Below are 55,110 nucleotides of genomic sequence, written 5' to 3'. Positions count from 1 at the left end.
TCCCACCAGGTCGGCGCCCCCCTGGCACGCATGATCCACCACCCGCCTCAGCAGGGCCGTGCCCAGGCCCTGCCGTTGCAACTGCGGATGCACGGCAATCCGCACCACCCGCTCATAATGAAGACGGCCCGAGGCCGGCGGGGCACCACCATGGAGAATCATCCCCACCGGCAGAAAATGCCCCTGGGGCCGGCGGCGCCCCTGAGCAACGGCCCGGGTCAGTTCGTCATCCAGCCCCCCTTCCCGCGCCAGCAGCGCCACGGCAACCACCTGCCCCTGATGGCGCCAGGCCAGTACCTGAAGTCCGGAGTCATCCAGCAGGCGCTGCAGATCCGAGGGACGGGTGCGGTAATGGGCCAGCACCAGCAGACCGAAAACCTGCTCCAGCAGGAGTTCGTCCTCCAGCCACAGAGAAGGTGAGAGCACCTGGACCATGCCCTCCCCAGGGTTTGGGCGGGCCTCATGCCCCACCTCGGCCGGTCGAGCGCTGAGCATCAGCAAACGATCCATGAGGGCCTCCACCGGGTCATCCGCCGCCCAGCGGATCGGCTGGGTCAGGTGCAGATAGCGGGTCTGCGGGGCACGGCTCCGCAGAATCCCCTGGAACCGGGTCGCAAACCCCTGCCCGGCCCCCTCATAGCCATGGATGGTCGTGGAAAAGGCGACCCGCTGATGCCCCTCCAGCAGTCGGACAAGCCAGTGGACGGGGATCCCGGCAGCCTCATCCACCAGCAGCAGATCCGCAGGGGTGTCACAGGCCTCGTCAGGGGGACGATATTCCAGAACGGCACCGGGCACCTCCAGCCGATGGCCCCGATCACGCGCCGCGCCCGAAGAGTCCTCCCCCAGACCGCCCCGAGCGTGAGCGAACACCGGCGCCACCGAAGCAAGACGAGGCGCAGTGACCAGGATGCGGTAAGGGGCATGCGTCATCGGCAGTCCCCGACGGGCCGCCAGCAGACGGGCGGCAGCGATGCCCAGGGCCGCGGATTTGCCCCGTCCCCGGTCGGCGGTGAGCACCAGCGGGCGTCCGGCCCGGCCATGGGCCAGGCGCTCCAGGGCCTGGACAGCCTGATGCTGATCCCCTGTGAGGCAGTCATCCGCATCGGGCGTCCGGGGCATGCCGACTGGCAGGGTGAAAGGCAAAGGCAGGTCCCGGGCCGTCAGGCTCTCCCGTGACGGATTCAGCGGCAACAGCCCCGAGTCCCCCAGAACACGCAGACACCGCTGCCCGAAACGGGAGACCTCTGCCTGGCGTCGGGGCAGGATCAACAGGACCACGCCACCCCCGCGCACTGCACCCGTCGCAGCTCCCAGGGCGTCGGGATGCAAGCCGGCCGTGGCGTCCAGAATCAGCGCATCCAGCGTCCGCCCCAGCAAGGTATCGGCCTGGGCCGAGGGCAGGTGTGGGTACGAGGCCGGCGAGGCCGGTGCGGCTCCCACCCAGGCCATCCGCATGGTTGCGGACAAACCGGCGCACCAGTCCCATGCCAGCGCCTGCATGGGCTCGGCCGGGCCGGCCAGCCAGACAAGGCGACGGTGCTCCGGGGAATCAGTCGGTGTGATCCGGACGTCGGGGCTGGAACGCTGTGACCGATGCGCCGGGTCGTGCCGGGAAACCTGGGGTGAGGACATGGTTTTGCCGTCGGGGCCGTGGTGGCGTGGTGGCGTGCCGCCCGTGAGGAGAACTGGATCACTGGAACGCAAAAATGTGAAACAGTTATAGCATCCAACCAGGGTCAGGCGTATGATCGAGCGAGCAGACATTGTGAAAGCCCTGACTGGACGGGCCTGAATCGCTTGATGGTATGGACTTCACTCGCTCTGCTCTTTTGTTCTTTTGATCGAGGTAATACTGAAGTGCTGACTGGTACCGTGAAGTGGTTTAACGAAAGCAAGGGCTTTGGGTTCATCACCCCCGACGATGGCGGCAAGGATGTCTTTGTACATTTCTCGTCCATCGAAGGCGGTGGTTTCCGTACGCTGGCCGAAGGCCAGAAGGTCTCTTTTGAGACCCAGACCACGCCCAAGGGCATGGCTGCGGCGAACGTCCAGCCCGCCTGATCAGGCTGAAGGCCCGGGGGCGCAAGCCTGCCGAACCCAGCAGACCTGACAACAGAATTGAGTGATGCGAACCCCGCCTTGGCGGGGTTCTTTTGTTTCAGGGACTCGACGGCCCCTGACTTCAGTGGCTGTCCGAGCGGCCTTCCTTCTTCCCGGTGAACATGGATTTCAGGTAGGCATACCAGGGATCACCCGTGGTGCCGGCCATGTAGACATGGCCAATGATGAAGACCAGCAACCCGAAGGCCGCGGCCACATGCACATAGGCCACGGTGGCGAAAGGGAGCAGGCCCTCCAGCGCCGTCCCGCGCCAGGCGGCATAAAAGAGTAACAGCAGACCCGAGATCCACAGCGCCGGGGCAATGGCCGCCTTGAAGCTGAAATAAGCCATGCGCTGCAGCGGATTGTGCTTGGACGCAGGCGTCTGGGTATAGGGCTTGGCCTCCCCCGAGAAGATCCCGTAGGCGTAGTACATCATCACCGCCAGCATGCCCCGGTGCGTGGGCACGTACTGGCGCCACTCACCGGTGACCACATGCCAGAAGATGGTGAAGGCCCACAGCACGATCAGCGCCCAGGCCAGCACGATATGGATGGAGAACGCGGTGTTGTAGCCCAGCAGCCCGTAGGTGCCGTGGATCTCGAACCCCGTGAGCAACAGGCCGAAGATCAGCACCGCCTGGCTCCAGTGCCAGAAACGCTCATACAGGGTGAAGATACGAACTGAACTCATGGTATGCACTCGTCAGTGGTAGCGGCGGCGATGGAGCCAGTAACGGACCCCGCCGTGGCCCAGCACGCCCAGCAGGGTGAGGATCACGGCCGTCCAGCCGATGGGTTCGATCCAGGGATGACGATCCCGCCCTGGAATGTAGGGCCCGGGCAGATCCGCCAGGCGCCCGTCCGTGCTGTGGCAGGACTCGCAGCTCAAGGCCTGCTCCTTGGGCGCCACCATGTGATTCACCGGCCAGTACATGCGGGTGTCCACGAAATCGAAACTGCCGCTGTAGGTCGCATCGGTCTGACCGGCACGGCGGGCCTCGGCCATGCCCGAGGTGATGGCCTTGTCCCAGTCGTAACCCCGCCAGAAGGCATTGTCGTCCCGGCCGAACAGGTGGGCCAGGAGCAGGGTCTCGAACTGCGTGTCATAGGGCTGGCGCCCCTCCATGACCTTGAAAGGCCAGATGCGGGCGCGCGGGTCATCGGGGCTGCCCTCGGGGAAGTTCACTTCCACCGGCTGGCCCGGGTCGATGCGGTCACCCAGCAGGGTGTAGCGCATGTTGCCGTCGAACCAGCGGTAGAGGGGGGGATAGTCCTCGTCCCAGCCGAAGCTCCCCTTCATGCCGTCATATATCACGTTGCCCTGCTGATCCTTGCGCACGATGGGGCGCCCATCCTCGTCCCGCTCGCCCGCAGTGGACCAGTCCCAGGAGATCTTGGTGGGCATCCCGCCCCGGGCGATTTCCGGCACGTGGCAGGTCTGACAGGCGATGCGCTCCACGTGCTGATTGAGCTTGTCGTGGATGCGGGTGTCGTGGGGCTCGGTGCCATGGCAGGACTCGCAGGATGGGCGTTCGCTCTCGCGCCCAGGCACGCTGATGCCACCCTCGGCCTTGGCGGTTACATGGTAGCGACTGCCTTCCTGGATATGCCCGCTGAATTCATGGCAGGTGGAGCAACTGAAATCCAGCCCGTCCGGTGACATGTGCACGTCCACGGAATGGGCGGGAGACAACAGTGTGCTGTCCAGGTCCCCATGCTTGACCGCATCACCCCCGCCCCCCTCAAAGTGACAGGAACCGCAGGTCTCGCGGCTGGTCTTGCCCACGTTCTGCGCCACCTCGGCCAGATCCGGTGCCTTGAAGAGGGTGCCACGGAAGACCCTGTCCTCGGCGGGCGGATGGCCGCCGCCCACGGGGAACTTCACGTAGGTGCCGGTGGTGTCGTGGCACACCAGGCAGTCCACCTTTTCTTCGGCGGTGAAATCAAAGTCAGCACCGTCGAAGTCGTAACCCGTGTGACAGGAGCTGCAACGTTCCTCGCTGCCCGCAATCCCCAGGCACAGATTATTGAGGGCAAAGCGTTTGCCCAGCTTCTGGCCGGTTTCCGGCTGATCATACTCCCAGGTCCAGTGGATGCTGCGATGGACTTGAAGGGCCGCCTCGGTATGGCACTCCAGGCAGGCCCGGGTGACATCGGGACCAGACTCGAACGGACCACTGAGCTGTTCGAACTTGCGATGATCCGCAGTGCTCTCCAGCAGCATGGTGGGGGCATCCAGGGTATCTGCCGCCGGCGACTGGCCCGGCTCCTGTGCCAGGACAGGTGCCATCAACAGGGTCAGCATGATTCCGAGCAGGAAAGAGCAGACAAGGGGTCTTGACACGAATGACTCCTCGGGAGGTGTCGCGGAGGAAGGCCCCGGCGGGCGGCGGAACGCCGCGCTGCGTAACGGGGCCTATCGAGACCGCTGATGGGTCGATTAATTAGTATTTACTAATAAACCACTCAAACCCTTCGCGCCATGGCGAAAGGCGAAGTCCATGACCCACATCAAAGGCGGCCCGGCATCAACCTGCACGATGCCAGTCGGCCTGCTCGGCGCGCTCATAGCCGCCAGCGCGAACCACATAGGAGCGGATGCGGCCGGATTCGAAATAGGTGCGGGCCATGAGTTCGCTGAGCACGCCGGTGGTCAACAGTTGCACCGACACCAGCACGCACATCACCCCCACGAACAGCAGCGGCCGTGTGCCGATGCTCTCACCCAGCAGCACCTTCACCAGGAACAGATAGCCCAGGATCACCGAGCCCAACCCACCGAAGACCAGGCCGATGGAGCCGAAGAAATGCCCAGGCCGGGCCTTGTAGCGCATGAAGAAATAGACCGACAGCAGATCCAGAATCACCCGAAAGGTGCGGGAAATACCGTACTTGGAGTCCCCGTGGGCCCGGGCATGGTGCGTGACCACGTGCTCGCGGATGCGCCGGGGCGATGTCTGGGTGGCGAACCAGGCCGGGATGAAACGGTGCATCTCCCCATACAGCCGCACCCCCTTGAGGATGTTGGCGCGGAACACCTTCAGGCTGCAGCCGTAGTCGTGCAGATTGACCTTGGTGGTCCAGCGGATCAGCTTGTTGGCGATGCGTGAGGGGATCTTGCGCTTCCACAGGTCGTCGTGACGATCCTTGCGCCAGCCCGCCACCATGTCCAGATCCTCCTCCAGCAGGCGACGGACCATGGCGGGGATGTCGCCGGGGTCGTTCTGCAGATCCCCGTCCAGGGTGGCGATGATGCTGCCCCGGGCATGATCAATGCCCGCCTGCATGGCCGCGGTCTGCCCGAAGTTGCGCTGCAGGCACACCACACGCACATGGGGGCCGCGAAGCTTGCGCTGCTCCAGCATGCGGTCGGGAGTGGCATCGGCGCTGCCGTCATCCACCAGCACCACCTCCCAGGGGATGGGTTGTGCCGCCAGGGTCTCGTGGATGCGCTCCACGAGGGGGAGCACGTTGTCCTGCTCGTTGTACATGGGCACCACCAGGGACAGGGACAACCCCTCCTCGGTGGCATACATGGCATAGCCCAGGCCCTCGCCCGGGCTGGATTCCTGTGACGAAGGTTCGACGGGCAGCGGTTTGGACATCAGGTCTCTCCTCGGGTCGCCGGGAGCCAGGGCACCAGGGCGCCGGCGACTAGGGTTGATCCCAGCAGGAAAAGATGCAGGTTGATGGCGGCCGCCAGGGCATCCTGGGCGGACACCCCGAAGGGTAGCAGGGCCGCCATGACACCGGCCTCGTAGGTTCCGGCCCCGCCGACGCCATGCACCGGCAGCACACTGGTGAGGTCACCGGCGATCACGGCCAGCCACAGGGCCGGGGCGGGGGCTTCCAGAAACAGGGCCAGCACCCAGACAAAGACGGCAAGTTTGACGGCCCAATTGCCCATGGTCCAGCCCCAGGCACGCCAGAATGCCCGGGGCGACTCGGGCAGGGCCTGCAAGGCCCTGAGCATCAGGGATGCCAGACGACGGTCCTCCCAGGGTTCGATCCGGGCAATCAAGAAAGGTGCCATCCGGCGGATGAGCGGCAAGGTGGCCAGCCACATGAGCGACAGTGCGAGGGCCGGCCCCACCCCCAGGGCATGACTGCCCAGGGCCAGCAGGGCGAAAAATCCCAGGGTGTGAAGATCCATCAACCGGAACCACAGCAGCACCGGCACGGAGTTCAGTGGTGGAACCTGGAAGTAACGCGCCATGAGCAGCGGAAAGCTCAACTCCCCGGTGCGCATGGGCAGCAGATTATTCAGCAGATTATGGGTGAGGGTGAGGCGCAGGCAGGCACCAAAGCGGCCCCTCATCACTGGCCGATAATAGTCGTACAGTCGCAGGGTGCGCAGGACATAGGTCAGCCCGGCCAGCAGTGCGGCCACGATGACCAGGCCCCAGGAGAGTTCGGCCCAGGGCGCCAATACCCGTGACCAACCGTAGGCCAGTTCCACGAAGACAACAAAGGCGCCGAAAATGGCAATGGAGGTGAGCAGTCTGAGGTGAGGCATGGGTAACTGAAGGCAGAGCGCGGCGGCGCTGTTTGGTAGACTGTCGGCCCTTTCACTCGTCCCGACAGGTCCGATGGCATGTCCCGCTTTGCCGACCCCCTGAGTCCCGATCTGGATCAACTCTCACTGCGCTGGCTGTGGGTGCTGTTCCTGGCCGCCCTGTTCACGGGCTTTTTCTACAACCTGGACGGTTTCGCCCTGTTCGACCTGGACGAAGGCGCCTTCAGCGAGGCCACCCGGAACATGCTGGAGCGCGGGGATTTTCTGGCCACCTACCTGTTCGGCGAGCCGCGTTATGATAAGCCGATACTGATCTACTGGCTACAGGCCCTGAGCGTGAGCGCCCTGGGGCTGAACGAGTTCGCCCTGCGACTGCCCTCGGCCCTGGCCTCGGCCGGCTGGATGCTGCTCATCTGGGCCTTCACCCGTCGCGTGCTGGACCACCACACGGCCCTGGCCGCGGGCATCATCGGTGCCACCACCATCGGCATCATCATCGTGGGTCGCGGGGCCATCGCCGATGCCGCCCTGAACCTGTTCATTGCCGGGGCCATGTTCGCCATCTTCCTGCACTTCCGGGAGGGCGGTCACCGCTGGGTATACCTGGCCTTCGCCTGCATGGGCCTGGGTTTTCTCACCAAAGGGCCAGTGGCGGTGGTCATCCCGTTGGCGGTCAGCCTGATTTTCTATGCCCTCAAGGGCCGCTGGCGGGACTGGCTGAAGGCCGCCTTCAACCCCCTGGGCATCCTGCTCTTCTTGCTGCTGGTGCTGCCCTGGTATCTGGCCATCACCTGGCGGGAGGGGCCGGGCTTCCTGCTCGGGTTCTTCCTGGAGCACAACCTGCAGCGCTTCCTGGAGCCCATGGAGAGCCACAGTGGGCCGATCTTTTACTATCTGCCGGTGCTGCTGGTGGTGATGCTCCCCTACACCACCGTAATGCTGCGCAGCTTTGTGGAACTCAAGGAACGCTTCCGGGATGACCTGCAGGGCTATCTGCTGCTGTGGTTCCTGTTCGTGTTGGCCCTGTTCTCCCTGGCCAGCACCAAGCTGCCCCACTACATCTTCTATGGCGTGACGCCGTTGTTCATCCTCATGGCCATGCACCTGGACGCGGTGCGCAGCCGCTTCCTGCTGTTCCTGCCCCCGGCCCTGCTGTTCGGCGCCCTGCTGGCCCTGCCGGAGCTGGTGGGGCTGATCAAGCCCCATGTGGACGATGACTTCATCCTGGCCCTGCTGAGCGACTACCCACAGCACTTCGGGCCGCTTTGGCATGCCTTCTTCGCCATTGCCACCGTGGCGGCGGTGTTCTTCATGTTCGACCGGCGCATGGCCCGGGCCTGGCGCATCTTCCTGCTGGGCCTGGTGATGAACGTGGGCGTGGCCGGTCTGCTGCTCCCGGCCGCCGCCGGCCTGCAACAGGCCCCCATCAAGGAAGCGGGCCTGGCCGCCCGCGATCTGCCCGATACGGTGGTCATGTGGCGCCTGCACAACCCGAGCTTCAACATCTATGCAGAGCGCAGCGTGGAGCGCCGAGAGCCCGAGGTGGGCGAAGTGGCGGTCACCAAGCAGGACTCCCTGGAGCGGCTGGAGGACTACGAGATCCTGTTCTCCCAACGGGGCGTGGTGCTGGTGAGGGTGCTGGCCCGGTGAGGCCAACCCGTCCCGGGCGGTGGCACTTGCCACCGCCTTGTGGCCGCGTATAGTCTGCGGTCTTCAAGGACGAGACCCGATGGAAGGATCCATGAATCTTGCTGTCATCGCCAGCCGGGCGCAACTGGGCATCCAGGCGCCTCCGGTGCATATCGAGGTGCACCTGGCCAATGGCCTGCCCAGCTTTGCCATGGTGGGCCTGCCCGAGGCCGCCGTGAAGGAGAGCCGCGACCGGGTGCGGGCCGCACTGCAGACCAGCGGCTTCGAGTTTCCCGCCCGGCGCATCACCGTGAACCTGGCCCCTGCCGACCTGCCCAAGGATGGCGGCCGCTTCGATCTGGGCATTGCACTGGGCATCCTGGCCGCCTCGGGGCAGATCCCCATGGCCTCCATCCGTAACAGCGAATTCCTGGGCGAACTGGGTCTCACCGGCGAGTTGCGCCCGGTGCGTGGCGTGCTGCCGGCGGCCATGGCCGCCCACCAGGCGGGGCGAACACTGGTCCTGCCCCGGGGGGATGCGGACGAGGCGGTGCTGGTGGAGGATGTGAACGTGATCGCCGCGGGACATCTGCTGGAGGTGTGCGGGCATCTATGTGGCGAATCGCCCCTGGACAGTCATCCGCGCCGATCCGAGGGCACCGATGATGATCATGGATCCGCCCTACCCGACCTGGCGGACGTGCGCGGCCAGCCCCAGGCCCGGCGCGCCCTGGAGGCGGCCGCCTCCGGCGCCCATCACCTGCTGATGATCGGCCCACCAGGCACCGGCAAGACCATGCTGGCCAGTCGCCTGCCGGGCTTGTTGCCCCCCATGAGCGAGGCCGAGGCCCTGGAGACCGCTGCCCTGCACGCCATCAGCCAGCAGGGGATCGACACCCGTCGTTGGCGCACCCGGCCATTCAGGTCGCCGCATCACACGGCCTCCGGGGTGGCCCTGGTGGGAGGTGGCTCACGACCGCGTCCCGGGGAGATTTCCCTGGCCCATCACGGCATTCTTTTCCTCGATGAGATGGCCGAGTTCGACCGACGGGTGCTGGACGTGCTGCGCGAGCCCCTGGAGACCGGCCAGATCACCATCTCCCGGGCGGCACATCAGGCGGAGTTTCCCGCGCGGTTTCAACTGGTGGCGGCCATGAACCCCTGCCCTCAGGGATATGACTGCGACCTGGGGCCGCAATGCCGCTGCACACCGGAACAACGCAGGCGTCAGCGCGGACGCATCTCGGCACCCCTGCTGGATCGCATCGACCTGTGCATCGAGGTGCCGCGCCTGCCCCGGGATCTACTCATGGACGCCGGCCCCACCCCGGAGTCCAGCGCCACCGTGCGAGCCCGGGTGCTCCGTTGTCGCGAGGGGCAGCTGGCGCGACAGGGCTGCCTGAATACGGCCCTCTCCGGTCGCGAACTGGAGCGACTGACGGAACTGAGCGCAGAAAACCGACGCTTGCTGGAACAGGCCATGGACCGGTTCCGGCTGTCGGCCCGCAGCTATCACCGCATCCTGCGGGTGGCTCGTACCCTGGCGGACATGGATGAACAGGCGACCATCCAGCAGGCGCATCTCATGGAGGCCCTGAGCTATCGGGCCATGGACCGTTGGCGAGAAGACACGGGCGGATAAGCCGGGACTGGAGCACGGCCGGCACAAAGGGTAAGGTGAGCCGCCTCCCCGTGACAGCCACCGGACCCTGGCCATGCGCATCCCACGCTGCTTCATCGATCAACCCCTGCAAACCGGCGAAGAGATCGCCCTGGACGAACGCGCCCACCGGCATGTGGTGCAGGTGCTGCGGCTGCGGGTAGGGGCACCGCTGATACTCTTCAACGGCGAAGGCGGCGAATATGCCGTCACCCTCACCCAGGCCGAACGCAGGGCCTCCCGGGTGCACATTGATGAACATCGCCCCCGGGACACCCGCCCGGCGCTGCGCGTGACCCTGCTGCAGGGTATCGCCAAGGGGGACCGCATGGACTACAGCCTGCAAAAGGCCACGGAGCTGGGGGTGAGCCGGATTCAGCCGCTGGTGGCCAGGCGCAGCGTGACCCATGACGACCCGAAACGCATGCAAAAGCGCCTGGACCATTGGCGTGGGGTGATCATCAGCGCCTGCGAGCAAAGCGGTCGCACGGATATCCCGAAGTTGCTGCCCCCCCTGCCCCTGAGCCAGTGGCTGGACGAGCAGCCGGGGCGCGAGGCGCAGGAAGTCGCCTCATGGTCGCTGGTACTGGACCCGGAGGCCACATCAGGTCTTGGGGATCTGGCGGCATCCAGGGATCAGCCCCGGGCGGTCACGCTGCTGATCGGCCCCGAGGGCGGACTGGAGGAAGGTGAGATTGCCCAGGCCCGTCACTGCGGCCTGAGCCCGGTGCGACTGGGCCCGAGGGTGCTGCGCACCGAGACCGCCGGTGTAGCGGCCCTGGCCATCATCCAGTCCCTGTGGGGGGACATGGGCTGATCAAAGCCCCTTGAGCCCGGCCTCGAGCATGTCCTCCATCATCTCGAAGGCGGGGATGATGCACAGCACCCCACTGGCACGCACCCGGGCGGCAATCACCGATGGGTCCTCTTCGCGGCGCGGCTCCAGTTCGATATCGGCAGGGCTGAGCTTCACGGGATGGGGGATGCCCCGCACCTGCAAGCCGTAATATTCCAGGCCTGCATGGCGTTCCACACCATGCAGCACCACGAAACGGTTGATGCGGGTCTGACGCTCCTCGGGCACCTGCAGCAGGGTGTCCAGGGAGACGATGGGGACCTGGGCCTGGCGCCAGTCGAAGACCCCGCGCAGCCACGCGGGGGCACCAGGCACACTCCTCACCACCTGCTGGGTCACCACTTCCACCGCCACCGACTGGGGCAGCAGCAGGTTCTGCTCCTGCAGTGAGATGATGAAACAATTGACGCTGTCCGGCTGTTGATTGCTCATCGGGAGCCTTGGGCCTCCAGCAACCCCTGGATGTGGTTGAGCAGGTCGGTTTCCTGATAGGGCTTGCCCAGGTAGTGATTCACGCCGATCTCCATGGCCCGCTGCCGATGCTTGTCGCCGGTGCGGGAGGTGATCATGATGATGGGAATGTGATTCAGACGCACATCGTTACGCACGTGGGTGGCCAGCTCAAAACCGTCCATGCGCGGCATCTCGATGTCGAGCAGGATCAGGTCCGGCACGGTGTCCTGCAGCAGGGCGAGGGCATCCAGGCCGTCCTTGGCGGTCAGCACCTGATAATGGTGGCGCTCCAGGGCCCGGGCCGTCACCTTGCGGATGGTGATGGAATCATCCACCACCATGATGGTGGCCCGGGACTCCTCCGCGCCGGGCTGGCCATCGCCGTGATAGACCAGCTGCACACCGGCGCCGGCCCGCACCAGGGCGGGGATATCCAGGATCATCACCACCCGGCCGTCCCCGAGGATGGTGGCGCCGGAGATGCCCTTGACCTTGGCCACCTGCGGCCCCACGGACTTGATCACCACCTCCCGACTGCCCTGGAGGTTATCCACCTGCAGAGCAATGCGCACATCGCCAGAGCGCACCAGCAGCACCGGGAACATGGTATCCGGGTTGTGCAACAGGGGCTGGGAGACATCCAGCAGCGCCCCCAGGTGCTTCACCTCATACTGATTGCCGGCATATTCGTACTGGGGGTCCTGCTCCGCATACAGCGCGGCCAGATCCCGGGCACGCATGCGCACGATGCCCTCGATACTGGACAGGGGCACGGCGTAGACGTCCTCCCCGGTCTGCACCAGCAATGACTGGGTGATGGCCAGGGTGAAGGGCAGGCGCACGGTAAAGATGGTGCCCTCTCCCTGGGTGCTGTCGATGGCCAGTACGCCGCCCAGTTGCTTGATTTCGCTATTGACCACGTCCATGCCCACCCCGCGGCCCGAGATCTGGCTCACCTGATCGGCGGTGGAGAAGCCCGATTCCAGGATGAACTGCATCAGGTCGTGGTCCGACAGGGACGCCATGTCACGCACCATCCCCAGGCGTTGCACCTTCTCCCGCACCATCTCCAGCGGAATGCCGGCGCCGTCATCCCGCACCTGCAGAACCACTTCGGAACCTTCACGGCTGACCCGCAGCAGGATGCGACCCACAGGCTCCTTGCCCTGGGCGAGGCGTTTTTCCGGGGGCTCGATGCCGTGGGCGATGGCATTGCGCAGCATGTGTTCCAGGGGCGCCACCATGCGCTCGAGCACGGAGCGGTCCAGTTCGCTGGCCTCCCCCTCGATGTCCAGTTCCACCCGTTTGCCCAGTTCCGTGGCCGTCTGGCGCACGATGCGGCGCAGCCGCGGTGCCATGGTGTCGAACTGCACCATTCGGGTATGCATCAGCCCTTCCTGCAACTCGGTGGAGACGCGCGACTGCTGTTGCAACAGGGTTTCGGAATCACGCACCTGATCGGAGAGCAGATCCTGAATACTCACCAGGTCGTTGACACTCTCCGCCAGGGCCCGTGACAGTTGCTGGATATTGGAATAACGATCCAGTTCCAGGGGGTCGAAGTCCTCCTGCCACTTGGCATCCTCACCCTGCTCCTGCTCGTGCCGGAACAGGATCTGCGCCTCGGTTTCCATTTCCAGCTTGCGCAACTGCTCGCGCAACCGGGCGATGGTCTGGGATAGCTCCCCCAGGTTGAATCCGAATGCGGTGATCTGCTGCTCCATGCGAGCATGGTAGATGCTGACCTCGCCCGCAAAGTTGACCAGGTTATCCAGCACATCGGCGCGCACCCGCACCTGTTCCTGCCCCCCCGCAGCGGCGCGTGTGGCCGGAGCGGGCTCCGGCTCGGGCATGAACGGCTGGGGTGGCGGGATGGGCACTGAGGTTTCCGGTGGAGGGACCTCGGGCTCTTCCTGTACCGGCTCAGGCGTTGGTTCCAACACCGGGCCGGGCTCGCCCGCGCGCATGTCGTGCAGCTGCGCCACCAGTTCGGGGGCCACCGGGACAGGCTCACCCCGCTGCGCCCGCTCCACCATACTGGTCAGGCGGTCAACACCCTGGTGAACGGTGTCCAGCATGGATGACTGAGCCTCGCGTTCCCCCTCGGAAATGGCGATCATCAGGCTTTCCAGGGCGTGGCTCAGATCGGCGATGGCGGTGATCCCCGCCATGCGCGCGCCCCCCTTGAGGGTGTGGAGCTGCCGCTGGAATTCGTTGATCAGTTCCTGGTCATCCAGGCTCTCGCCCCAGCGCTCCAGGGTGGTATCCACCTCGTTGAGGATGTCGCTGGCCTCTTCCAGGAAGATGTCCATGAGCTCATCGTCGGGTTCCCCGGCGCCTTCCACGTCGGCATCTTCCACGTCGGCACCTTCCACATCGGCGCCTTCGTTTTCGGCGAACCCCTCATCGTGACTGCGGGCCTGACGGGCCTCCTCCTGCCGCGCCAGCGCCTCTTCGTACAACGCCTGGAAACGGGCCTCCAGTGCCGCCCCGTCGGGCACCCAGGACCCCGCCGGCTGGAGCAGAGCCTCCAGCACGACACGGACGTGGGTGAGCATCTGCTCCAGTTCGTCCAGCGAGTCCGCGGGCAGGCGCGGATTATCGTCCTCCCCCACGGCACGCAGGTAGCGCTCGCAGGCACTGCAAACACCCGAGACTTCGGGCACGTCGGCGGCGCGGGCACTGCCATTGAGGGTGTGAACGGTGCGCTGCAGGGATTCGCTTATCGGCAGTCCCTCCACCTCCCGCCGACCCTGAGCGATCAGGCCTTCCAGGGTGTGCAGATGCTGCTCGGTCTCGGTGCGGTAGATATCGAACAGCGCCGGATCCATGCGCGGCTCCATGGCCGTCTCAGCGTCCGGTTCGGCATCCGTGGATGCTGCGGGCACTGGCTCGTGCTCCATCAACCCAGGAGGCTCGACTGCGGGCAGGGGCGCGGACCTGTCTCCCTGCCCCGATGCCAAACGCCGCGCCCGATCCATCAGTGCATGGACGTTGACGTCCGGCCCCCCCTCCCCGCGGATCTGTCCCACCAACTGGGGCAGCACCGTCAAGGAGGTCTCGGCGAGGCTCAGCACCGATTCGTCCACGGGAATGGCCTGGTCAATGACACGGTTGATCAGATTCTCGTTGGCCCAGGCAAACTCGCCCAGCAACTCCGCACCCACCAGACGACCACTGCCCTTGAGGGTGTGGTAGGAGCGCCGCATGGTGGTCAGGGCCTCTTCGTCCTGCGGATTGGCCTGCCAGCGGGGCAGCCAGGTCTGCAGGCGTTCCAGTTCCTCGGCAGCCTCCTCCAGGAAGATCTCCAGGATGTCGTCGTCGGGCTCACCGGCGAACACCGCCAGGGATTCGGTGCCGTAGACCTCGTCGCCGGTGGTTTCAGATGTTGTTTCGGGCTCGGGCTCGGGCTCAAGCGGCTCAAGCGGCTCAAGCGGCTCAAGCGGCTCAAGCGGCTCAAGCCGCAGGGTCTGGTCCTCCCACTCGGGCAAGGGTTCTTCAGGGATCTCTTCCGGAGTAACATCGGATTCGCCCAGGAACGACGGCGGCCAGTCCTCCTGTTCCTCGGGCAGGCGACCTGGCGTCACCAGGGTGCGATCCTCATCCCCGGTATCCGTCAGCACGGTCTCGGGTTCGACCTCCTCAGGCGTCGTCTCAGGAGGTTCCAGGTCCGGCAGTTCCAGCTCCCCTTCGGCCAGGAGTGTCTCGTCCAGGTCTGCCGGTTCTTCCGGCGCCTGCGGCACCTCGGACAGATCCGGGAACAGGGCCTCCGTGGCCTCGTCCGTCATGCCCTCGACACCCAGACGGGCCAGGGCCGAGCGGCCCAGTTCTATCATGGCGTCCGGATCTCCCTGCCCTGAATCCAGATCCTCCAGATAGCATTCCACTGCGGTGATGGCATCGGCCAGGGTGGACAGTGTCTCATCCGTGGCCGGCTGGCCGCCGCTCATCAAGGTGTTGCGCAGGTAATCCCGGACCCCCTCCAGCAGGGCCACACCATCGTCCAGGTTGAGGATGGACAGGGCCCCGGCAATGCCGTCCAGGTGCCCGGGCACCTCATCCAGAGACTGCACGTGGGTGGGGTCCTGGGAAAAGGTGATGATGGCTTCCTTGGCCCGGTTCATATCGGCCAGGGCCTCACGAATGAGCGCCCCCAGCACCGGACGGGAATCCGTCGGTGACAGGCCACCCAACCTGGGCGGCAGGCGTCCAGCCGCCGGCTCCGGCTCCCGACCGGCCTCACCCGCCACTGCCGAACCGATGGCAGCCTCCACGTTGAGCATTTCGGCGGCCGCCTGCATGAGCACCTGCTCGTCAGCCTCACTCTCGCCGCGGGCAATGGCGGCGAGGATCTCCGCCTCGCGCAGGGCAATCTCCCGGGGCTCGGTCATGCCCAGCATGGCCAGGGTGTCGGCGATGCCATGCAGCTTTTCCACCAGGGGGTCCAGATCCGCGCCGCGGCGCCCACCGGTGTGCATGAAGACATCCAGACTGTCCTTGACGTCGGCCAGATCCTCGCGGATCACCTTGGCAACAGCACTCATCAATTCCTGATTGGGGGCACGCAACCCCTCCAGGGCGGCTTCCAGATCCGCCTCATCGGGTACCAGCTCGTTGAGGCGGTAGGCCTGCTGGATCGCCCGCACCTGTTCCCCGTCGGAGCGTGCCCGGGCCACGTAGTAAAGCAGGTTACGCACCAACTCCTCGGGGATGCGATCCGCCATGGCCTGTTCACCCTGATCGATCAGGGTGCGGATCTGACGATCCAGGGTACCCAGCAACTGCTTGACGGCCGCACCAGGCTCCAGACCCTCATCGGTGAGGGCCTCGGTGACGGCAGCGGCAATGGCGAACAGCCGGCGCACCGATGCCTCGCGGGCATTGCGGCGCAACCCGCTGATGACCCGATCCATACGGTGCAGGCCGGCCTTGGCATTCTGGCCCCGCAATAAGGCCAGCAGGCCCCGCTGGTAGTGGTGACGGTGGGTGCGCGCCCATTCCCGGACATCCTCCTGGGGTTCGGCGGCAGATTGACCGGGCAGGGCATCGCCTTCGGCCAGATCCGGGAAGAACAGCACATTCTCGCTCAGCAGCCCCGCCTTGCGGATGGTGCGCAGGTCATTGAGCAGCGGCAACAGGACGATGGGGATGTCACGGTGGCCGGTCTGGATGTGCTCCAGGTAGTCGGGCAATTGCAGGATGGCCCGCATGAGCACCTCGAAGGCCTCGTCGCGGCTGGTGACGGTATCGTCCTCCAGGGCTGTGGTGAGCGCCTCCATCTCGCGAGCCAGCATGGCGGCGCCATACAACTCCACCATCTGCAGGGTGCCTTCCACCTGCCGCAGCCGCGCGCGGGTCTCCTGCACCCTGTCGGTCTGTGCACTGTCCTCCAGATAGGCTTCCAGGGCGACGCGGGCCTCCACCAGCAGCGCATCCAGCTCCTTCTTCACCCAGTGCAGGGCACTATGTTCTCGGCTGTCTTCTCTCATGGCCCACCCAGCCTGTTCCCAATGGTGTTAGCGAACCGGCGACTATCGTGCCCCGCAGGTCATTGCCCTGGATACTCGGGCATCAGGCCTGACCCTGATCGGATCGGCCCGACTTGCCTCCCTGGTCAGTGTCGGCGGGGTCGATGATCACCGTCTCCAGCTGCTCGGACTCAGGGAGCTTGAAGCCGGAAACCGACTTGCGCAGTTCGGAGGCCAGATTGGCCAGGTTGCCGATGGAAACGGCCGTCTCGTTGGTGCCATCGGAGGTCTGCATGGTGATCTCCTGGATGACGTTCATGGTGTTGGAGATGTTCTGAGCCACCTCGGATTGCTGACGCGCTGCCTTGGAGATGTTGGCAATCAGGTCGGCCAACTGGTGGGACACCCCCTCGATCTCTGCCAGGGCATCGCCGGCGTCGAAGGCCAGCTTGGCGCCGCCCACCACGTTGGAGGTGGACTGCTCCATGGAGATCACCGCCTCCTTGGTGTCGGCCTGGATGGTCTTGACCAGGGCCTCGATCTGCTTGCTGGCGTTGGAGGAGCGTTCAGCGAGTCGCTGCACCTCGTCGGCCACCACCGCGAAGCCGCGCCCGGCCTCACCGGCCGAGGAGGCCTGGATGGCGGCGTTCAGGGCCAGGATGTTGGTCTGGTCGGCGATGTCGGTGATCAGGCTGACGATGTCGCCGATCTCCTGGGAGGATTCACCCAGGCGCTTGATGCGCTTGGAGGTCTCCTGGATCTGCTCGCGGATGGTGTCCATGCCGTCGATGGTCTTGCGCACGGTGAGTGCGCCCTTGGAGGCGATCTGCACGGATTTCTGTGCCACCTCGGCGGAGGACTCGGCGGAGCGGGACACCTGCTCGATGGAGTCGGCCATGTCGGTCACGCCGGAGGACGCGGAGGCGATCTCCCGAGCCTGGTGGTTGGAGGCGTCGGCCAGGCGCAGCGCTGTGGCCTGGGTCTTCACTGCAGCGGTGGAGACCTGCATGGCCGTCTGGTTGATGGTGGTCACCAGGCTGCGCAGGGCGTCGATGGCGTAGTTCACCGAGTCGGCAATGGCGCCGGTGATGTCCTCGGTGACCGTGGCGTGAACGGTCAGGTCCCCTTCCGCCAGGTTGGTCATCTCATCCAGCAGGCGCAGGATGGCCCGCTGGTTACGACGATTCTGCTCCGTGGTCACGGCCAGTCGGCGCTGGGCGTCCTGATAGAAGAGATAGGCCAGCAGGCCGATGGTCACCACCGTCAGGGCCGCCAGCAGGTAACCGGCGATCACCCACTTGCTCAGCCCGGCAGCATGGCGTTCCACAGCCTCCTGAAAGCCACCCACCGCGGCCAGCAGGTCGCCGGCCTGGGCGCTTGCCTGATCGGCGGTCGTGGACACGCGGGCCAGGCTGGAAGACAACCCCGCCAGGGCTTGAAGGTCGGGGCTCAAGCTGTCCAGGTGGCCCTGAATCCGGCTCACCTGATCTGTCATGGCCGGCGCCACATCGTTGTCCGGCAAGGCAAGGGCCTGCAGGCGATTGATGTCCGCCTCCAGGCGCCGCAGCCCCTGCTCCAGACGCTGGGCGCTGCCAGGAAGGCCCTCGCCGGCTTCGACGAGCAGAAGATCCCGCTCCATGTCCCGGCTGCTCATGGCGATGCGGGCTGCCAGATAGACCCGGTCGGACTGTGCACCGGCCTCCGCCAGATCGCCGGCCAGCACCTCCGCCGACTCGCGCAGTCGGGACAGTGCCGGGGCAGCGCGCCCGACGCGCTCGCTGGCATCGGCCAGGGTGGAGCGGGCATCCAGCAGGTCATTCAGGGGGGGGCGAAAACTGTCCCAGGCGCCGCGCAGATCCCCCAGCGGCCGGGTCAGGGCGCCGGAGACCGGCGTGATGTCGGCATCGCCGTCCCGCAAACGGGTCAGTGAAGCGTCCAGACGATCCCGGTGACGCCGCAATTCCACAAAGGCCGCATCATCGCCCGCTGCGGCCACCCGGGCCTGGGACTCCAGACGCTGAACCCACAGTCGTTGATCCGCGGCGACGGCGGCATAGTCCCGACTGTTACCCACCTGCATGGTGTAATACACGAAGGCGGACACGGTCAGCAGCATCAACAGCACCACAATGCCGGTGAGCACCGCCATGCCCCGGCTGATGCCCATCTTCGCGGCCCCGTCACTTGAAGGCGATTTCATCGTGTCTCCCTCGACCCGCCATGGGCGTCTGCCGCCATGGCACCCTGTGTGTGATACCGGCTTACGCCGAGATGTTCATGAATTGTTCGTCGTCCACCAGCTTCCACGGGCTGAAGACCGCCAGATGTTCATCACCCCGGCGGCAGGCTCCGGCCAGGTAAGGCTGCAGGCGCGCATCCACCTCGGGCACGTCGTCCAGCCGCTCTTCACGCCAGTAGTGCTTCATCCCCAGTACGCTCTCCACCAGCAGCCCGGCATACACGCCCTGGTGATTCATCACCAGCAGGCGTTGCCGTCGCGGATCGAATTCCAGGTTGTCGCCGTACAGGAACCCGTGCAGATCCATCATGGGCAGCAGGTTGCCCCGCATGTTGGCCATGCCCAGGGCCCAGGGCTTGACCCCTGGGATGCGCGTGAACGAGGGGGGCGTCACGATTTCTGCCACCTGTTCCATGGGGGCCAGCAGGGATTCGCCGTGAATGCGGAACAGAACGCCCTTCCAGGCCCCGCGCAGCTCCTCCTGAATGGGCAGCTGCCCACCCAGGGAGCGCCCCTTGCGCTCCATGGAGACCAGGTAGGCGAAGGGATCCGCGGCCGCCGTATGGGTCTGGGTGGACTCCATCAGGGCAGGATGTCCTTGAGCCGTTCCAGCAGATCCTTCTCCTTCACGGGCTTGACGATGTAATCCCGCGCACCCTGGCGCATGGCCCAGACCCGGTCCGTTTCCTGATCCTTCGTGGTGACCACGATCACCGGGATCCTGGCGGTCGCGGCGTCCTGGCTCAGCTGCCGGGTGGCCTGAAAACCATTGAGGCCAGGCATGACCACATCCATGAGGATGAGGTCCGGCAGGATCTCCCGCGCCTTGGCCATGCCATCCTCACCGCTGGAAGCGGTGCTCACCTCATAGCCATGCTTGCCCAGCATGGTCTTGATGACATGCAGTTCGGTGGGTGAATCATCGACCACCAGGATGCGGGTCATGACATGGTCTCCCTATGGATGCTCTGGGCCTCATCCGCCCTGATGGCGGCATGGGCCGGGTATGGTCGGCCCCACCCCGGGCCTGGCCTACTGTTTCCTGACATGCGACCTGATGGCACCCAGCAGGTCGTCACGGGTGAAGGGTTTGGTCAGGTACTGCTCCGAGCCGACGATACGCCCCCGGGCCTTGTCGAATATGCTGTCCTTGCTGGACAGCATGATCACCGGCGTTTGCTTGAACAACCGGTTGTGCTTGATCAGTGCACAGGTCTGATAGCCATCCAGCCGCGGCATCATGATGTCCACAAAGATGATGTCCGGCTTGTGCTCGGCGATCTTGGCCAGGGCCTCGAAGCCGTCGGTGGCCGTCACCACCTCGCAGCCATGCTTTTTCAGCAGTGTCTCAGCCGTGCGCCGGATGGTCTTGCTATCGTCGATGACCATCACCTTGAGTCCCGAGAGATCCTCCTCCCCGCTACCGCCTTCCTCGGTGTGTTCGCTCACGACGCCCCCGTGCATGCCGTTGTGTCAAGACAGGCCCCCGAATTTACTCCATGCCCCGGGCCGTATCAAACAAAACCCCAGGCCGCCGCCAATGGCTTTGCCTTTGCTGTCTTGTATGATGCACCCATTCTCCTTGAAAGCGTGTGGGGTGGGCCGATGAACGGCACAGACATCCGATTGGGCGTAGTCATGGACCCGATTGCGGGCATCCAGGTGAAGAAGGACTCCACCCTGGCCATGCTGCTGGCTGCCCAGTCCCGGGGCTGGCATCTGCATTATCTGGAACAGGGTGACCTGTGGCTGGAGGACGGCCGCGTGCTGGCCAGTTCCCGCCCGGTGGCGGTCCGCGACGACCCCATGCACTGGTACGAGCTGGATGAGGCCGGCACCCATCCCCTGGCTGACCTGGACGTGATCCTCATGCGCAAGGATCCCCCCTTCGACATGGAGTATATCTACACCACCTATTTGCTGGAGCTGGCCATGGCCGAGGGCTGCCATGTGGTGAATCACCCGGCCAGTCTGCGGGACGCCAATGAAAAGCTGTTCACCGCCTGGTTCCCCCAGTGCTGCCCGCCCACACTGGTCAGCCGCGACCCCGGCCGCATCCGCGAGTTCATGGCACACCAGGGGGATATCGTGGTCAAACCCCTGGATGGCATGGGGGGCGTTTCCGTCTTCCGCCTCACCCCGGGGGACAGCAACACGGGGGTCATCCTGGAGACCATGACGCAACGGGGCACCCGCACGGTGATGGCGCAGCGCTTCCTGCCCGAATATCGCCAGGGGGACAAACGCATCCTGCTCATCGACGGCGAACCGGTACCCTACGCCCTGGCCCGCATCCCGGCTGAGGGTGAAAACCGCGCCAACCTGGCCGTGGGCGGGCGTGGCGAGGGTCTGGCGCTCAGCGACCGGGATCAGTGGATCTGCCAGCAGGTGGGCCCCAGGCTCAGGGAAAAGGGACTCACCTTCGTGGGCCTGGACGTGATCGGTGATTATCTCACCGAGATCAATGTGACCAGCCCCACCTGCATCCGGGAACTGGACACCCTGTTCGGACTGGATATCGGAGATCAACTCATGGGTGCCATCGCCCGCAAACTGGAGGCTGAGGCATGAGCCGGGCAATCCTTCACAGGGCCGCTGCGGTACTGGCCATCCTCGTGACCACCGCCCTCATGGCCGGCTGCGAGCGTCCGGAGATTCATCGGGACCGTTTCATCGCCTTCGGCACCATCGTCGAACTGAACATCTACACCGCTGACCGGGAACTGGCCCGCACCGCCGCTGAGGCCGTGCGGGCGGATCTGGACTACATGCACGGCGCCTGGCATGCCTGGGAACCCGGCCCCATGGGGCGCACCAACCAACTGCTGGCCACCGGCATGGAATTCTCCGCCAACCCCTCGGTACTGCCGCTGATCATCGAGGCCAAGCGACTCTCCGAGGCCACCGAGGGCTTGTTCAATCCGGCCCTGGGAGAGCTGTTTGCCCTGTGGGGCTTTCAGTCGGACGATCCTCAGGGGCCGCCGCCGGATGAAGCGGAGATTCAGGCGATCCTGGAGCAACAGCCTGCCATGGACGATGTATGGATCGACGGCATCCGCATGCGCAGTCACAATACCGCCGTGCGCCTGGACCTGGGGGCCTACGCCAAGGGGTATGGCCTGCATCAGGCCATGGAACACCTCAAGGACCTGGGCGTGGAAAACGCCATACTCAATGCCGGGGGCGACCTGCGCGCCATTGGCCGACCGGGCAACCGCCCCTGGCGCATCGGCGTTCGCGCGCCCGACGGTCAGGGCGTGCTCGCGGCCATCGACACCAAGGGCGATGAGGCCATTTTCACCTCCGGCGACTATGAGCGGTATTTCATGCACGAGGGCGAGCGTTATCACCACATTCTCGACCCGCGTACCGGTCATCCCGCACGGGGCACCCGATCGGTCACGGTGATCCATGATCATGCCGCCGAGGCGGATGTGGCCAGCACCGCCCTGTTCATCGCCGGTACCGACGACTGGCCCCGCATCGCCGCCCGCCTGGGCATCGAGAAGGTCATGCTCATCGATGATGCGGGCGTGGTGCACATGACCCCGGCCATGGAAAAGCGGGTGCGTTTCGAGACGAAGCCCAAGGATCGCATCATCACGCCGCTGCCCGACGGGCAGGACGCGGCGTCCGTCGCCCCGCCGGCATGATCACCCGAGCCGACGCCCTGGTGATCCTGCTGGCCTGCGGGCTGGTGGCCAGCACCTATGCCTGGCTTTGGAGCCCGGGTGCCCCCGCCTCGCAGGTGCGGGTGATTTCCGGCAACGAAGAGGTGGCCCGGCTGCCCCTGAACGAGGCCCGGCAACTGGAGATCTCGGGCCCTGCCGGCATCACCGTGGTGGAGATCGCCGATGGAGCCGCGCGCTGTGCCGCTTCCCCCGGCTCCCAGGGCATCTGCCAGAGCGCAGGCTGGTTGAGGCGGGCCGGCGACATGGCCGTGAGCCTGCCCAACCGGGTGATCATCGAGGTGCTGGGCGATGAGTCCGAATTCGACAGCATGAACTACTGACTCCCGACATCGCCCCCGTGCAGCTTGCCACCACCCGCGAAGACCACCTGATTGCCTGGCTGGCCGCCCTGGCCATTGCCGTGCACGTGCTGGAGGCCGCCTTCCCCAGCCCGCTGCCGGGGATCAAGCCGGGACTGGCCAACGTGATTACCGTGCTGGTTCTGGTGCTCTATGGCTGGCGCATGGCTGCCTGGGTGACCGGCCTGCGGGTGCTGGCCGGCAGCCTGGTGATCGGCACCTTTCTCAGCCCCACGTTCTGGCTCAGCGCCGCCGGTGCCCTGTGCAGCCTTGCAGCCCTGGGCCTGGCCCATTGTCTGGCAGGCCGGGCCCTGAGTCCCATGGGACTGTGCGTGCTGGCGGCCCTGGCGCACATGCTGGGGCAGTTCCTGCTGGCCTGGTGGCTGTTCATCCCCCACGCCAGCCTGCTCAAACTGCTGCCGGTGTTGCTCACCTTCTCACTGATTTTCGGTCTGGTGAGCGGTACAATGGCGGTCCTGATGCAACGACGGCTTTCGCCTTCAGCGTGAGCAACCTGACCCCCTCCAGCATGGTGACACCCGGCGACCGCCTGGGCCTGGGAATCTTCCTGGCGCTGGCGATCCACGGCATCGTCATCTTCGGCCTGGGCTTCGATTTCGAGCCGGCGCCTCCCCTGGAACGCCCACCCATGATGGATGTGGTGCTGGTGCAGACCCAGTCCCGGGAAACGCCCGACGATGCCCGCCACATCGCCCAGGTGGATCAACAGGCCAGCGGCCGTGAGGCCGACGAGGAGCGCCCCAGCAGTCCGGTGACCGCCCCCCTGCTCAGACCCACCGACGGCCTGGCTCCGGAAGAATTGCGCGCCGGCGCCCCGGAACCCACGCCCCGGGAAGCAGTGGAGGTGATCACCGCGGAGCAGAGCGAACAGCCCGCCACGCCGGACACCCCCACCGAAACGCCAGCACCCACGCGTGAACTGACCACCGATGAACTGGTGGAGCGCAGCCTGCAGATGGCGCGGTTGAGTTCGGAGATATCCGAACAGAACCGACGCCACGGCCATCGTCCCCGCACCCATTACGTGGATGCCCTGAGCGCCAAGTCCGCCGTGGAGGCCAGTTATCTGGATGCCTGGGTACGCAAGGTGGAGCGGGTGGGCAACCTCAACTACCCGGATGAGGCGCGGCGCCAGCGTCTCTCCGGCTCCCTGGTGCTCAGCGTGCTGGTGGACCAGGAGGGCCAGGTGCTGAGCATCGAGGTGGGCAACAGTTCCGGAGAGCGCGTGCTGGACGACGCAGCCCGGCGCATCGTCGATCTGGCGGGTCCTTTCGCGCCCTTCCCGGCCGACATGCGCAAGTCCTACGACCAGATCATGATTACCCGCACCTGGGTGTTCCAGGGCAACCAGACCCTGCGCACCCGTTGAACATCGGTCGATCTGACTGACTGCCCCACCTACGACAGCCGGCATCAAGGGTGTACACTAGCCCATGTACCCCAAGTGCGCCCTGAACCCATGCACAGTGCCAACTTCACAGACCAGTTCCTGATCGCCATGCCCTCGCTGGAGGATCCGAATTTCTTTCATTCGGTCACCTACGTGTGCGAGCACAGCGAGGATGGCGCCATGGGCATCGTCATCAACCATCCCACCGACCTCACCCTGGAGTCGGTGCTGGAGCACATGGGCATCTCCATCGAGGTGGACGCCAGCCAGGTACCCGTCTTCAATGGTGGCCCGGTACAACCGGACCGGGGCTTCATCCTGCACCCGCCGGAGCGACGCTGGACTTCCACCATGCAGGTGAGCGAGCGGATCTCGGTCACCACCTCCCGGGACATCCTGGAGGCCATGGCCCGCGGCAGCGGCCCCGAGTCCTACCTCATCGCCCTGGGCTACGCCGGCTGGGGCCCCGGGCAACTGGAACAGGAGATCGGCGAGAACGCCTGGCTCACCTGCGCCTCCGACCCGGACATCCTCTTCCAGCAACCCACCGAAAAGCGCTGGCAGGCTGCCGCGGGCCGCCTGGGGGTCGATCTGTCGCTGATGACCGGCCAGGCGGGACATGCCTGAACAGCGATCGAAGCCGGCGAATACGGGGCCGGCCACGTCGGGCACGGTACTGGGGCTGGACTATGGCGAGAGACGCATTGGGGTGGCGGTGGGTAATGGCCTCACCGGCACCAGCGCCCCCCTGGAAACCCTGCCGGCCCGCAACGGCATCCCCGAATGGCCCCGCCTGGACACCCTGGTGCGCGAATGGCAGCCCCAGTTGCTGGTAGTGGGTCTGCCGGAAACGGATGACGGCACCGAGCACCCCCTGGCCCGACGCATCCAGGCCTTTTCTGACCGGCTGCGTGCCCGCTACGGCTTGAAGGTGCGCCCGGTGGATGAACAATTCACCTCCGCCGAGGCCGAATCCCATCTCAAGGACTGGCGCCGCGAGGGACGCCGCGGGCGTATTCGCAAAGAGGACATCGACGCCGTGGCGGCGGCGGTGCTCCTGGAACACTGGCTTTCCCAAGAGACCTCCCATGACTGAACACGTCAAACAGCTCCTGGACCGCATGGCCGACGAACTGCGTCACCGCCTGCAGGACAAGAGCATCACCGATCCCGGCCTGGTGGGCATTCACAGTGGCGGTGTCTGGGTGGCCGAGCAGTTGCAGTCCCGCCTGCAGCTGGAGGCCCCATTGGGCAGACTGGACATCTCCTTCTACCGGGATGACTTCAGTCGCATCGGCATGCACCCCCAGGTGAAACCCTCCTCCATCCCCTTCTCGGTTGAAGACCGGCATATCTTGCTGGTGGACGACGTGCTCTTCACTGGCCGCACCATCCGCGCCGCCATGAACGAGATCTTCGATTATGGGCGGCCCGCCTCGGTGACCCTGGTGGTGCTGGTGGAGCGCGACGGACGAGAGTTGCCCATCCAGGCCCAGGTGGTGGGGGAACACCTGAAGCTGAACCCGGACCAACAAGTGAAGCTGCGCGGCCCTGAGCCGTTGCATCTGGATATCGTGCAACTGGAGGCATCGTCATGACGGAGGCCCGGCCCACCCCCCCTGCTCCAGCCACCTCGGGGCCACTGCCTCCATCGCTGCAGTTTGGCGACCAGGGTCGGCTGCGCCATCTGCTGACCATCGAAGGGCTCTCCCGGCCCTTGATCACCGAGATCCTGGACACCGCCGAATCCTTCCTGGGCGTGAACGCCCAGACGGTGAAAAAGGTGCCCCTGCTGCGGGGCAAGACGGTGATGAACCTGTTCTTCGAGGCCAGCACCCGCACCCGCACCACCTTCGAACTGGCCGCCAAACGCCTGTCCGCCGACGTGCTCAACATCAACATCAGCACCTCGGCCACGGTGAAGGGCGAGAGCCTGCTGGACACCCTGCGCAACCTGGAAGCCATGCTGGTGGACATGTTCGTGGTGCGTCACGCCGACAGCGGTGCCGCCCACTTCATCGCCCGGCACGTGGCACCCCACGTGAGCGTGCTCAACGCCGGCGACGGTCGTCATGCCCACCCCACTCAGGCGCTGCTGGACATGTTCACCATCCGCCACCACAAAGGGGATTTCTCCGCCCTGAGGGTGGCCATCGTCGGTGACATCCTGCATTCGCGGGTGGCCCGCTCCCAGATCCACGCCCTCAACGTCCTGGGCGCTGGCGAGGTGCGGGTGATCGCCCCTCGCACCCTGCTGCCAGCCTTTGTGGAGGAACTGGGTGTGCATGTCTTCCACGACATCCGCGCCGGCCTCAAGGATGTGGACGTGATCATCATGCTGCGACTGCAGCGAGAGCGCATGGATAGCGGCCTGCTGCCCTCCGAGCACGAGTTCTTCCAGCTCTGGGGCCTGAACGAGGAGCGCCTGGCCCTGGCTGCCCCCGAGGCCATCGTCATGCATCCCGGCCCGGCCAACCGGGGCGTGGAAATCGACTCCCGGGTGGCGGACGGACCACAGTCCGTCATCCTCAAGCAGGTGACCTATGGTATCGCCGTGCGCATGGCCGTGATGTCCATGATCATGGGGGGGAGCGTCAACCAGGGGGCATCGCAATGAAGCTGTTGATAGAACAGGGCCGGGTCATTGATCCGCACCAGGGCCTGGATGAAGTCACGGATCTGTTCATCGAAAAAGAGCGGATCGTCGCAATGGGTGTCGCGCCGGAGGGGTTCAACCCCGACCGGCGTATCGATGCCCGGGGTCGCTGGGTGCTGCCCGGGCTGGTGGATCTGGCGGCGCGCCTGCGCGAGCCGGGGTTCGAGAACAAGGCCACCATCGCCTCCGAGACCCGGGCCGCCGCCAGCGCCGGCATCACCACCCTCATCTGCCCCCCGGACACGGACCCGCCGGTGGATTCCCCCGCTCAGATCGAACTGATTCATCGCCGCGCCAAACAGGCCTGCGGCGTGCGCGTGCATCCCCTGGGGGCACTCACCGAAGGCCTGCAGGGTCAGCAACTGGCGGAAATGGCAGCACTCAAGCGGGCCGGCGCCCTGGGTGCCAGCCAGGGCCTCAAACCCCTGGACAGCCACGTGCTGCTGCGCCGGGCTCTGGAATATGCTGCCAGCCACGAGATCACCGTCTTCCTGCACCCCATCGACCGTTCCCTGGCTGCGGGTGGCTGTGCCCACGAGGGCTCCGTGGCCACCCGCCTGGGGCTGACGGGTATCCCCGAGGCCGCGGAAACAGCCAGCCTGGGGGTCATCCTGGCACTGGTGGCCCAGACGGGCGCCCGCATCCATCTGTGCCGACTGTCCACGGCAAGGGGTGCCGCCCTGGTGGCCCGCGCCCGGCAGGACGGCCTCCCGGTGACGGCCGATGTATGCGCTCACCAGCTGTTCCTTACCGAGATGGACGTGGCGGACTTCAACAGCCTGTGTCACGTGGTGCCACCGCTGCGCACCGCCCGTGACCGCGAGGGCCTGCGCCAGGCGGTGGCCGACGGCACCATCGCCGCCATCTGCTCGGACCATCAACCCCACGAGGCGGACGCCAAACTGGCCCCGTTCCCGGCCACCCAGGCCGGCATGTCCACCCTGGAAACCCTGCTGCCGCTGACGCTGAGGCTGGCCGAAGAAGGCGTGCTGCCCCTGATGGAGGCCATCCGGCGGGTGACCACCGGCCCGGCCAGCATCATGGGCCTGCCCACCGGCACCCTGGCCCCGGATGCACGGGCCGACATCACCCTGGTGGACCCGGACAAGGTCTATAGCCCCAGCGCCGACAACTGGCTCAGCGCCGGTCGCAACAGTCCGTTCTTCGGCTGGGAGTTCCAGGGTCGGGTCACCCATACCCTGGCCGCCGGACGTGTCATCTTCGAGTCCCGAAAGTAAACAACGAGTCGCCCCATGAATCATAAACACCGCGGGACCATCTTCGTCGAGGATGCGCCCATCCTGTCTCACACCTCCCATCCCGGCGATCAGCACATCCTGCGGGTGAGGGCGCCCCAGTGCGCCGCCCACGCACGGCCCGGGAGTTTTGCCCACCTGCAGTGCGACCCGCTGCTGCCCATGCGTCGGCCGCTGTCCATCATGCGCACCCACCCCGACGAGGGCTGGGTGGAGTTTCTTTACAAGTCGGTGGGCGAAGGCACGCGGCTGCTGGCACGGCGCCAGGTGGGCGAGAAGATCAACATGATGGGCCCCATCGGCACGCCGTTCGAGATGCCCCACGGTGACCGACCCCGGGCCCTGCTGCTGGGTGGTGGGGTGGGCATCCCGCCCATGGTCTTCCTGGCCGATGCCATGCGCCGCGACCCGGTGAGTGAGCCGTTCGTCATCATGGGCTCGGAAGTGCCCTTCCCCTTCAAGCCGCAGCCATCACGCATCATGATCCCCGGTATCCCGGAGGGCGTGATCGCCGCCATGCCGTTGCTGGAGGACTGGGGCGTGCCATCAAGGCTCACCAGCCAGGCCGGATTCTCCGGGTGTCATGAAGGCTTCGTGACCGACCTGGCTCGCCTGTGGCTGAACGCCCTGCCGCCGCACGAGCAGCGCAAGGTACAGATCTACGCCTGCGGCCCCCACCCCATGCTGGAGGCCTGTGCGGCGCTTGCCCGGGAATACCGCCTGCCCTGTCAGGTATCGCTGGAGGAATACATGGCCTGTGCCGTGGGCGGGTGTGCTGGCTGCGTGGTCAAGGTGCACACAGACCAGGGCCCCGCCATGAAGCGGGTCTGCGTGGATGGCCCGGTGTTCCCGGCGGAGCGGGTGTTCCCCGCCGCCTGAACCAGGCGGTGTCTCCCATCGCCGGGACACCGCCCCCATGGCCCGTTTATTCCTTTGGTTGCCCGGATCCCACCCCTGTCTCCGACAAGGGCTTGAGCTCATCATCAAAGCCCTTGCGTCCGTCCGTGACCCCCCGTGCGCCCGCCATACTGTCGGAACTGGGCAGATTGAGGTCCTCGTCCTTCTTCTTCAGGCTGCGCACCCCACCCCCGAAATGGATGCGCCATTCCAGGTCGCCCCGGGAGTCGGCCTTGGATAGCGCCTCGGGCAGGTGGACCAGATCCGCCTTGTACAACTCGAAAAGGGACTGATCGAAGGTCTGCATCCCCATGGAGGCACCCTTCTCCATCACGGCCTTGATGCCATTGATCTCCCCCTTGCGGATGAGCTCGGCCACATAGGGGGTATTGAGCATGACCTCCACGGCCGGCAGACGATTACCCTCCTTGCCCAGCACCAGACGCTGGGAGACGATGCCCCGCAGATTCAGGGAAAGATCCATGAGGATCTGTTGTTTGGCCTCGGGGGGGAAGAAATTGATGATCCGGTCCAGGGCCTGGTTGGCATTCACGGCATGCAGGGTCGAGAGGGCCAGATGGCCAGTGTCTGCATAGGTGATGGCCGCCTTCATGGTGTTGAGGTCACGCACCTCGCCGATCATGATCATGTCCGGAGCCTCGCGCATGGCCTCGCGAAGGGCATTGTCGTAGGAGAGGGTGTCTAGCCCCACCTCACGCTGCCCGATGATGGACTTCTTGTGCATGAAGCTGTACTCGATGGGATCCTCAATGGTGAGGATATGCCCGGTGCGCGTGCTGTTGCGGTGGTCGATCATGGAAGCCAGGGTGGTGGACTTGCCGCAACCGGTGGAGCCCACCACCAGCACCAGCCCGTTGTCATGCATCACCAGTTCCTTGAGGATTGGCGGCAGACGCAGTTGCTCCACGGTGGGGATCTCGCTCTTGATGTAGCGGATCACCATGGAAACCTCACCCCGCTGCACATAGACATTCACCCGAAAGCGCCCCAACTGCTCCACCGAGATGCCCAGGTTCATCTCCTTCTCGCGCTCGAAGATCTCGATCTGGCGCTCATCCATGATGTCGTAGGCCAGCTCTTTCACTGCTCCCGACTGCAGATACTGGCGGCTCATGGGCCGCACCTCTCCCTCGATCTTCACGCAAGCCGGCGCACCGGTGGTGAAGAACAGGTCGGAGGCATTCTTCTGGGCCATGAGTTTGAGGTAGGGTTGAAGCAGCATGTCCGGGTCCCGTGATTCAGCAAGCGGCGGCGTCAGGCGTAACGACGACTCATTTGAGCATCCCCGACTCCTCCGGGGTCTCCTCCATCTTCAGACCCTGGGTATCATCCAGCAGCCCCTGGCTCCTGGCCCGCTTGCTGTCCAGCTTGATGCGCAGGCGCAGGTCGTTGACCGAGTCAGCATTGCGCAGGGCATCCTCGTAAGTGATCTGGCCGGCCTCGAATAGCTGGAACAGGGCCTGGTCGAAGGTCTGCATGCCGGCCTCGTTGGACTTGGACATGAGCTCCTTCATCTGGTGGATCTCGCCCTTGAAGATGAGGTCCGACATCAGCGGGGTATTGATCATCACCTCCACCGCCGGTACCCGCCCCTTGCCATCCGCCTTGGGGATGAGGCGCTGGGAGATCACCGACTTGAGGTTCAGGGACAGGTCCATGAGCAGTTGCTGGCGCCGCTCCTCGGGGAAGAAGTTGATGATGCGGTCCAGCGCCTGGTTGGTGCTGTTGGCGTGCAACGTACTCAGACACAGGTGACCGGTCTCGGCGAAGGCGATGGCGTAATCCATGGTCTCCCGATCACGGATCTCGCCGATGAGGATCACGTCCGGTGCCTGACGCAGGGTGTTCTTCAGGGCAATCTCGTAGTTTTCCGTATCCACCCCCACCTCGCGCTGGGTGACCAGGCAATTCACATGGGAGTGCACGAACTCGATGGGGTCCTCAATGGTGACGATGTGTCCGTAACTGTTCTGATTACGGTAACCCACCATGGCCGCCAGGGAGGTGGACTTGCCCGAACCGGTGCCGCCCACAAAGATCACCAGGCCCCGCTTGGTCATGGACACATCCTTGAGCTGCATCGGCAGACCCAGATCCTCCAGGGCGGGGATGTCTGCGGTGATCACGCGCAGCACCATCCCGGCGCTGCCCCGCTGGGTGAAGGCGTTCACCCGGAAGCGGGAGATCCCCGGCAGGCTGATGGCAAAGTTGCACTCCTGGCAACGCTCGAACTCCGAGGACTGCCGGTCATTCATGATGGAGCGCACCAGCACCTGGGTGTGGGCCGGCGAGAGGGGCTGGTTGGTCACGGGCGTCATCTTGCCGTCGATCTTCATGGACGGCGGCGCGCCCACGGTGATGAACAGATCCGAGCCCTGTTTGCTCAAAAGGGTTCTGAGCAGGTCGTGCATGAAGCGTATTGCCTTGTCCCGATCCATGAAGCGTGCCTCGAATGTGATTCAACCCGCCGGCCCGGCGCCGGCCACCCTGGTTTGAGTGTATCCGACAGACTCAGAGATTATCCGGATTCGCCGCCTTGCGCCTGGCTTCTTCCTTGCTGACCAGGCCTCGCTGGAGCATTTCCTTCAGGCCCTGGTCGAGGGTCTGCATGCCGGCACCCTGGCTGGTCTGGATGGCGGAGTACATCTGCGCGATCTTGTTCTCGCGGATGAGGTTGCGGATGGCGGGGGTGCCCAGCATGATCTCGTGGGCGGCGCAGCGGCCGCCACCGATCTTTTTCATGAGGGTCTGGGAGATGACCGCCCGCAGGGACTCGGAGAGCATGGCGCGTACCATGTCCTTCTCGGCGGCGGGGAAGACGTCGACGATGCGGTCGATGGTCTTGGCGGCGGAACTGGTGTGCAGGGTACCAAACACCAGGTGACCGGTCTCGGCCGCGGTCAACGCCAGGCGGATGGTCTCCAGGTCGCGCATTTCCCCCACCAGGATGGTGTCGGGGTCCTCGCGCAGAGCGGAGCGCAGGGCCTCGTTGAAGCCCAGGGTGTCCCGATGCACCTCGCGCTGATTGACCAGACACTTCTTGGATTCGTGCACGAATTCAATGGGGTCCTCCACCGTGAGGATGTGCCCGTACTCGGTCTCGTTCTTGTGGTTCACCATGGCCGCCAGGGTGGTGGACTTGCCTGAGCCGGTGGGGCCGGTGACCAGCACGATGCCACGGGGATATTCGGAGATCTTCTCGAAGATCTTGGGGCAGCCCAGTTCCTCCAGGGTGAGGATCTTGCTGGGAATGGTACGGAAAACCGAGCCGGCACCCCGATTATGATTGAACGCATTGACACGGAAGCGGGCCAGGCCGGGGATCTCGAAGGAGAAGTCGGTTTCCAGGAACTCCTCGAAGTCCTTGCGCTGCTTGTCGTTCATGATGTCGTACACCATGGAATGGACCTGCTTGTGGTCCATCGCGGGTACGTTGATGCGCCTGACGTCCCCGTCCACCCGGATCATGGGGGGCAGTCCCGAGGAGAGATGCAGGTCGGAAGCGCCGTTCTTCACGGCGAACGCAAGCAATTGGGTGATGTCCATCCAGCCCCCTTTGATGTCCTGTCCTCACCTGTTGCATGCCTGTAACGCATACGAACAGGTGACTCTGATCAGCCCCGAATATAGCATAGCGCCATGAGCCAGCTATGCGATCGAATCCAGGCGGTGCAAGACCGCCTACAGGCGGCAGCCCGGCGCTTCGGCCGCCCCACTGAAGATGTCCAGCTCCTGGCGGTGAGCAAGACGCGCCCGGCGGAAATCGTGGCCCAGGCCATGGACTGCGGACTGCGTGAGTTCGGGGAGAACTATGCCTCGGAACTGGAGGAGAAGTCCCGGGCACTGGGTGATCGGCACCCCGCCTGGCATTTCATCGGCCCCATCCAGAGCAACAAGACACGCTTGATCGCCGATACGGCCCGCTGGGCGCACTCGGTGGATCGGGAACGCATTGCACGGCGGCTGAGCGAGCAGCGCCCGTTGGGTGCCGTGCCGCTGAATGTATGCCTGCAGGTGAACATCAGCGAGGAGGACAGCAAGTCCGGCGTCGCGCTGGAAGACCTGCCTGCCCTGGCCGAAGCTGTGGCCCCCCTGCCCGGCCTGAAACTGCGTGGGCTGATGGCCATCCCCGCCCCCAGCGATGATTTCGATGAGCAGCGGCGGGCCTTTGCCCGGTTGCGGGAGGCTCAGGAGGATCTGATCCGACGCGGTCTCGATCTGGACACCCTCTCCATGGGCATGACCGACGACCTGGAGGCCGCCGTGGCCGAAGGCGCCACCATTGTCCGCGTGGGCACCGCCATCTTCGGTGCCAGAGGATAGGTGGCAGGGCTTGAGCGGCATACGAATCCACACGGCGTTCGGGTTACCATAGGGCCTCTACGGACATAGCCAACACGGGCCATCCCATGAATGAGACGATCGCCTTCATCGGCGCCGGCAACATGGCGCGCAGCCTCATCGGTGGACTTATCGCCGATGGGTGGAACCAGGATGCCATCTGGGCGGCCGATCCCAATCCGGACCAACGAGACGCGGTGAGCCAGCGATGGCCCGATGTGCACGCGACCGATGACAATGCTGCGGCCATCGCCCATGCACAGGTGCTGGTCCTGGCGGTCAAGCCCCAGGTGCTCGGCGAGGTGTGCCGCTCGGTGGCCACCCAGGTGCAGGAACGCCACCCCTTGGTGGTGTCCATCGCCGCCGGCGTGCGCGGTGCGGATATCGAGCGCTGGCTGGGTGGCAATCTGCCGGTGGTGCGCTGCATGCCCAATACGCCGGCCCTGGTGGGCAGCGGCGCCACGGGGCTGGCCGCCAACCCCCACGTGAGTGACGAACAGCGCGACGTGGCGGAATCCATACTGCGCGCCGTGGGGCTGACCGTATGGCTGGAGGATGAAGCTCAGCTGGATGCGGTGACGGCCCTCTCGGGCAGTGGCCCGGCCTATTGCTTCCTGTTCATCGAGGCTCTGGAGGATGCCGCCGTGGAGTTGGGACTGCCCCGAGACACGGCCCGGCTGCTGGCCCTGCAGACCGCCTTCGGCGCTGCCAAGCTGGCCCTGGAGTCCGACGAGGATGCCGCCACCCTGCGTACCCGGGTAACCTCCAAGGGAGGCACCACCGAGCAGGCGCTGGCGCAGCTGGAATCCGGGGGGCTGCGCGAGCTCATGCTGCGCGCCCTCACCGCCGCCCGTGACCGTTCCCATGCACTGGCCGACCAACTGGGTCGGGACTGAGGTTCATCCATGACGCACGCGTTTCAAAACGTCGCTGACTTTCTGATTTCCACCCTGTTCAGCCTGTACATCCTGGCGGTGATGCTCCGCACCCTGCTGGCCATGGCCCGGGCGGATTTCTACAACCCGGTATCCCAGTTTCTGGTCACGGTCACCAATCCGCCGCTGCGGGTGCTGCGCCGATTCATCCCCCCCATGGGCCGGATCGACACGGCGGCGTTCGTGCTGGTGCTGTTGCTCAAGATGCTGGAGATATGGCTGATCGCCATGCTGCACGGAGTGGGCGTGCCCATCTTCACCCTGTTTGTAGTGAGTGTGCTGGCGCTGGTCCGTCTGGTGATCTGGATCTACATCATCAGCATCATCATCCAGGCGGTGATGAGCTGGTTCCAGGCCGGTGGCGCCATGGGTCGCAACCCGGTGGCGGACCTGGTTTTCAGCCTGAACCACCCCATTCTGGCCCCCATCCGTCGCATCATGCCGCAGACGGGCATGGTGGACCTGTCGCCACTGGTGGCCATCATCGGGCTGAACGTGCTGCTGATCTTCGTGAGCTCCATCTGACGGAAGTCCGAGCCATGAACCACACTTGGTGGCAGTGGCAGGGTGACACCCTGCTGCTGCGCCTGAAACTCCAGCCCAAGGCCTCACGCGACAAGCTGGGAGAACCGCTGGGGGATCGTCTGAAGGTCCATGTCACCGCCCCACCGGTGGACGGGGCGGCCAACCAGCGGCTGATCCGACTGGTGAGCAAGCACTGCGGCGTGGCCCGGTCCCGGGTGGAACTGGTGTCCGGCGCCACCTCCCGGGAGAAGACCCTGGCCATTGAGGCACCGCAGCGTCTTGCGGCGCCGCTGGATGTTTGCGGCCAGGATCACACCCAGGACACGAACAGCATGTACACCCCGTAGCCCGCCACTGCCCCACCGGCGATACCCCGCACCCAGGGCTTGCGCACAAAGCTGGCCAGACGCGCCGCGAAGACCCCCATCAGCAGCAGATTGGGCAGGGTGCCCAGGCCGAAGGCCAGCATGAGGGCGCCCCCCTGCAGGGCCCCTCCGGCGGTGAGCGACCAGATGAGTACGCTATACACCAGGCCACAGGGCAGCCAGCCCCACACCAGCCCCAGCCCCAGTGCCTGCCCGGGCGTGCGTACCGGCATCATGCGCCTGCCCAGGGGCTCCAGGCGCCGCCACACCACACCACCTGCCCGCTCCAGTCGGGCAAGGCCGTACCACCAGCCGGCCAGATACAGTCCCAGGGCGATCATGAACAGGCCGGCCAGGATCTGCAGCCCCTGCTGGGCGTGGTGTACATCGGTGAGGTTCGCGGCAAACCAGCCCACGCCACCGGCCAGGACGCCGGCCAGGGTGTAGGTGATGACGCGGCCACTGTTATAGGCCAGCAGGAAGGGCGCCAGACGGGGGCGCTCATCAGTCTGGGCGCCCTTCACGCCCAGGGTCAGCGCGCCGACGATGCCGCCGCACATGCCCACGCAGTGCACGCCGCCAAGCAGGCCGACGACAAACGCGGCCAGGAGGGTTCCGGGTTCCAGTGACATGTGAATCCTTGGGGTGGTCCATGGCTCCAGGGGGCGATCGTCAGGGCATCAGATCCCGAAAATCGCGGATGGCGACGAACTCGCCGGTGTCCACCTCGCCGCGTCGGCTATCGGGCCGGCGCACGGCGCGCAGATGGGCAATGCCGAAACGCTCGGCGGCGCGCAGCACATCCAGGTTATCGTCCACAAACAAGGTACGGGCCGGGTCAAAGGGCTCCTTGGTGCGGAACTGCTCCCAGAAGCGCTGGTCTTCCTTGGGGCGCCCGTACTCATGGGCGCTGATCACCCGATGAAAATGCCCCTCCAGGGCGGTGAGCGTGAGTTTCATCTCCAATCCACCGCGATGGGCATTGGTCACCAGCACCAGCCGGCGGCCCTGGCGACGCATGGTGGCCAGAAAGGCCGGCACGTGTTCATGCACTGCCACCAGATGGGCCACCTCCTGCTTGAGGGCGACGATATCCATCTGCAGCTCCTGCTGCCAGTAGTCCAGGCAGTACCAGTTGAGGGTACCGCGAACCGCGGCATAACGCTTGATCATGCCCTCCCGGGCCACTTGCGGGGCCATGCCGTGGCGTTCGGCATAACGGCGCGGCAGATACTCCAGCCAGAAATGATTGTCGAAGTTAAGATCAAGCAGGGTGCCGTCCATGTCCAGCAGCACGGTGTCCACGTCGTTCCAGGGCAGGTTTGGGGCTGTTGGCTTCACTGTACTGCGGTCCTCACGAAACTCGAAAACATGAAATCCGGGCCTTGAGACTTGCGCCGGCAAGCATGAGACTACCCCATCGACCCATCACAGGGCACCCAGACATCATGCCGCAAAAACCTCAGATCCTCAGCCGCCGAACGGTGGCACGCAGCCGGCTCTTCCACGTGGAGGAACTGGAACTCCTGTTTGCCAACGGCGCCCGTACCCGTTTTGAACGCCTGGTGGGCTCTGGCCGGGGGGCAGTGCTGATCGTGCCCATGCTGGATGACGACACGGTGCTGCTCATCCGCGAATATGCTGCCGGTACGCAACGCTATGAACTGGGCCTGCCCAAGGGGCTGGTGGAGCAAGGCGAGGAACTGCTGGAGGCAGCCAACCGTGAGATCATGGAAGAGGTGGGTTACGGCGCGCGTCAACTGGATTACCTGACTGCCCTGACCGTGGCCCCGGGGTATCTGAGTCACAGCACCCACGTGATCCTGGCCCGGGACCTCTACCCGGAACGCCTCCCCGGGGACGAACCTGAGGACATCCAGGTGGTACCCTGGAAGCTGAGCCAGCTGGATCAACTCATCGCTCTGGACGACTGTACCGAGGCCCGCTCCATCGCCGCGCTCTACATGGCCCGCGACCAACTCTCGAGAACCGCATGACACTGGACGAACACTCACTGGAACGCCTTCTCAACAACACCTGCCGCATTGCTCGTGAGGCCGGCGCGGCCATCATGGCCATTTATGGCCAAGGCTTCGATGTCATGGAAAAGGCGGACCGCACGCCACTCACGGAAGCGGACATGGCAGCACACCGGCATATCGTTCAGGGCCTTGGAGAACTGACCCCGGAGATTCCCATCCTCTCGGAGGAATCGACCCAGATCCCCTTCGGCGAACGCAGCCAATGGTCCAGCTACTGGCTGGTGGACCCCCTGGACGGCACCCGGGAGTTCATCAAGCGCAACGGCGAATTCACCGTGAACATCGCCCTGATCCATGACCACGAGCCGGTGCTGGGGGTGGTGTTCTGTCCGGCCCTTGATCTGCTCTACAGTGCCGCCCGAGGGCTGGGTGCCCACCGCCGCCGTTCAGCCGCGGACGCAGCCGAACCCATCCGGGTGAACACCGGGCAACGCGTCCCCGTGATCGCCGGCAGTCGTTCTCACGGCACCGAGCGCATGCAGGCCCTGCTGGAAAGGGTGGGAGAGCATGAACTGATCAGCATGGGCAGTTCGCTCAAGTTCTGCCTGGTGGCCGAGGGCAAGGCGGACCTCTACCCGCGTCTGGGCCCCACGTCCGAATGGGACACGGCCGCCGCGCAGTGCGTTGTCTGCGAGGCCGGCGGACAGGTGACCGACATCCACATGCAGCCCTTGCGTTATAACACCAAGGACTCGCTGCTCAACCCGGAATTCCTGGTGATCGGCGACACCAACCGCAACTGGGCCCAGTATCTGGAGGGCCTTTAGGGCCTCAAATCCGCCGCGTCAGGCCTGCCTGCTGCATGAGTTGGGCGGAGATCTCCTCGATGGAGCGCTGGGTGATATTGAAAAACGGGATGCGCTCGCGCTTGAAGAGCCTCTCCACGGCACGCACCTCCATCAGGCACTGCTCCATGCTGGCGTAGCGGCTATCGCGGCGGCGCTCCTTGCGGATCTGATGCAATCGCTCCGGGTCCACCGTGAGCCCGAACAGCTTGTGCCGGTAGGGTTCGAGCACCGCCGGCAGGCTGCCCCGTTCAAAATCATCATCCGCCAGGGGGTAGTTGGCAGCCCGGACCCCGTAGGTGAGCGCCAGGTACATGCAGGTGGGCGTCTTGCCGGCCCGGGAGACGCCCATGACCACCACGTCGGCCATGGGATAGTCACGGGTGGTGGCGCCATCGTCGTTCTGGATGGCGTAATGCAAGGCATCGATGCGCTCGGAATAAGCGCGCACGTTCCCCATGCCATGAGATCGGCCTGCCACCCGCTGGGCGGTCACCCCCAGTTCCTTCTCCATGGCGCCGGTGAACGTCTCGAAGAAATCGAAGACCACGCCGTTGCACTTGACCAGATGGGTTCTGAGTTGGGAGTCGATGAGGGTGGAGAACACCAGGGGCTTCACCCCATCGGATTCTGCCGCCCGGTTGATGCGCTGCACTGCCCACTCCACCTTGTCGTCGGTGTTCACGAAGGGCAGGCTCATTTGCTGAAAGGACACCTGCTCGAACTGGGTGAGCAGGGTGTGCCCGAGGGTCTCGGCGGTGATGCCGGTGCCGTCGGAGACGAAAAAGACGGAGCGGATCATGGCCATTCTCCTCGCGTGCAGCCAGTGTTCAAAAAAGAGCCCCCCCTCCCCCTTGGGGAGAGGGGCTGGGGTGAGGGGGCGGGTGCGCCCTCACGGCCTCAGGCGTCCTTGCGGCCCTTCTCGTCGCCGGCGAGGCGCAGCCAGGTCTCCACCACCGTATCCGGGTTCAGGGAGATGGACTCGATGCCCTCCTGCATCAGCCATTCCGCCAGGTCCGGATAGTCCGACGGACCCTGACCGCAGATACCCACGTACTTGCCGGCCTTGCGGGCACCCTGAATGGCCTGGGACAGCAAGGCCTTCACCGCCGGGTCGCGCTCGTCGAAGGTGGCCGCCACCAGACCGGAATCCCGGTCCAGGCCCAGGGTGAGCTGGGTGAGGTCGTTGGAGCCGATGGAGAAGCCATCGAAGTACTCCAGGAACTGCTCGGCCAGCACCGCGTTGGAGGGGATCTCGCACATCATGTAGATCTTCAGGCCATTCTCGCCGCGCTTGAGGCCCAGTTCCGACAGCAGCTTGATCACGCCCTCGGCCTCGCCCAGGGTGCGCACGAAGGGCACCATGATGACCACATTGGTCAGGCCCATCTCGTCGCGCACCTTGCGCACGGCGCGGCATTCCAACTCGAAGCAGTCGCGGAAGTTCTCCGACAGGTAACGGGAGGTACCCCGGTAGCCGATCATCGGGTTCTCTTCATCGGGCTCGTACTGCTCACCGGCCAGCAGGTTGGCGTATTCGTTGGACTTGAAGTCCGACAGGCGCACGATCACCGGCTGCGGATTGAAGGCAGCGCCCAGAGTGGCGATCCCTTCCACCAGCTTTTCCACGTAGAAGGTCACGGGATCATCGTAACCGGCAATGCGGCGGGAGATCTCTTCCTTCAGATCACCGGAGAGCGAGTCGAAGTTCAGCAGCGCCTTGGGATGCACGCCGATCATGCTGTTGATGATGAACTCCAGACGCGCCAGGCCCACACCGGCGTTGGGGATGTTGCGGAAGTGGAAGGCGCGGCCCGGGTTGCCCACGTTCATCATCACCTTGCAGGGCACCTCGGGCATGGAGTCGGTGCGCGTCTGGGTGATCTCGAAATCCAGGATGCCCTTGTAGATGCGACCCTCGTCACCCTCGGCGCAGGACACGGTGGCCTCCTGTCCGTCCTTGATGCGCTGGGATGCGTCACCACAGCCCACCACGGCGGGGATGCCCAGCTCGCGGGCGATGATGGCGGCGTGGCAGGTGCGCCCGCCCCGATCGGTGACGATGGCGGCGGCCCGCTTCATCACCGGCTCCCAGTCCGGATCGGTCATGTCGGTGACCAGCACGTCGCCGGCCTCCACCTTGTGCATGTCGTCCAGGTCCATCACCACGCGCACCTTGCCGGCGCCCATGCGCTGGCCGATGGCGCGCCCGCGGGCGATGACTTCGCTGCGGGGCGAGCGGATGCGGAAGCGTTCGATCACCTGGCCGTCCTGACGGCTCTCCACCGTCTCCGGACGGGCCTGGACGATATACAGCTCGCCATCCACGCCATCCAGGGCCCATTCGATATCCATGGGGCGACCATAGTGCTTCTCGATGATCACGGCCTGGCGGGCCAGCTCCTCAAGTTGCTTGTCATTGATGCAGAAGCGGTTTCGGTCGGCGTCGTCGACGGGGATGGTCTGAGTGCTCTGGCCATCCTGGCCAAAGGTCATCTGGATGGCCTTGCTGCCCAGGTGGCGGCGCAGCACGGCGGGGCGACCGGCCTCCAGGGAGGGCTTGTAGAGGTGGAATTCATCCGGGTTGACCGAACCCTGCACCACCGTCTCGCCCAGGCCCCAGGAGGCGGTCACGAAGACCACATCGCGGAAACCGGATTCCGTGTCCAGGGTGAACATGACGCCGGAGGCACCGATGTCGGAGCGCACCATGCGCTGCACGCCGGCGGACAAGGCCACCTCGGAGTGATCGAACCCCTGGTGCACGCGGTAGGAGATGGCCCGGTCGTTGTACAGGGAGGCAAACACCTCATGGATGTGGTGCAGCACGCTGTCCAGGCCGTGGATGTTCAGGAAGGTTTCCTGCTGCCCGGCAAACGATGCATCCGGAAGGTCTTCGGCGGTGGCCGAAGAACGCACGGCCACGGTGAATTCGTCCCCGGCCGCCTCTTCCATCATGCGCTTCCAGGCCTCGGTGATGGCCTCGTTCAGGGCCGGTGGGAAGGGGGTTTCCACCACCCACTGGCGGATCTTGGCACCCGCCTCGCGCAGGGCGTTGATGTCGTCCACATCCAGGTTGGCCAGCTCATTGTTGATGCGGTCCGCCAGGCCTTCGTGACGCAGAAACTCCCGGAACGCATAGGAGGTGGTGGCAAAGCCGCCGGGAACACGCACGCCGGCTTCGGACAGGCCGCGAATCATCTCCCCCAGGGATGCGTTCTTCCCTCCCACATCGGGAACGTCGTTCATGCCCAGATCTTGGAACCAGATCACATACTTATCCATGGTCCTGCCCTTTGCCTCTTACGTTGGAATGTAATTGTAGCCGGGACCGTAGCTTGAAGACGAGTATTCAGCCAAGCTATTGCCCCATGAATCAGCCTTGTGTTTCTTAATAGTAACATTGATGAGGAGAAGATCATGGGCTCGGTGCCCAACCTCTACTACAAACAGAACCGCCTCAAGCAGCTGCGGGCCTTCTGCCGGGCCGCCCGACTGGGCAGCATTTCCATGGCAGCGGAGTCGCTTTTTCTCAGCCAGCCAGCCGTTTCGCTGCAGATACAGGCACTGGAGCGGGAATTCGACACCATTTTATTTGAGCGCCGTGGCCCGCACATCAAGCTCACGCCCGAGGGGGAGGCCTTGTACAAGCTGGCCGATCCGCTGGTGGAAGGCGTGGACAAGCTGCACGAGACCTTTGCGGCGCGATTCGGTCGCCTGGAGTCGGGGGAACTGAACGTGGCGGCGGGGGAATCCACCATCCTGTACGTGCTGCCCGACCCGCTGCGGCGCTTTGCCGAGGTGCACCCTCATATCCGCATCAAGCTGCATAACGTGACCGGGCGCGACGGATTGGCCATGCTGCATCGGGATGAAGTGGATTTCGCGGTGGGTTCCATGCTCGAGGTGCCCGATGGCATCACCTACCACCCCATTGTGGATTATCATCCCAAGCTCATCGCCCCGCTGGACCACCCCCTGGCCCGGAAGACCGGCCCGATCAGCCTGGAAGACATCAGTCCCTTCGGGCTGATCCTGCCGCCACGGCATCTGTCCACCTGGCGCATGGTGGACCTGGTGTTTCGCCAGCATAACGTGGATTACCACGTATCCCTGGAGGCCGGGGGCTGGGAAGTCATCAAGAAATATGTGGAACTCGGTCTCGGCATCTCCATCGTGACGGATGTCTGCCTCACCGGTGAGGAGCCCCTGGCCGCCATCACGCTGGATCACTACTTCCCCGCCCGCAGCTACGGCGTGGTGCAGCGCCTGGGCCGACACCTCTCCCCTCAGGCCAAACGGTTCATCCACTTCATGGAACAGGCCTATATCGGCCAGCAGCAGACCCAAGAGGCAGGATCGGAGACCTGAAATGGGGTGTTCGTCAACGTTCCTGGGGCGGGCGACCCCCTAAAATTGTGAAGTAATACCGAAAAAACTGGAGATCGGAATGAAGTGGCTGGTAATGAGCGCGCTGGTCGGCGCAATGCTTGCGCCCGTGGTCGGTGCAGATGAAGCGGATGGACCCGAAAATGCGCAGCAAACGGAGCACACGGAACAGATGCGCATTCTGGGCTGGGTGGAAAATGTCGCCCTGATGCCGGAAGGGATCGTACTGGAGGCAAAGATGGACACCGGCGCCACCACCAGTTCCCTGAACGCCCTGAACAAGGAGACCTTCGAGCGTGACGGCAAGGAATGGATCGCCTTTGACATGATCGACCCGAACGATGAGAGCAACATGATCCGCCTGGAAAGGGAGATCACCCGGCATGTGCGCATCATCCGCCACAGTGGCAACCATCAGCGGCGCCCCGTGGTCGAGATGGGCCTTTGCATGGGGGATGTTTACCGCAAGGAGGAGGTCAGCCTGATTGACCGCACGGCATTGAGCTATCAACTGCTGGTGGGTCGCAACCACATGGCAGGTGCCATCCTGCTGGATTCCAGGGACAAGTACCTGCAGGCCCCGGACTGCGATCTCGACTGATTCAGTCCCACGCGCCACCCCAAGGACACCGCATGAAGCGATTTCACCTGCCCCTGCTGATCATGGCCCTGGTTGCCATGAGCCTGACGATGTTCTACCACAAGGCCTTCAACCTGGGATTCCCGCTGACGCCAGCCCAGACCACCAGCAACTGGATCGTGGAGGCACGGGTTGGTTTCGAACCCACGGGGGGCGCGGTGACGGCGCGGGTGTTCATCCCGGATCAGCCCAGGGGGCTGGCCATCCTGGACGAGAACTTCATTTCCCGGGGCTATGGCCTCACCACCGGGCTCGTGGGTGAGAACCGGGAGGCGGTGTGGACCACCCGCCAGCCCAGTGGGCGGCAGGTGCTCTATTATCGGACCACCGTTTATCGGCTGGACCGGGACCGACGCGGCGAGGATCCCTACCCAGGGCCTGTCAGCCCGCCGCAATGGGAGGAGCCCTACGCCTCGGCGGCCGAGGAAGTGATCACGCGGGTACGCGCCCGGTCAGCCGACATCACCAGTTTTGCCACGGTGCTGGTGCGTGACCTGAAGCAGGAGCCCGACGAGAACATCAGCCTGTTCGTATCCAGCTCGGACAGCGACCGTGCCAAGGTTCGAACCGCCATCGACCTGCTGGCCGGAGCGCGCATCCCGGCGCGCATGGCTCATGGCATCCCCCTGACAGAGAGGTCCCGGGACCTGCAGTTGCAAACCTGGCTTGAGGTGCACAACACCCGAGAGTGGGTACCCATCAACATCCATGACGGCAGCGTGGGGTATCCGGAGAACTTCATGGTGTGGTGGTACGGGGACGAGGACCCGGTGAGACTGAACCGGGCGCGCAACCCGCAGATCAGCTTCGCGGTGACCCAGAACTACATGGACGCCATCGACGTGGCTCAGCAGCGGGCCCAGGTCATGGATTCCTGGCTGATGGACTTTTCACTGTTCAACCTGCCGGTGCAGACCCAGAACATGTACCGGGTGCTGCTGCTGGTCCCCCTGGGCGCCATGATCATCGTGCTTCTGCGCAACATCGTGGGCATCCAGACCTTTGGCACCTTCATGCCCGTGCTCATCGCCCTCTCCTTTCGGGAGACCGAGCTTCTGGGCGGCATCATCCTGTTCACACTGATCGTATCCCTGGGGCTCGCCATCCGATTCTACCTGGACCGACTCAAGCTGCTGCTGGTACCCCGATTGGCCTCGGTGGTGATCGTGGTGATCATGCTGATGCTCACCCTGAGCATCCTCAGCCACAACCTGGGCATTGAACACGGGCTGTCGGTGGCCCTGTTCCCCATGGTGATCCTGGCCATGACCATTGAGCGCATGTCCATCGTCTGGGAGGAGCACGGCCCATCGGACGCCATCCGCCAGGGTATTGGCAGCCTGGCGGTGGCGGCTGCCGCCTATCTGCTGATGATCAACCCCACGATCGATCACCTGTTCTTCGTATTCCCGGAGTTGCTGCTGATCGCCCTGGCAGTCACCCTGCTGCTGGGCCGCTATACCGGCTACCGGCTCAGTGAACTGGTACGTTTCAAGGCTTTCAAGGGAGAAAAGGCATCATGAAGTGGTTCATCTCCCCGCGTGAACTCCGACGCAAGGGCGTGGTGGGCATGAACCAGCGCAATGCCGACCTGATCGCTGAACACAACCCCCGCCCACTCTACCCTCTGGTGGACGACAAGCTGCGCACCAAGCAACTGGCCCTGGAGGCGGGCATGGCCGTGCCTGAGCTTTATGGGGTGATCGAAACCAACCACGACATCCGTCACCTGCCCCGCATTGTGGCGCGCAGTGATGACTTCGTCATCAAGCCCGCCCATGGAGCCGGGGGCAACGGCATCCTGGTGATCACCGGGCGCATGCGGGACAGCTTTCGCAAATCCAGCGGCCGCATGGTGGATCTGGAGGGTGTAGGTCACCATGTATCCAATGTGCTCAGCGGCATGCACAGCCTGGGCGGCCAGCCGGACAAGGCCATGGTGGAATACCGGGTGAAATTCGACCCCCTGTTCGAGAAGGTCAGCCATCAGGGCGTACCGGACATCCGAACCGTCGTCTACAAGGGATACCCCATCATGGCCATGGTGCGCCTGCCCACCCGTGATTCCGATGGCAAGGCCAATCTGCATCAGGGAGCGGTAGGCGTGGGTGTCAACTTGGGTACGGGGCGCACTGGAAAGGGGGTGTGGCATAACCGCATCGTCGACGTGCACCCGGACACCGGCGCCCCCATACAGGGCCTGCAGATCCCCGGCTGGGACGCCTTGCTGGAAATGGCGGCACGGTGCTTCGAGATCACCGGCCTGGGCTATCTGGGGGTGGACGTGGTGCTGGATCGGGAGCGGGGGCCGCTGATGCTGGAACTCAATGCTCGCCCGGGCCTGGCAGTACAACTGGCCAATGGTTCGGGACTGGGTGAGCGGGTGCGCCTGATCGAATCACTTCACCGGGAGGGGCTCAGCCCGCAGCGTCGCGCGGCGCTGGCACAGGAGTGCTTCTCGAGTGCAGCCAAGCCCGCGGCTTAGGCATGATCACCGCTGAGACCCTGATGGGGGTTCTCCTGGGCAGCGCCGCGGGCGGCGTGGCGCGGTTCCAGGTGGGCGCATGGGTCACCCAGCTCGCCGGCACGGCATTCCCCTGGGGCACGCTGGTGGTCAATGTCAGCGGTACCCTGGCCGCCGGGGTGCTCATCGCCCTGTGGCCCTCCGACCACCCGACCTCGCCGGGCCTGTTTGCCCTGCTGATGCTGGGTTTTCTGGGAAGCTATACCACCGTATCGTCCTTCGCCCTGCAGACCCTCAACCTGGCAAGAGAGGGGAAGCCCGTCAGGGCCGCAGGCAATCTTCTGGCCTCGGGCACGGCTTGCCTGGGGGCAGCCTGGCTGGGATATCAACTGACGATGCTCGTGGCGCCCCTCCCATGAGACTGCATCTGGCCATCGCCGCTGGCACCGCCCTGGGCGGACTGAGCCGTTACCTGGTGGGCATCGCCGTGGTGGGCGGCCTGGGTCTGGCGCACCCTGTCGCCACGCTGGCCGTGAACCTGCTGGGCTGCCTGCTCATTGGCGCCTTCGCCACCCTCACCGGGCCCCAGGGACGCCTCAAGGTGAGCCCCACCGTCTACCAGACGGTGGTCACGGGATTCCTGGGGGGATTCACGACCTTTTCCATGCTCAGCGTTGAAACCCTGGATTGGGCCCACGCGAACGGGTTAACCTCTGCGGCCGTTGTCCTGGGCCTGCACCTGATCGCTGCCCTGGCAGCCACCTGGCTGGGCCATGGCCTGGCCACCCGTTACAACGCCTCTCGCCCGCGCAACCCTGGCTAGTGCTCCGAAACCGCTGACAGGTGAATCCGACAGGTGAATGGAGTTCCCCTGGCAGGCTTGTACCCCAGTGCTAAACTCAAGTATCTTCAACCCGGTTGCCGGGATTTTCCGGACAGGCGGTCTAACCCACTTGACGAGTGCAGCCATGACCCCGAGCAATGTCATGAACATCAAGAATCTCAAACAGGCCTGCAAGGCCTGCAGTCTGGGTGATCTATGCCTGCCGCTGGGGGTCCCCCTGGAGGACCTGGAACTGCTGGAGGGCATCATCAGCCGCAAGCGCCCGGTGCATCGCGGCGATCTGCTCTATCAGGCAGGAGACCCGCTGGGCTGCCTGTATGCTGTCCGCTGTGGATCGGTGAAGACCTTCGTGCTCACCGATGATGGCGAGGAACAGATCACCGGCTTCCACCTGCCGGGCGAACTGCTTGGGCTGGACGCCATCGGCGATGGGGTGCACCCCTGCACGGCGCTGTCCCTGGAAACATCCAGTGTCTGCGAGATTCCCTTCGATGGTCTGGAGGCCCTGGCGGGACGTACCCCGGGGCTGCAGCATCAACTGCTCAGGATCATGAGCCGCGAACTGCAAAGCGATGAGCAACTCATGACCCTGCTGGGCAAGCGCGCCTCCGATGCCCGCCTGGCGGCGTTTCTGCTCAACCTCTCCGACCGCTTCGGGCGCCGCGGCTTCTCCCGGCATGAATTCAATCTGACCATGTCCCGTAACGATATCGGCAACTATCTGGGACTGGCGGTGGAAACGGTCAGCCGGATGTTCAGCCGCTTCCAGAGTCAGGACCTGATCACCGTGCGCCGCAAGCTGATCACCCTGCACGACATCGAGGGCCTGCGGCGCGTGGCGGGGCTGCATGGACAGCAGGCACAGTGCACCGCCGCGTGCGAGCAGCGCCCCGAAGTCTCGGCAGGTGGCTGAGGAAAGCGCCGACTAACGATCCAGCACGGAGTCCAGGACGCGCCAGTCGATGGTGCCGAAGGCCACCTCGTATTCCAGCAGCATCTGGCCCCTGATGTGACCGTCCTCGAAGGTGGCCAGCACCCAGCGGTCATTGAGGACGTGGGTTTCGTCGGGCACAAAGAACAGGGTCCCGCCCAGCACCGGATCATGATCGATCAATTCGGGTTGCTGAACCAGGTCGTTCAGCAGATCCTCCCGGGGCTGATTCAGCCCCAGCCGGCGCAGACGCCGCTCCTGCCCCTGGGTGAGCCCCACAGCGGCGGGCTGCGCCACCTGACCCGACGTAACCTCATTCAGGCGCATCTGAAGCGCCAGGATTTCCTGGTGAGCCTGCTGCACATCCCGCTCCAGACCAATCCCCCGATGGATGTAGATCATCGCGGTGATCAGCAGGAACAGCATGAAACCGAACCAGACCAGGCGTTCGGCATGGGGCAGAAAACGGGATTTTTCCGACATGGTCACTCTTCCGGGGATATGAATCGGCGGATCAATGGGCCGTGAGCCCGGCGTCTACCAGATAGTGGGTGCCCGTCACACCGCTGGAGGCCTCGGACAGCAGCAGGGCTGCCACACCGGCCACCTCTTCATTGGTGACATACCTTCCCAGGGGCATGCGCTCCACGAAGCCGGCCTTGACCTCATCACCATGACCGGGATTGGCCTGGTCCTCGATGGAGCGCATCATGCGGTTGTCCACGGGGCCGGGGTTGACGGTGTTCACGCGAATGCCCTCGGGCCCCAGTTCGGCGGCGGCGGTGCGCATCATGCCCATCACCGCGTGCTTGCTGGACACATAGGGGGAGAGACCCGCTGCGCCGCGCACGCCGGCCACACTGGCGGTGATGAGGATGGACCCACCCCCCGCGCGGCGCAGTGCCGGCAGTGCCGCCAGGATACCCATGCGCACGCCGTGCACGTTGACCGCAAACACCTTGTCCCAGGCTGCCTGGTCCAGGCTTTCCATCGGCCCGACCTGCCCCTCGATCCCGGCGTTGAGAAACACCGCGTTCACGGCACCAAAACGTTTTTCGGCCTCCTGGATCATGGCCTGGTTATCGGCTTCGCGACTCACGTCCACCGCCATGGCGGCGACCCCCTCGCCCAGTTCCGCCGCGAGGCGCTCCACCCCGTCAGGCTCCCGATCCGTCAGCAGCAACCGCGCACCCTGGGCATGCAGCATCCGTGCGGTGGCCTCGCCAATACCGCCTGCCGCACCGGTGATGACCACGACCTTGTTATCGAATGGTTTCATGTTCACACCCTCCTGTCTCTGTGGCTCACGCAACCGACCGGACAACCCGAGGGTTACCCGATGTCACACGCCCATCTGTACACGCCTGCCCGGCCCCTGTCGAGACCATGCCGCGCCCGGGATGGGGCCCGCCCTCCGTATCAGCGCCACTGCACGCTCAGCCCGACACCATATTCCCGGCCGGGGCCGGGCTCGTAATAGCGGCCGCCCAGGGCGTTGATGCGAATGTTGCTCTGGTAGTCCTGATCGAACAGATTGTTGACGGACAGATAGGGTACGACCCGGGTGTTCCCCGTTTCCCAGGCCCGCCCCAGGCGTAGATTCGTCAGCACGTGCCCGGACACCCGCTCGGTGTTGGCGTTGTCAGCATAAAGCCGATCCACGGCGAGCATGTCCACGGTGACGAATCGCCCCTCGGGGCCCTGCCAGTCCAGTTCGGCGAACAGCTGCTGACGCGGCACGCCGGGGAAGGCCTTGCCAGAGAAATCCTCGCCCGACTCATCGCGAAACTCCCGGAACCGATAATGGGAGAGGGTGTAGGCCAGGGTCAGGCGCAGGGGCTCCACAGGGTGCCAGGAAGCGCCGGCTTCCAGGCCGTGGCGTCTGGAGCGACCGGAGTTCTCGTAATAGTCACGCTCGCTATCCGACTGATAATTCACGATCTCGTCACGCACCTGCATGGTGAACACCGCCAACTCGTAACGACCGGTATCCCCCCAAAAGCCCTTGGCGCCCAGTTCCAGGCTGCGGGCCCGCTCCGGCTCCAGGTCCGGATTGAGGCCCGTGCCGCCATCGGGATTGGCAAATTCGGTGAAAGTGGGGCTTTCGAACGAGGTGCCCAACTGGGCGTAGAGCTGATGACCGGGGGCCCAGGCATAGCCCAGCCCGGCGCGATAACTCCATTCCCGAAAGTCGCGCCGACCGGAACGGTCCTCCCCAGGGTCGCTGAACCGATCATCCACGGACATGCGCAGGCGGTCGTGTCGCCCACCCAGGACCAGGTTCAGGCGATCCGTGAGTTCCAGACTGGCCTGGGTGAAGATGCCCAGCGACCGGGCGCGCTCCAGCTGATCGAATTGCTGCGCCCCCCGTATCCCCCCCTCCAGATTGTCGAAGCGTTGCCGATCATCGCGCTGCTCAGCCAGGTCCATGCCGACGGCATAAAGGACGGGGATACCGCCCGCCGCGGTTTCACGGGCATAACGGGCGCCGAGGCCCTGGTGATCCCGCTGATAACGCACCTGCCCACCCCCCTTGAAGGGCAGTCGGTTGTGAAAATCCCGTTGGCTGACAAAGCCGCGCAGCTCCAGCTCGTCGTCCGCACCCAGGGGGCGGGTGTAAGTGATGCCCAGTGTCTGCTGTTCGGCCGACTGCCCGCCATCCCGAAGCAGGGAGGCCTCCCGGGCCTGTCGCCGATCTTCCCGTACCTCGTCCCGGGTCAGGGCGCCCGGGTCCTGGGTGTCCGGGGCGTCCAGCACCCGCAACACGGTCTGCAGCTCGGCGCCATCGTCAAACTCATAGCCCAGCTTGGCATTGAGCAGTCGCTTCTCCACCCGGCTGTGATCCCGATAACCGTCATAGCGCAGATCCCAACCACTGATGCTGTACTCCCAGGGTCCCGCCCGGTCTCCCGCCTTGATGCCCAGGCGGCGCAACCCGTGGCTGCCGGCATCCACCTTGGCCTGCACGCCCTGCAGATCCCTGCCCCGCTGGGTGTGAAGATCCACCACCCCGCCGGCGGCGTTGCCGTACTGGGTGGAACTGGGGCCGCGGATCACCTCGGCCCGATGCAGGGACTCCAGATCAATGGCATCCACCTGGGACTGGCCGTCCGGGAGTGTTTCGGGGATACCATCCACGCGGATGTGCAGCCCCCGAACCCCGAAGGGGGCACGGGCACCAAAGCCCCGGATGGACAGGCGGATATCCTGGGCGAAGTTGTAGCGGTTCTGCATCTGCAGGCCGGGGATGCGATTCAGGTATTCGTCCAGTTGCAGCCCCTGTCGGCCCATGCCCACATCCTCGGGTTCCAGAAGTCCGATGGCGGCGGGACTGCCCAGCCAGTCCCGCTCGAGACGGGGGGCACTCACCTGGACGGGCTCCAGGCGCACAGCCGTGTCGGCTGCGGTCTCCTGGGCGGACACGGCCTTGCTGGCCGCCAGCAACACCAGGGGGATCGCGAGAGCGGCAAGGATCATGGCGACACCTCCAATGAGCATCCGGCTCCGATAAGCATCCGGATGCGGTGGATTCTTGAGTCCTTCGGCTGGTTGTTGTACCCTTCGCGAGCTGTCGGAGAAGGAGACACGGAATCATCGTCCCAGCACCGCTCCAGACACGCCGGAGTAGCTCAGTTGGTAGAGCAGGGCATTCGTAATGCCAAGGTCGGGGGTTCGACTCCTCTCTCCGGCACCAACGCAAAGGGCGGCCCATGGGGCCGCCCTTTTTTCATTGTGCTGATTGTCTCTGTGGTCACGGGTGCCGTGCATGGAATCGCCTCAGTTCAGCTCCAGGGCCCCGGTGAGCTCCGAGACATGGCTCATGCCATGGCGCTTGAGATAATCGCTGATACCGTGGTTGATCTTGCCGCACAGCAGGGGGTCGTAGAACAGCCCCGTGCCCACACCCACCGCCGTGGCGCCGGCCAGCAGGAACTGGATGGCATCGTCGGTACTGGCCACCCCGCCCTGACCGATAATGGGTATGCCGTGCGGACGAGCCACCTGATAGACCTGATGCACCCGCAGCAGGGCCACTGGCTTGACCGCCGGCCCTGACAACCCACCCTGATTGTTGCCGATCACCGTGCGACGGCGCTCGGTATCAATCGCCATGCCCATCAGGGTGTTGATGGCCGAAAGGCCATCGGTACCCGCCTCGATGCAGCGCCGGGCATTGCCGGCGATGTCCGTCTGATTGGGCGAGAGCTTGGTGATCAGCGGCTTTTGCGTCACCTTGCGGCAGGCTTCCACCACCCGGGCCGACATGTCCGGATCGTTGCCAAAGGCCACCCCCCCCTCCTTCACGTTGGGGCAGGAGATGTTGATCTCGATGGCATCCACCGGGGAGTCCTCGAAGCGCTGGGTGACGCGGATGTATTCCTCGATGGTGGAGCCGGACACATTGGCGATGAAGCGGGTCTCGTCGAAGTCCAGGTTCGGCAGGATCTCGTCCACCACATGGTCCACCCCGGGGTTCTGCAGGCCGATGGCGTTGAGCATGCCATCCGGCGTCTCGTAGACGCGATGCGGCGGATTGCCCAGGCGGGCGTCGCCCGTGGTGCCCTTGAGGCACACCGCCCCCACCTGGCGATTGGAGAAACCCGCCACCCGGGTATACTCCTCGCCAAAACCGACGCAGCCCGAGAGCAGCACCAGGGGCGAGGCAAACGGCAGGCCGCAGAAATCGATGGCAAGGGCCTGTTTGTGATGGGTATCGACTGGCATGTTTCACATCGTCCTGTATCAACCGGAAATCCCGCCCAACACCGGCAACGTCATGCGCCTGGCGGCCAACACGGGCTGCCGCCTGCACCTGATCCATCCCCTGGGGTTCACCCTGGATGACACACGGCTGCGCCGTGCCGGCCTGGACTATCGGGATCTTGCGTCGGTGTCGGAGTATGACAGCCTGGGGGCGTTCTCGGAAGCTGTCGCCCCCCGGCGGTTGTTTGCCGTGACCACCCGTGGGCAACAGCCCCTGGGCGACACACACTTCGAGGCGGGTGATGCACTGCTATTCGGCCCGGAGACCCGGGGCCTGCCGGAGACGGTGCTGGCCGGGTTGCCGGCAGAGCGGCGTTTGAGAATACCCATGGTGCCGGACAGTCGCAGCCTCAACCTGTCCAACTCGGTGGCCCTGGTGGTGTACGAGGCCTGGCGGCAATGCGGCTACGCGGGCGGTGCCTAGAATTCCGGTTTGGGATCCCGGCTGAGCAGTTCCTCCACCGCCACGGTGGGGGGCAGTTGCTCGAACAATACCCGCGCCACCTGACCGCAGATCGGCATGTCCACACCCAGGGCAGAGGCCTTGGCGACGGCGATGCGGGCCGTGCTCACCCCTTCCACCGCCTGACCGATGGCGGCAATGGCCTCCTCCAGGCTCTGCCCCTGCCCCAGCGCCATGCCCAGGCGGCGATTGCGGGATTGATTGTCGGTACAGGTGAGCACCAGATCTCCCAGACCGGACAGACCCATGAGGGTTTCGGTGCGGGCGCCGGTGGCGGCCCCAAGGCGCATCAGTTCCGCCAGCCCCCGGGTGATCAGGGCGGCGCGGGCGTTGGCCCCGAAGCCCAGGCCATCGGATACCCCGGCGGCGATGGCCAGCACGTTCTTGAAGGCCCCGCCCAGTTGCACCCCCACCACGTCGTCGCTGGTGTACACGCGCAGCGTGCCACCGGCCAGCCAGGCCATGGCGTCCTCGGCAAAGTCCGAATCGGGCGACGCCAGGGTGAGCGCCGTAGGCAGGCCCCGCGCCAGTTCACCAGCAAAGGAGGGCCCGGAGGCCACACCCCAGGGTCGATCCGTCCCCAGTTCCTCCAGCACCAGCTCATGCAGCCAGCGCGTAGTATCCAGATCCAGCCCCTTGGTAGCCCAGATCAGGCCGCCCGAACCCAGACGCGGAGCGATGCGCTGGAGCACCGGACCAAACCCGCTGCTGGGCACGGCCAGGAGCACCCGGTCAGCCCGATCCACCAGGCCTTCCAGGTCCGATGTGGCCTTCAGGGTCTCAGGGAAGGGAACATCCGGCAGATAGCGGGCATTGCAGCCCTCTGCCTGCATGGATCTGACGTGGTCGCCATCGCGACCCCACAGCCCCACATGGAGCCCTTTGCGAGCCAGATGCAGGGCCAGGGCCGTTCCCCAGGAGCCGGCGCCCACCACTGCCACATTCCGCACGTTGCTCATGGGGTCAGCCCGGATCAGTTCTGCGTGACGATACCCGCATCGCCATTCCCACCCGCGGCGGCAGCCTGTTGCTGACCGCGCATCTTCTGGGCGTAGAGCGCATCAAAATTCACCGGCGCCAGGAGCAACTGCGGGAAGCCACCACGGGTGACCAGATCGGAGATCACCTCACGGGCAAACGGGAAGAGGATGTTGGGGCAGTAGGAAGAGAGCAGCGGCCCTTTTTGTTCGTCGGGAATACCGCGAACCATGAACACACCCGCCTGCTTGACCTCCACCAGGTAAGCCGTCTCGCCCTGGGACTTGGTGGTCACCGTCAGGGTCAGTTCCACCTCGTGCACACCCTTCTCGTCCAGGGCGCGTGCCTGGGAGTTCAGTTGCACATTGGTCTCCGGCTTCCACTCGCGGGTGAACACGCCCGGCGTGCCCGGCGCTTCAAAGGAGATGTCCTTGGTGTAGATCTTCTGCAGCCCGAACTCCTGCTGCGGCTGACCCTGAGCGGCGCCGTCGGCGCCTGCATTCGGTGACTGGTTTTCCGACATGATAACTCCGCGGGCAAGTGAATGATTTGAGGAGCATGATAGGGTGCGCCCCCCCAGGGTGCAACGATGACAGGGCGGGCCTTAGAGACCGAGGCGTTCGTCCAGTTCGCCCCGTTGGTCCAGTTCCACCAGATCGGTATAACCGCCCAGGTGATCCTCGCCGGCAAAGACCTGCGGAACGGTATGGCGCCCGGAGCGCTCCTCCATCACACGGCGCTGTTCGGGGTCGTCATCCACGCGTATCTCCTGAAACTCCACGCCCTTGCCGCGCAGCAGGCGGCGCGCCATCATGCAGAAGGCACACCAGCCGGTGCCATACATGACCACGGTCATCGGCTTGGGGGAGGAGTCAGTCAACGGGCGCCTCTCTCACTGTCGCATCACGCTCAGCGTTTGCTCAGGGGAAGACCTTCGGATTGCCAGCCCAGCACACCACCGCGCAGATTGATGACCTTCTCGAAGCCATTCTTCACCAGGGTGTTGCAGGCCTGACCGGAGCGGGTGCCGCTCTCGCAGTAGACGATGACGGTCTTGTCCTTGTGCTTGGCAATCTCGCTCAGGCGATCCTTGAGTTTGGTAAGGGGGATATGGCGAGCGCCGGAGATCTTGCCGGTCTTGCGTGCCTCCGCCTCTTCGCGCACATCCAGCACCATGGAGTCGTCCTGGTTCATGGCGCGTACCGCCTCCTGCGGACCCATCGCCTGGAATTTCTGGGTGAGGCGGGAAAACTCGATGTAGCCCAGGGCGCCGATGACGGCGGCCAGCAGGCCGAACAACAGGGGGTGGTTGGCAACAAACTCCAGGTACTGGTCCATGAATCGCTCGGGCTGGGTCAATCATTGGGAGGCCCGCATTCTGCCCCCTTGGGGCCCGGCGGGCAAGCCAGGAGGCTCAGGCAGACCGGCAGAAGACCTCCTGCATCA

56 protein-coding genes and 1 tRNA gene (2 of these 57 cut by a window edge) are annotated in these 55,110 nt (G+C 64.9%); 30 read left to right on the top strand and 27 right to left on the bottom strand.

What is annotated here, in order from left to right:
* Window positions 1-1,635: the 5' portion of a tRNA(Met) cytidine acetyltransferase TmcA gene (locus tag ECTHA_RS18600; RefSeq protein WP_169738291.1), read on the bottom strand. The gene continues 549 nt to the left of window position 1, outside the view; 1,635 of the gene's 2,184 nt are visible here — the first part of the coding sequence; the start codon lies at window positions 1,633-1,635; its stop codon lies off the left edge, out of view.
* Between the two features lie 225 nt (window positions 1,636-1,860).
* Between ECTHA_RS18600 and ECTHA_RS0115420 the strand changes: the two genes are divergently transcribed.
* A complete protein-coding gene (locus ECTHA_RS0115420) occupies window positions 1,861-2,064 on the top strand; it encodes a cold-shock protein (protein WP_025282765.1) in 204 nt (67 codons plus the stop codon).
* A gap of 121 nt (window positions 2,065-2,185) precedes the next feature.
* Here ECTHA_RS0115420 and ECTHA_RS0115415 read toward each other — a convergent pair whose 3' ends face one another.
* From ECTHA_RS0115415 to ECTHA_RS0115400, 4 genes are all read right to left on the bottom strand, one after another.
* A complete protein-coding gene (locus tag ECTHA_RS0115415) occupies window positions 2,186-2,797 on the bottom strand; it encodes a cytochrome b/b6 domain-containing protein (RefSeq protein WP_025282766.1) in 612 nt (203 codons plus the stop codon).
* 12 nt (window positions 2,798-2,809) lie between these two features.
* Window positions 2,810-4,450 carry a tetrathionate reductase family octaheme c-type cytochrome gene (locus ECTHA_RS0115410; RefSeq protein WP_026623869.1) on the bottom strand — a complete coding sequence of 547 codons (1,641 nt, stop codon included), beginning with the start codon at window positions 4,448-4,450 and terminating at the stop codon, window positions 2,810-2,812.
* A gap of 184 nt (window positions 4,451-4,634) precedes the next feature.
* Window positions 4,635-5,642, bottom strand: coding sequence for a glycosyltransferase family 2 protein (locus ECTHA_RS0115405; RefSeq protein WP_026623868.1), 1,008 nt, complete (start codon window positions 5,640-5,642; stop codon window positions 4,635-4,637).
* A 68-nt stretch (window positions 5,643-5,710) separates the two neighbouring features.
* Window positions 5,711-6,622: a lysylphosphatidylglycerol synthase transmembrane domain-containing protein gene (locus ECTHA_RS0115400; protein ID WP_025282769.1), complete on the bottom strand. Its 912-nt coding sequence runs from the start codon at window positions 6,620-6,622 to the stop codon at window positions 5,711-5,713.
* Between the two features lie 78 nt (window positions 6,623-6,700).
* On the opposite strand from ECTHA_RS0115400, the gene ECTHA_RS0115395 reads away from it, so the two are divergent.
* From ECTHA_RS0115395 to ECTHA_RS0115385, 3 genes are all read left to right on the top strand, one after another.
* The gene (locus ECTHA_RS0115395) at window positions 6,701-8,272 is read left to right on the top strand and encodes an ArnT family glycosyltransferase (protein ID WP_025282770.1); all 1,572 of its coding nucleotides are present in this window, start codon (window positions 6,701-6,703) and stop codon (window positions 8,270-8,272) included.
* Window positions 8,273-8,363: 91 nt separating this feature from the next.
* Entirely contained in the window at window positions 8,364-9,893 is a 1,530-nt protein-coding gene (locus ECTHA_RS0115390; RefSeq protein ID WP_025282771.1) for a YifB family Mg chelatase-like AAA ATPase, read from the top strand.
* A gap of 73 nt (window positions 9,894-9,966) precedes the next feature.
* The gene (locus ECTHA_RS0115385) at window positions 9,967-10,728 is read left to right on the top strand and encodes a 16S rRNA (uracil(1498)-N(3))-methyltransferase (protein ID WP_025282772.1); all 762 of its coding nucleotides are present in this window, start codon (window positions 9,967-9,969) and stop codon (window positions 10,726-10,728) included.
* Here the strand turns inward: ECTHA_RS0115385 and ECTHA_RS0115380 are convergent, their stop codons facing one another.
* From ECTHA_RS0115380 to ECTHA_RS0115355, 6 genes are all read right to left on the bottom strand, one after another.
* On the bottom strand, window positions 10,729-11,199 hold the full coding sequence (locus ECTHA_RS0115380) for a chemotaxis protein CheW (RefSeq protein ID WP_025282773.1): 471 nt from the start codon (window positions 11,197-11,199) through the stop codon (window positions 10,729-10,731).
* Window positions 11,196-16,709, bottom strand: coding sequence for a hybrid sensor histidine kinase/response regulator (locus tag ECTHA_RS0115375; RefSeq protein ID WP_025282774.1), 5,514 nt, complete (start codon window positions 16,707-16,709; stop codon window positions 11,196-11,198). The genes ECTHA_RS0115380 and ECTHA_RS0115375 overlap by 4 nt, the downstream gene beginning before the upstream one ends.
* A gap of 82 nt (window positions 16,710-16,791) precedes the next feature.
* On the bottom strand, window positions 16,792-18,888 hold the full coding sequence (locus ECTHA_RS0115370; RefSeq protein WP_026623866.1) for a methyl-accepting chemotaxis protein: 2,097 nt from the start codon (window positions 18,886-18,888) through the stop codon (window positions 16,792-16,794).
* A gap of 61 nt (window positions 18,889-18,949) precedes the next feature.
* Entirely contained in the window at window positions 18,950-19,510 is a 561-nt protein-coding gene (locus ECTHA_RS0115365; protein ID WP_035369662.1) for a chemotaxis protein CheW, read from the bottom strand.
* Complete coding sequence (locus tag ECTHA_RS0115360; RefSeq protein ID WP_025282775.1) at window positions 19,510-19,872, bottom strand: response regulator; 363 nt, start codon at window positions 19,870-19,872, stop codon at window positions 19,510-19,512. The genes ECTHA_RS0115365 and ECTHA_RS0115360 overlap by 1 nt, the downstream gene beginning before the upstream one ends.
* 87 nt (window positions 19,873-19,959) lie before the next feature.
* Window positions 19,960-20,316 carry a response regulator gene (locus ECTHA_RS0115355; RefSeq protein WP_177169973.1) on the bottom strand — a complete coding sequence of 119 codons (357 nt, stop codon included), beginning with the start codon at window positions 20,314-20,316 and terminating at the stop codon, window positions 19,960-19,962.
* 216 nt (window positions 20,317-20,532) lie between these two features.
* On the opposite strand from ECTHA_RS0115355, the gene gshB reads away from it, so the two are divergent.
* The 11 genes from gshB (at window position 20,533) to ECTHA_RS0115300 (ending at window position 29,159) form a co-directional block, all read left to right on the top strand.
* Entirely contained in the window at window positions 20,533-21,498 is a 966-nt protein-coding gene (gene gshB / locus ECTHA_RS0115350) for a glutathione synthase (RefSeq protein ID WP_025282777.1), read from the top strand.
* The gene (locus ECTHA_RS18595; protein WP_025282778.1) at window positions 21,495-22,580 is read left to right on the top strand and encodes an FAD:protein FMN transferase; all 1,086 of its coding nucleotides are present in this window, start codon (window positions 21,495-21,497) and stop codon (window positions 22,578-22,580) included. Before gshB ends, ECTHA_RS18595 begins: the two co-directional genes overlap by 4 nt.
* A complete protein-coding gene (locus tag ECTHA_RS0115340) occupies window positions 22,577-22,939 on the top strand; it encodes a NusG domain II-containing protein (protein WP_029762672.1) in 363 nt (120 codons plus the stop codon). Before ECTHA_RS18595 ends, ECTHA_RS0115340 begins: the two co-directional genes overlap by 4 nt.
* Window positions 22,940-22,956: 17 nt before the next feature.
* A complete protein-coding gene (locus ECTHA_RS0115335; protein WP_025282780.1) occupies window positions 22,957-23,466 on the top strand; it encodes a Gx transporter family protein in 510 nt (169 codons plus the stop codon).
* The gene (locus tag ECTHA_RS0115330; RefSeq protein WP_025282781.1) at window positions 23,463-24,347 is read left to right on the top strand and encodes an energy transducer TonB; all 885 of its coding nucleotides are present in this window, start codon (window positions 23,463-23,465) and stop codon (window positions 24,345-24,347) included. The genes ECTHA_RS0115335 and ECTHA_RS0115330 overlap by 4 nt, the downstream gene beginning before the upstream one ends.
* Window positions 24,348-24,437: 90 nt before the next feature.
* Window positions 24,438-24,995, top strand: coding sequence for a YqgE/AlgH family protein (locus tag ECTHA_RS0115325; RefSeq protein WP_025282782.1), 558 nt, complete (start codon window positions 24,438-24,440; stop codon window positions 24,993-24,995).
* Window positions 24,988-25,464: a Holliday junction resolvase RuvX gene (gene ruvX, locus ECTHA_RS0115320; RefSeq protein WP_025282783.1), complete on the top strand. Its 477-nt coding sequence runs from the start codon at window positions 24,988-24,990 to the stop codon at window positions 25,462-25,464. The genes ECTHA_RS0115325 and ruvX overlap by 8 nt, the downstream gene beginning before the upstream one ends.
* Window positions 25,457-25,966: a bifunctional pyr operon transcriptional regulator/uracil phosphoribosyltransferase PyrR gene (gene pyrR / locus ECTHA_RS0115315; protein WP_025282784.1), complete on the top strand. Its 510-nt coding sequence runs from the start codon at window positions 25,457-25,459 to the stop codon at window positions 25,964-25,966. The genes ruvX and pyrR overlap by 8 nt, the downstream gene beginning before the upstream one ends.
* Window positions 25,963-26,985 (top strand): aspartate carbamoyltransferase catalytic subunit, encoded by a 1,023-nt coding sequence (locus ECTHA_RS0115310; protein WP_025282785.1) that lies wholly within the window; start codon window positions 25,963-25,965, stop codon window positions 26,983-26,985. Before pyrR ends, ECTHA_RS0115310 begins: the two co-directional genes overlap by 4 nt.
* The gene (locus tag ECTHA_RS0115305) at window positions 26,982-28,262 is read left to right on the top strand and encodes a dihydroorotase (RefSeq protein ID WP_025282786.1); all 1,281 of its coding nucleotides are present in this window, start codon (window positions 26,982-26,984) and stop codon (window positions 28,260-28,262) included. The genes ECTHA_RS0115310 and ECTHA_RS0115305 overlap by 4 nt, the downstream gene beginning before the upstream one ends.
* A 15-nt stretch (window positions 28,263-28,277) precedes the next feature.
* A complete protein-coding gene (locus ECTHA_RS0115300; RefSeq protein WP_026623862.1) occupies window positions 28,278-29,159 on the top strand; it encodes a dihydroorotate dehydrogenase electron transfer subunit in 882 nt (293 codons plus the stop codon).
* A gap of 46 nt (window positions 29,160-29,205) precedes the next feature.
* Here ECTHA_RS0115300 and ECTHA_RS0115295 read toward each other — a convergent pair whose 3' ends face one another.
* The 3 genes from ECTHA_RS0115295 to ECTHA_RS0115285 all read right to left on the bottom strand — a co-directional run bounded on the left by ECTHA_RS0115295 (window position 29,206) and on the right by ECTHA_RS0115285 (window position 32,744).
* A complete protein-coding gene (locus ECTHA_RS0115295; protein ID WP_025282789.1) occupies window positions 29,206-30,420 on the bottom strand; it encodes a PilT/PilU family type 4a pilus ATPase in 1,215 nt (404 codons plus the stop codon).
* Between the two features lie 49 nt (window positions 30,421-30,469).
* Entirely contained in the window at window positions 30,470-31,636 is a 1,167-nt protein-coding gene (locus ECTHA_RS0115290; RefSeq protein ID WP_026623861.1) for a PilT/PilU family type 4a pilus ATPase, read from the bottom strand.
* Window positions 31,637-31,709: 73 nt separating this feature from the next.
* Window positions 31,710-32,744, bottom strand: a complete 1,035-nt coding sequence (locus ECTHA_RS0115285; protein WP_025282745.1) for a type IV pilus twitching motility protein PilT — start codon at window positions 32,742-32,744, stop codon at window positions 31,710-31,712.
* A 93-nt stretch (window positions 32,745-32,837) separates the two neighbouring features.
* On the opposite strand from ECTHA_RS0115285, the gene ECTHA_RS0115280 reads away from it, so the two are divergent.
* The 4 genes from ECTHA_RS0115280 (at window position 32,838) to ECTHA_RS0115265 (ending at window position 35,346) form a co-directional block, all read left to right on the top strand.
* A complete protein-coding gene (locus tag ECTHA_RS0115280) occupies window positions 32,838-33,521 on the top strand; it encodes a YggS family pyridoxal phosphate-dependent enzyme (RefSeq protein ID WP_025282746.1) in 684 nt (227 codons plus the stop codon).
* 86 nt (window positions 33,522-33,607) lie between these two features.
* Window positions 33,608-34,435, top strand: coding sequence for a pyrroline-5-carboxylate reductase (proC, locus tag ECTHA_RS0115275; RefSeq protein ID WP_025282747.1), 828 nt, complete (start codon window positions 33,608-33,610; stop codon window positions 34,433-34,435).
* A 9-nt stretch (window positions 34,436-34,444) separates the two neighbouring features.
* Window positions 34,445-34,999, top strand: a complete 555-nt coding sequence (locus ECTHA_RS0115270) for a YggT family protein (RefSeq protein ID WP_026623860.1) — start codon at window positions 34,445-34,447, stop codon at window positions 34,997-34,999.
* Between the two features lie 14 nt (window positions 35,000-35,013).
* The gene (locus ECTHA_RS0115265) at window positions 35,014-35,346 is read left to right on the top strand and encodes a DUF167 domain-containing protein (protein WP_025282748.1); all 333 of its coding nucleotides are present in this window, start codon (window positions 35,014-35,016) and stop codon (window positions 35,344-35,346) included.
* Here ECTHA_RS0115265 and ECTHA_RS0115260 read toward each other — a convergent pair.
* Window positions 35,310-35,996 (bottom strand): sulfite exporter TauE/SafE family protein, encoded by a 687-nt coding sequence (locus ECTHA_RS0115260; RefSeq protein ID WP_029762663.1) that lies wholly within the window; start codon window positions 35,994-35,996, stop codon window positions 35,310-35,312. The two genes, ECTHA_RS0115265 and ECTHA_RS0115260, sit on opposite strands and share 37 nt — an antisense overlap.
* A 40-nt stretch (window positions 35,997-36,036) precedes the next feature.
* Complete coding sequence (yrfG, locus tag ECTHA_RS0115255; protein WP_026623859.1) at window positions 36,037-36,705, bottom strand: GMP/IMP nucleotidase; 669 nt, start codon at window positions 36,703-36,705, stop codon at window positions 36,037-36,039.
* Window positions 36,706-36,812: 107 nt separating this feature from the next.
* Here yrfG and nudE point away from each other — a divergent pair, with 107 nt between their 5' ends.
* Together nudE and cysQ are read left to right on the top strand one after the other, a co-directional pair.
* Window positions 36,813-37,361, top strand: a complete 549-nt coding sequence (nudE, locus tag ECTHA_RS0115250) for an ADP compounds hydrolase NudE (protein WP_025282751.1) — start codon at window positions 36,813-36,815, stop codon at window positions 37,359-37,361.
* Entirely contained in the window at window positions 37,358-38,173 is an 816-nt protein-coding gene (gene cysQ / locus ECTHA_RS0115245; RefSeq protein ID WP_025282752.1) for a 3'(2'),5'-bisphosphate nucleotidase CysQ, read from the top strand. The genes nudE and cysQ overlap by 4 nt, the downstream gene beginning before the upstream one ends.
* 4 nt (window positions 38,174-38,177) lie before the next feature.
* On the opposite strand, the gene ppsR is transcribed toward cysQ, so the two are convergent.
* Both ppsR and ppsA read right to left on the bottom strand, forming a co-directional pair.
* Complete coding sequence (gene ppsR, locus ECTHA_RS0115240) at window positions 38,178-38,993, bottom strand: posphoenolpyruvate synthetase regulatory kinase/phosphorylase PpsR (protein ID WP_025282753.1); 816 nt, start codon at window positions 38,991-38,993, stop codon at window positions 38,178-38,180.
* A 98-nt stretch (window positions 38,994-39,091) separates the two neighbouring features.
* Window positions 39,092-41,476, bottom strand: coding sequence for a phosphoenolpyruvate synthase (gene ppsA, locus ECTHA_RS0115235; RefSeq protein WP_025282754.1), 2,385 nt, complete (start codon window positions 41,474-41,476; stop codon window positions 39,092-39,094).
* 135 nt (window positions 41,477-41,611) lie between these two features.
* Between ppsA and ECTHA_RS0115230 the strand changes: the two genes are divergently transcribed.
* From ECTHA_RS0115230 to fnr, 7 genes are all read left to right on the top strand, one after another.
* Window positions 41,612-42,562 carry a LysR family transcriptional regulator gene (locus ECTHA_RS0115230; protein ID WP_025282755.1) on the top strand — a complete coding sequence of 317 codons (951 nt, stop codon included), beginning with the start codon at window positions 41,612-41,614 and terminating at the stop codon, window positions 42,560-42,562.
* 79 nt (window positions 42,563-42,641) lie between these two features.
* Window positions 42,642-43,181 (top strand): ATP-dependent zinc protease family protein, encoded by a 540-nt coding sequence (locus ECTHA_RS0115225; protein ID WP_473216907.1) that lies wholly within the window; start codon window positions 42,642-42,644, stop codon window positions 43,179-43,181.
* A 32-nt stretch (window positions 43,182-43,213) separates the two neighbouring features.
* On the top strand, window positions 43,214-44,743 hold the full coding sequence (locus ECTHA_RS0115220; protein WP_025282757.1) for an inactive transglutaminase family protein: 1,530 nt from the start codon (window positions 43,214-43,216) through the stop codon (window positions 44,741-44,743).
* Window positions 44,740-45,705, top strand: a complete 966-nt coding sequence (locus ECTHA_RS0115215) for an alpha-L-glutamate ligase-like protein (protein ID WP_025282758.1) — start codon at window positions 44,740-44,742, stop codon at window positions 45,703-45,705. Before ECTHA_RS0115220 ends, ECTHA_RS0115215 begins: the two co-directional genes overlap by 4 nt.
* 2 nt (window positions 45,706-45,707) lie before the next feature.
* Complete coding sequence (locus ECTHA_RS0115210; protein WP_025282759.1) at window positions 45,708-46,103, top strand: fluoride efflux transporter FluC; 396 nt, start codon at window positions 45,708-45,710, stop codon at window positions 46,101-46,103.
* Window positions 46,100-46,507, top strand: a complete 408-nt coding sequence (locus ECTHA_RS0115205) for a fluoride efflux transporter FluC (RefSeq protein WP_025282760.1) — start codon at window positions 46,100-46,102, stop codon at window positions 46,505-46,507. Before ECTHA_RS0115210 ends, ECTHA_RS0115205 begins: the two co-directional genes overlap by 4 nt.
* Before the next feature lie 145 nt (window positions 46,508-46,652).
* Window positions 46,653-47,441: a fumarate/nitrate reduction transcriptional regulator Fnr gene (gene fnr, locus ECTHA_RS18590; RefSeq protein ID WP_025282761.1), complete on the top strand. Its 789-nt coding sequence runs from the start codon at window positions 46,653-46,655 to the stop codon at window positions 47,439-47,441.
* A gap of 12 nt (window positions 47,442-47,453) precedes the next feature.
* Here the strand turns inward: fnr and ECTHA_RS0115195 are convergent, their stop codons facing one another.
* From ECTHA_RS0115195 to ECTHA_RS0115185, 3 genes are all read right to left on the bottom strand, one after another.
* Window positions 47,454-47,942, bottom strand: coding sequence for a hypothetical protein (locus ECTHA_RS0115195; protein ID WP_025282762.1), 489 nt, complete (start codon window positions 47,940-47,942; stop codon window positions 47,454-47,456).
* Between the two features lie 31 nt (window positions 47,943-47,973).
* Window positions 47,974-48,738 carry an SDR family NAD(P)-dependent oxidoreductase gene (locus ECTHA_RS0115190; RefSeq protein ID WP_025282763.1) on the bottom strand — a complete coding sequence of 255 codons (765 nt, stop codon included), beginning with the start codon at window positions 48,736-48,738 and terminating at the stop codon, window positions 47,974-47,976.
* A 140-nt stretch (window positions 48,739-48,878) separates the two neighbouring features.
* Window positions 48,879-50,936: a TonB-dependent receptor family protein gene (locus tag ECTHA_RS0115185; protein WP_026623857.1), complete on the bottom strand. Its 2,058-nt coding sequence runs from the start codon at window positions 50,934-50,936 to the stop codon at window positions 48,879-48,881.
* A gap of 141 nt (window positions 50,937-51,077) precedes the next feature.
* Between ECTHA_RS0115185 and ECTHA_RS0115180 the strand changes: the two genes are divergently transcribed.
* Window positions 51,078-51,153 (top strand) — tRNA-Thr (locus ECTHA_RS0115180).
* A gap of 83 nt (window positions 51,154-51,236) precedes the next feature.
* Here the strand turns inward: ECTHA_RS0115180 and ECTHA_RS0115175 are convergent.
* Window positions 51,237-52,184, bottom strand: coding sequence for a dihydroorotate dehydrogenase (locus ECTHA_RS0115175; RefSeq protein WP_025283054.1), 948 nt, complete (start codon window positions 52,182-52,184; stop codon window positions 51,237-51,239).
* On the opposite strand from ECTHA_RS0115175, the gene ECTHA_RS0115170 reads away from it, so the two are divergent.
* Window positions 52,183-52,647, top strand: coding sequence for a tRNA (cytidine(34)-2'-O)-methyltransferase (locus ECTHA_RS0115170; RefSeq protein ID WP_025283055.1), 465 nt, complete (start codon window positions 52,183-52,185; stop codon window positions 52,645-52,647). The genes ECTHA_RS0115175 and ECTHA_RS0115170 overlap by 2 nt on opposite strands.
* Here ECTHA_RS0115170 and ECTHA_RS0115165 read toward each other — a convergent pair.
* From ECTHA_RS0115165 to ECTHA_RS0115145, 5 genes are all read right to left on the bottom strand, one after another.
* Window positions 52,644-53,645, bottom strand: a complete 1,002-nt coding sequence (locus tag ECTHA_RS0115165) for an NAD(P)H-dependent glycerol-3-phosphate dehydrogenase (RefSeq protein WP_025283056.1) — start codon at window positions 53,643-53,645, stop codon at window positions 52,644-52,646. The genes ECTHA_RS0115170 and ECTHA_RS0115165 overlap by 4 nt on opposite strands.
* Before the next feature lie 14 nt (window positions 53,646-53,659).
* Complete coding sequence (gene secB, locus ECTHA_RS0115160; RefSeq protein ID WP_025283057.1) at window positions 53,660-54,187, bottom strand: protein-export chaperone SecB; 528 nt, start codon at window positions 54,185-54,187, stop codon at window positions 53,660-53,662.
* Between the two features lie 81 nt (window positions 54,188-54,268).
* Window positions 54,269-54,544 carry a glutaredoxin 3 gene (gene grxC / locus ECTHA_RS0115155; RefSeq protein WP_026623856.1) on the bottom strand — a complete coding sequence of 92 codons (276 nt, stop codon included), beginning with the start codon at window positions 54,542-54,544 and terminating at the stop codon, window positions 54,269-54,271.
* A 29-nt stretch (window positions 54,545-54,573) separates the two neighbouring features.
* Entirely contained in the window at window positions 54,574-55,002 is a 429-nt protein-coding gene (locus ECTHA_RS0115150) for a rhodanese-like domain-containing protein (protein WP_025283059.1), read from the bottom strand.
* Window positions 55,003-55,078: 76 nt separating this feature from the next.
* Window positions 55,079-55,110 carry the 3' portion of an ArsR/SmtB family transcription factor gene (locus ECTHA_RS0115145; RefSeq protein WP_025283060.1) on the bottom strand. The gene runs 283 nt beyond the window's last position, so 32 of the gene's 315 nt are visible here — the last part of the coding sequence; the start codon falls outside the window, past its right edge; it ends in the stop codon at window positions 55,079-55,081.

It is taken from the genome of Ectothiorhodospira haloalkaliphila ATCC 51935, assembly GCF_000633935.1.
In the GTDB taxonomy this organism is placed as follows: domain Bacteria; phylum Pseudomonadota; class Gammaproteobacteria; order Ectothiorhodospirales; family Ectothiorhodospiraceae; genus Ectothiorhodospira; species Ectothiorhodospira haloalkaliphila.
Note: the sequence above shows the minus strand (reverse complement) of the source record. Positions and strands in the feature narration are given on the sequence as shown.

What these genes read in the sequence shown, in the direction of transcription:
- ECTHA_RS0115230 (WP_025282755.1), top strand. Translation starts at nt 41,612, where the DNA reads ATGGGCTCGGTGCCCAACCTCTACTACAAACAGAACCGCCTCAAGCAG.
- ECTHA_RS0115175 (WP_025283054.1), bottom strand. Translation starts at nt 52,184, where the DNA reads ATGCCAGTCGATACCCATCACAAACAGGCCCTTGCCATCGATTTCTGC.
- ECTHA_RS0115215 (WP_025282758.1), top strand. Translation starts at nt 44,740, where the DNA reads ATGAAGTGGTTCATCTCCCCGCGTGAACTCCGACGCAAGGGCGTGGTG.
- ECTHA_RS0115290 (WP_026623861.1), bottom strand. Translation starts at nt 31,636, where the DNA reads ATGGATCGGGACAAGGCAATACGCTTCATGCACGACCTGCTCAGAACC.
- ECTHA_RS0115390 (WP_025282771.1), top strand. Translation starts at nt 8,364, where the DNA reads ATGAATCTTGCTGTCATCGCCAGCCGGGCGCAACTGGGCATCCAGGCG.
- ECTHA_RS0115405 (WP_026623868.1), bottom strand. Translation starts at nt 5,642, where the DNA reads ATGTATGCCACCGAGGAGGGGTTGTCCCTGTCCCTGGTGGTGCCCATG.
- ECTHA_RS0115210 (WP_025282759.1), top strand. Translation starts at nt 45,708, where the DNA reads ATGATCACCGCTGAGACCCTGATGGGGGTTCTCCTGGGCAGCGCCGCG.
- ppsR (WP_025282753.1), bottom strand. Translation starts at nt 38,993, where the DNA reads ATGATCCGCTCCGTCTTTTTCGTCTCCGACGGCACCGGCATCACCGCC.
- nudE (WP_025282751.1), top strand. Translation starts at nt 36,813, where the DNA reads ATGCCGCAAAAACCTCAGATCCTCAGCCGCCGAACGGTGGCACGCAGC.
- ECTHA_RS0115355 (WP_177169973.1), bottom strand. Translation starts at nt 20,316, where the DNA reads ATGGTCATCGACGATAGCAAGACCATCCGGCGCACGGCTGAGACACTG.
- ECTHA_RS0115360 (WP_025282775.1), bottom strand. Translation starts at nt 19,872, where the DNA reads ATGACCCGCATCCTGGTGGTCGATGATTCACCCACCGAACTGCATGTC.
- ECTHA_RS0115375 (WP_025282774.1), bottom strand. Translation starts at nt 16,709, where the DNA reads ATGAGAGAAGACAGCCGAGAACATAGTGCCCTGCACTGGGTGAAGAAG.
- secB (WP_025283057.1), bottom strand. Translation starts at nt 54,187, where the DNA reads ATGTCGGAAAACCAGTCACCGAATGCAGGCGCCGACGGCGCCGCTCAG.
- fnr (WP_025282761.1), top strand. Translation starts at nt 46,653, where the DNA reads ATGACCCCGAGCAATGTCATGAACATCAAGAATCTCAAACAGGCCTGC.
- gshB (WP_025282777.1), top strand. Translation starts at nt 20,533, where the DNA reads ATGAACGGCACAGACATCCGATTGGGCGTAGTCATGGACCCGATTGCG.
- ECTHA_RS0115295 (WP_025282789.1), bottom strand. Translation starts at nt 30,420, where the DNA reads ATGCTGCTTCAACCCTACCTCAAACTCATGGCCCAGAAGAATGCCTCC.
- ruvX (WP_025282783.1), top strand. Translation starts at nt 24,988, where the DNA reads ATGCCTGAACAGCGATCGAAGCCGGCGAATACGGGGCCGGCCACGTCG.
- ECTHA_RS0115415 (WP_025282766.1), bottom strand. Translation starts at nt 2,797, where the DNA reads ATGAGTTCAGTTCGTATCTTCACCCTGTATGAGCGTTTCTGGCACTGG.
- ECTHA_RS0115195 (WP_025282762.1), bottom strand. Translation starts at nt 47,942, where the DNA reads ATGTCGGAAAAATCCCGTTTTCTGCCCCATGCCGAACGCCTGGTCTGG.
- ECTHA_RS0115365 (WP_035369662.1), bottom strand. Translation starts at nt 19,510, where the DNA reads ATGGAGTCCACCCAGACCCATACGGCGGCCGCGGATCCCTTCGCCTAC.
- ECTHA_RS0115305 (WP_025282786.1), top strand. Translation starts at nt 26,982, where the DNA reads ATGAAGCTGTTGATAGAACAGGGCCGGGTCATTGATCCGCACCAGGGC.
- ECTHA_RS0115170 (WP_025283055.1), top strand. Translation starts at nt 52,183, where the DNA reads ATGTTTCACATCGTCCTGTATCAACCGGAAATCCCGCCCAACACCGGC.
- proC (WP_025282747.1), top strand. Translation starts at nt 33,608, where the DNA reads ATGAATGAGACGATCGCCTTCATCGGCGCCGGCAACATGGCGCGCAGC.
- cysQ (WP_025282752.1), top strand. Translation starts at nt 37,358, where the DNA reads ATGACACTGGACGAACACTCACTGGAACGCCTTCTCAACAACACCTGC.
- ECTHA_RS0115270 (WP_026623860.1), top strand. Translation starts at nt 34,445, where the DNA reads ATGACGCACGCGTTTCAAAACGTCGCTGACTTTCTGATTTCCACCCTG.
- ECTHA_RS0115385 (WP_025282772.1), top strand. Translation starts at nt 9,967, where the DNA reads ATGCGCATCCCACGCTGCTTCATCGATCAACCCCTGCAAACCGGCGAA.
- ECTHA_RS0115225 (WP_473216907.1), top strand. Translation starts at nt 42,642, where the DNA reads ATGAAGTGGCTGGTAATGAGCGCGCTGGTCGGCGCAATGCTTGCGCCC.
- ECTHA_RS0115325 (WP_025282782.1), top strand. Translation starts at nt 24,438, where the DNA reads ATGCACAGTGCCAACTTCACAGACCAGTTCCTGATCGCCATGCCCTCG.
- ECTHA_RS0115150 (WP_025283059.1), bottom strand. Translation starts at nt 55,002, where the DNA reads ATGGACCAGTACCTGGAGTTTGTTGCCAACCACCCCCTGTTGTTCGGC.
- ECTHA_RS0115395 (WP_025282770.1), top strand. Translation starts at nt 6,701, where the DNA reads ATGTCCCGCTTTGCCGACCCCCTGAGTCCCGATCTGGATCAACTCTCA.
- ECTHA_RS0115265 (WP_025282748.1), top strand. Translation starts at nt 35,014, where the DNA reads ATGAACCACACTTGGTGGCAGTGGCAGGGTGACACCCTGCTGCTGCGC.
- ECTHA_RS0115300 (WP_026623862.1), top strand. Translation starts at nt 28,278, where the DNA reads ATGAATCATAAACACCGCGGGACCATCTTCGTCGAGGATGCGCCCATC.
- ECTHA_RS0115190 (WP_025282763.1), bottom strand. Translation starts at nt 48,738, where the DNA reads ATGAAACCATTCGATAACAAGGTCGTGGTCATCACCGGTGCGGCAGGC.
- ECTHA_RS0115370 (WP_026623866.1), bottom strand. Translation starts at nt 18,888, where the DNA reads ATGAAATCGCCTTCAAGTGACGGGGCCGCGAAGATGGGCATCAGCCGG.
- ECTHA_RS0115340 (WP_029762672.1), top strand. Translation starts at nt 22,577, where the DNA reads ATGATCACCCGAGCCGACGCCCTGGTGATCCTGCTGGCCTGCGGGCTG.
- ECTHA_RS0115400 (WP_025282769.1), bottom strand. Translation starts at nt 6,622, where the DNA reads ATGCCTCACCTCAGACTGCTCACCTCCATTGCCATTTTCGGCGCCTTT.
- pyrR (WP_025282784.1), top strand. Translation starts at nt 25,457, where the DNA reads ATGACTGAACACGTCAAACAGCTCCTGGACCGCATGGCCGACGAACTG.
- ECTHA_RS0115220 (WP_025282757.1), top strand. Translation starts at nt 43,214, where the DNA reads ATGAAGCGATTTCACCTGCCCCTGCTGATCATGGCCCTGGTTGCCATG.
- ECTHA_RS0115310 (WP_025282785.1), top strand. Translation starts at nt 25,963, where the DNA reads ATGACGGAGGCCCGGCCCACCCCCCCTGCTCCAGCCACCTCGGGGCCA.
- ECTHA_RS18595 (WP_025282778.1), top strand. Translation starts at nt 21,495, where the DNA reads ATGAGCCGGGCAATCCTTCACAGGGCCGCTGCGGTACTGGCCATCCTC.
- ECTHA_RS0115285 (WP_025282745.1), bottom strand. Translation starts at nt 32,744, where the DNA reads ATGGACATCACCCAATTGCTTGCGTTCGCCGTGAAGAACGGCGCTTCC.
- ppsA (WP_025282754.1), bottom strand. Translation starts at nt 41,476, where the DNA reads ATGGATAAGTATGTGATCTGGTTCCAAGATCTGGGCATGAACGACGTT.
- ECTHA_RS0115165 (WP_025283056.1), bottom strand. Translation starts at nt 53,645, where the DNA reads ATGAGCAACGTGCGGAATGTGGCAGTGGTGGGCGCCGGCTCCTGGGGA.
- ECTHA_RS0115380 (WP_025282773.1), bottom strand. Translation starts at nt 11,199, where the DNA reads ATGAGCAATCAACAGCCGGACAGCGTCAATTGTTTCATCATCTCACTG.
- ECTHA_RS0115280 (WP_025282746.1), top strand. Translation starts at nt 32,838, where the DNA reads ATGAGCCAGCTATGCGATCGAATCCAGGCGGTGCAAGACCGCCTACAG.
- ECTHA_RS0115185 (WP_026623857.1), bottom strand. Translation starts at nt 50,936, where the DNA reads ATGATCCTTGCCGCTCTCGCGATCCCCCTGGTGTTGCTGGCGGCCAGC.
- ECTHA_RS0115260 (WP_029762663.1), bottom strand. Translation starts at nt 35,996, where the DNA reads ATGTCACTGGAACCCGGAACCCTCCTGGCCGCGTTTGTCGTCGGCCTG.
- ECTHA_RS0115205 (WP_025282760.1), top strand. Translation starts at nt 46,100, where the DNA reads ATGAGACTGCATCTGGCCATCGCCGCTGGCACCGCCCTGGGCGGACTG.